This is a genomic window from Photobacterium sp. Alg240-V54, assembly GCF_900537155.1.
In the GTDB taxonomy this organism is placed as follows: Bacteria; Pseudomonadota; Gammaproteobacteria; order Enterobacterales; family Vibrionaceae; genus Photobacterium.
This window is the reverse complement of the sequence record NZ_UNRL01000011.1, coordinates 1-57,671: the sequence shown is the minus strand read 5'-3', so window position 1 is coordinate 57,671 and position 57,671 is coordinate 1. Positions and strand designations below refer to the sequence as shown.

50 protein-coding genes, 1 rRNA gene and 1 riboswitch (1 of these 52 running past the window's edge) are annotated in these 57,671 nt (G+C 42.0%); of the genes, 35 read left to right on the top strand and 16 right to left on the bottom strand.

The window, feature by feature from the left end; genetic code table 11:
• Nucleotides 1-1,671, top strand: partial view of a DNA helicase II gene (uvrD, locus tag G6R09_RS17990; RefSeq protein ID WP_163923874.1) — the 3' portion only. Its footprint begins 501 nt before the window's first position; the window shows 1,671 of its 2,172 coding nt (coding positions 502-2,172); the start codon falls outside the window, past its left edge; it ends in the stop codon at nt 1,669-1,671.
• Between the two features lie 68 nt (nt 1,672-1,739).
• Here uvrD and ggt read toward each other — a convergent pair whose 3' ends face one another.
• The gene (gene ggt / locus G6R09_RS17985; RefSeq protein WP_163923872.1) at nt 1,740-3,506 is read right to left on the bottom strand and encodes a gamma-glutamyltransferase; all 1,767 of its coding nucleotides are present in this window, start codon (nt 3,504-3,506) and stop codon (nt 1,740-1,742) included.
• Between the two features lie 577 nt (nt 3,507-4,083).
• Here ggt and recQ point away from each other — a divergent pair.
• From recQ to G6R09_RS17965, 4 genes are all read left to right on the top strand, one after another.
• A complete protein-coding gene (recQ, locus tag G6R09_RS17980; protein WP_163923870.1) occupies nt 4,084-5,928 on the top strand; it encodes an ATP-dependent DNA helicase RecQ in 1,845 nt (614 codons plus the stop codon).
• A 12-nt stretch (nt 5,929-5,940) separates the two neighbouring features.
• Nucleotides 5,941-6,240: a DUF3630 family protein gene (locus G6R09_RS17975; RefSeq protein WP_065167791.1), complete on the top strand. Its 300-nt coding sequence runs from the start codon at nt 5,941-5,943 to the stop codon at nt 6,238-6,240.
• A gap of 109 nt (nt 6,241-6,349) precedes the next feature.
• Nucleotides 6,350-7,066, top strand: coding sequence for a 7-cyano-7-deazaguanine/7-aminomethyl-7-deazaguanine transporter (locus G6R09_RS17970; protein WP_163923868.1), 717 nt, complete (start codon nt 6,350-6,352; stop codon nt 7,064-7,066).
• Between the two features lie 74 nt (nt 7,067-7,140).
• Complete coding sequence (locus G6R09_RS17965; protein WP_306440122.1) at nt 7,141-7,584, top strand: GNAT family N-acetyltransferase; 444 nt, start codon at nt 7,141-7,143, stop codon at nt 7,582-7,584.
• A gap of 245 nt (nt 7,585-7,829) precedes the next feature.
• On the opposite strand, the gene elbB is transcribed toward G6R09_RS17965, so the two are convergent.
• Nucleotides 7,830-8,480, bottom strand: a complete 651-nt coding sequence (elbB, locus tag G6R09_RS17960; RefSeq protein WP_065167789.1) for an isoprenoid biosynthesis glyoxalase ElbB — start codon at nt 8,478-8,480, stop codon at nt 7,830-7,832.
• Between the two features lie 376 nt (nt 8,481-8,856).
• Here elbB and polA point away from each other — a divergent pair, with 376 nt between their 5' ends.
• A complete protein-coding gene (gene polA, locus G6R09_RS17955; protein ID WP_065176612.1) occupies nt 8,857-11,628 on the top strand; it encodes a DNA polymerase I in 2,772 nt (923 codons plus the stop codon).
• A gap of 957 nt (nt 11,629-12,585) precedes the next feature.
• Here the strand turns inward: polA and yihA are convergent.
• Nucleotides 12,586-13,254: a ribosome biogenesis GTP-binding protein YihA/YsxC gene (gene yihA / locus G6R09_RS17950; protein WP_065167788.1), complete on the bottom strand. Its 669-nt coding sequence runs from the start codon at nt 13,252-13,254 to the stop codon at nt 12,586-12,588.
• A gap of 156 nt (nt 13,255-13,410) precedes the next feature.
• Between yihA and G6R09_RS17945 the strand changes: the two genes are divergently transcribed.
• From G6R09_RS17945 to hemN, 5 genes are all read left to right on the top strand, one after another.
• A complete protein-coding gene (locus tag G6R09_RS17945; protein WP_065167787.1) occupies nt 13,411-14,028 on the top strand; it encodes a cytochrome c in 618 nt (205 codons plus the stop codon).
• An 897-nt stretch (nt 14,029-14,925) separates the two neighbouring features.
• Nucleotides 14,926-15,567 (top strand): class I SAM-dependent methyltransferase, encoded by a 642-nt coding sequence (locus G6R09_RS17940; RefSeq protein ID WP_065167786.1) that lies wholly within the window; start codon nt 14,926-14,928, stop codon nt 15,565-15,567.
• Nucleotides 15,567-16,118 carry a Der GTPase-activating protein YihI gene (yihI, locus tag G6R09_RS17935; RefSeq protein WP_065167785.1) on the top strand — a complete coding sequence of 184 codons (552 nt, stop codon included), beginning with the start codon at nt 15,567-15,569 and terminating at the stop codon, nt 16,116-16,118. The genes G6R09_RS17940 and yihI overlap by 1 nt, the downstream gene beginning before the upstream one ends.
• A gap of 3 nt (nt 16,119-16,121) precedes the next feature.
• Nucleotides 16,122-16,601, top strand: coding sequence for a DUF2489 domain-containing protein (locus G6R09_RS17930; RefSeq protein WP_060998608.1), 480 nt, complete (start codon nt 16,122-16,124; stop codon nt 16,599-16,601).
• 147 nt (nt 16,602-16,748) lie between these two features.
• Nucleotides 16,749-18,122 carry an oxygen-independent coproporphyrinogen III oxidase gene (gene hemN, locus G6R09_RS17925; RefSeq protein WP_065167784.1) on the top strand — a complete coding sequence of 458 codons (1,374 nt, stop codon included), beginning with the start codon at nt 16,749-16,751 and terminating at the stop codon, nt 18,120-18,122.
• Between the two features lie 103 nt (nt 18,123-18,225).
• On the opposite strand, the gene add is transcribed toward hemN, so the two are convergent.
• The 5 genes from add to glnA all read right to left on the bottom strand — a co-directional run bounded on the left by add (nt 18,226) and on the right by glnA (nt 24,074).
• Complete coding sequence (add, locus tag G6R09_RS17920) at nt 18,226-19,230, bottom strand: adenosine deaminase (protein WP_065167783.1); 1,005 nt, start codon at nt 19,228-19,230, stop codon at nt 18,226-18,228.
• 108 nt (nt 19,231-19,338) lie between these two features.
• Nucleotides 19,339-20,748: a nitrogen regulation protein NR(I) gene (gene glnG, locus G6R09_RS17915; RefSeq protein WP_163923867.1), complete on the bottom strand. Its 1,410-nt coding sequence runs from the start codon at nt 20,746-20,748 to the stop codon at nt 19,339-19,341.
• Between the two features lie 25 nt (nt 20,749-20,773).
• Entirely contained in the window at nt 20,774-21,832 is a 1,059-nt protein-coding gene (gene glnL / locus G6R09_RS17910; protein WP_065167781.1) for a nitrogen regulation protein NR(II), read from the bottom strand.
• A gap of 134 nt (nt 21,833-21,966) precedes the next feature.
• Nucleotides 21,967-22,530 (bottom strand): DUF4124 domain-containing protein, encoded by a 564-nt coding sequence (locus G6R09_RS17905; protein WP_163923865.1) that lies wholly within the window; start codon nt 22,528-22,530, stop codon nt 21,967-21,969.
• Between the two features lie 134 nt (nt 22,531-22,664).
• Complete coding sequence (glnA, locus tag G6R09_RS17900) at nt 22,665-24,074, bottom strand: glutamate--ammonia ligase (protein WP_060998602.1); 1,410 nt, start codon at nt 24,072-24,074, stop codon at nt 22,665-22,667.
• Nucleotides 24,075-24,673: 599 nt separating this feature from the next.
• Here glnA and typA point away from each other — a divergent pair.
• The gene (gene typA, locus G6R09_RS17895; RefSeq protein WP_065167779.1) at nt 24,674-26,503 is read left to right on the top strand and encodes a translational GTPase TypA; all 1,830 of its coding nucleotides are present in this window, start codon (nt 24,674-24,676) and stop codon (nt 26,501-26,503) included.
• 151 nt (nt 26,504-26,654) lie between these two features.
• Here typA and G6R09_RS17890 read toward each other — a convergent pair whose 3' ends face one another.
• A complete protein-coding gene (locus tag G6R09_RS17890) occupies nt 26,655-27,293 on the bottom strand; it encodes a DUF2959 domain-containing protein (protein ID WP_065167778.1) in 639 nt (212 codons plus the stop codon).
• Between the two features lie 148 nt (nt 27,294-27,441).
• Between G6R09_RS17890 and G6R09_RS17885 the strand changes: the two genes are divergently transcribed.
• Genes G6R09_RS17885 through G6R09_RS17875 form a run of 3 tightly spaced genes read left to right on the top strand, consistent with a single transcriptional unit; the run spans nt 27,442 to nt 29,791 of the window.
• Nucleotides 27,442-28,362 (top strand): virulence factor BrkB family protein, encoded by a 921-nt coding sequence (locus G6R09_RS17885; protein WP_082955710.1) that lies wholly within the window; start codon nt 27,442-27,444, stop codon nt 28,360-28,362.
• Nucleotides 28,363-28,364: 2 nt separating this feature from the next.
• Nucleotides 28,365-28,802 (top strand): D-aminoacyl-tRNA deacylase, encoded by a 438-nt coding sequence (gene dtd / locus G6R09_RS17880; RefSeq protein ID WP_065167777.1) that lies wholly within the window; start codon nt 28,365-28,367, stop codon nt 28,800-28,802.
• A 59-nt stretch (nt 28,803-28,861) separates the two neighbouring features.
• Nucleotides 28,862-29,791: a bifunctional GNAT family N-acetyltransferase/hotdog fold thioesterase gene (locus G6R09_RS17875; RefSeq protein ID WP_065167776.1), complete on the top strand. Its 930-nt coding sequence runs from the start codon at nt 28,862-28,864 to the stop codon at nt 29,789-29,791.
• Here G6R09_RS17875 and G6R09_RS17870 read toward each other — a convergent pair.
• From G6R09_RS17870 to hslR, 4 genes are all read right to left on the bottom strand, one after another.
• Nucleotides 29,698-31,713: an AsmA family protein gene (locus tag G6R09_RS17870; protein ID WP_163923863.1), complete on the bottom strand. Its 2,016-nt coding sequence runs from the start codon at nt 31,711-31,713 to the stop codon at nt 29,698-29,700. The genes G6R09_RS17875 and G6R09_RS17870 overlap by 94 nt on opposite strands.
• A 178-nt stretch (nt 31,714-31,891) precedes the next feature.
• On the bottom strand, nt 31,892-33,523 hold the full coding sequence (gene pckA, locus G6R09_RS17865; RefSeq protein WP_065167774.1) for a phosphoenolpyruvate carboxykinase (ATP): 1,632 nt from the start codon (nt 33,521-33,523) through the stop codon (nt 31,892-31,894).
• A gap of 333 nt (nt 33,524-33,856) precedes the next feature.
• Nucleotides 33,857-34,735, bottom strand: a complete 879-nt coding sequence (gene hslO / locus G6R09_RS17860; protein WP_065167773.1) for an Hsp33 family molecular chaperone HslO — start codon at nt 34,733-34,735, stop codon at nt 33,857-33,859.
• Nucleotides 34,736-34,888: 153 nt separating this feature from the next.
• Nucleotides 34,889-35,299, bottom strand: coding sequence for a ribosome-associated heat shock protein Hsp15 (gene hslR, locus G6R09_RS17855; RefSeq protein WP_060998594.1), 411 nt, complete (start codon nt 35,297-35,299; stop codon nt 34,889-34,891).
• Nucleotides 35,300-35,583: 284 nt separating this feature from the next.
• On the opposite strand from hslR, the gene gspC reads away from it, so the two are divergent.
• From gspC to cysQ, 14 genes are all read left to right on the top strand, one after another.
• Entirely contained in the window at nt 35,584-36,468 is an 885-nt protein-coding gene (gene gspC, locus G6R09_RS17850; RefSeq protein WP_163923835.1) for a type II secretion system protein GspC, read from the top strand.
• A 50-nt stretch (nt 36,469-36,518) separates the two neighbouring features.
• Nucleotides 36,519-38,537, top strand: coding sequence for a type II secretion system secretin GspD (gspD, locus tag G6R09_RS17845; protein ID WP_065167771.1), 2,019 nt, complete (start codon nt 36,519-36,521; stop codon nt 38,535-38,537).
• The gene (gene gspE, locus G6R09_RS17840) at nt 38,537-40,039 is read left to right on the top strand and encodes a type II secretion system ATPase GspE (protein WP_065167770.1); all 1,503 of its coding nucleotides are present in this window, start codon (nt 38,537-38,539) and stop codon (nt 40,037-40,039) included. Before gspD ends, gspE begins: the two co-directional genes overlap by 1 nt.
• A complete protein-coding gene (gspF, locus tag G6R09_RS17835) occupies nt 40,039-41,265 on the top strand; it encodes a type II secretion system inner membrane protein GspF (RefSeq protein ID WP_065167769.1) in 1,227 nt (408 codons plus the stop codon). Before gspE ends, gspF begins: the two co-directional genes overlap by 1 nt.
• Before the next feature lie 22 nt (nt 41,266-41,287).
• A complete protein-coding gene (gspG, locus tag G6R09_RS17830) occupies nt 41,288-41,734 on the top strand; it encodes a type II secretion system major pseudopilin GspG (protein ID WP_065167768.1) in 447 nt (148 codons plus the stop codon).
• Between the two features lie 6 nt (nt 41,735-41,740).
• The gene (gene gspH / locus G6R09_RS17825) at nt 41,741-42,337 is read left to right on the top strand and encodes a type II secretion system minor pseudopilin GspH (protein ID WP_163923832.1); all 597 of its coding nucleotides are present in this window, start codon (nt 41,741-41,743) and stop codon (nt 42,335-42,337) included.
• The gene (gene gspI, locus G6R09_RS17820) at nt 42,334-42,693 is read left to right on the top strand and encodes a type II secretion system minor pseudopilin GspI (RefSeq protein WP_163923829.1); all 360 of its coding nucleotides are present in this window, start codon (nt 42,334-42,336) and stop codon (nt 42,691-42,693) included. Before gspH ends, gspI begins: the two co-directional genes overlap by 4 nt.
• A complete protein-coding gene (gene gspJ / locus G6R09_RS17815) occupies nt 42,680-43,327 on the top strand; it encodes a type II secretion system minor pseudopilin GspJ (RefSeq protein WP_163923827.1) in 648 nt (215 codons plus the stop codon). The genes gspI and gspJ overlap by 14 nt, the downstream gene beginning before the upstream one ends.
• Nucleotides 43,324-44,358, top strand: coding sequence for a type II secretion system minor pseudopilin GspK (gspK, locus tag G6R09_RS17810; RefSeq protein WP_163923824.1), 1,035 nt, complete (start codon nt 43,324-43,326; stop codon nt 44,356-44,358). Before gspJ ends, gspK begins: the two co-directional genes overlap by 4 nt.
• Entirely contained in the window at nt 44,327-45,646 is a 1,320-nt protein-coding gene (gspL, locus tag G6R09_RS17805) for a type II secretion system protein GspL (protein ID WP_240345794.1), read from the top strand. Before gspK ends, gspL begins: the two co-directional genes overlap by 32 nt.
• Nucleotides 45,646-46,128, top strand: a complete 483-nt coding sequence (locus G6R09_RS17800) for a type II secretion system protein M (RefSeq protein WP_163923819.1) — start codon at nt 45,646-45,648, stop codon at nt 46,126-46,128. Before gspL ends, G6R09_RS17800 begins: the two co-directional genes overlap by 1 nt.
• Nucleotides 46,129-46,130: 2 nt before the next feature.
• The gene (locus G6R09_RS17795; RefSeq protein ID WP_065167761.1) at nt 46,131-46,889 is read left to right on the top strand and encodes a type II secretion system protein N; all 759 of its coding nucleotides are present in this window, start codon (nt 46,131-46,133) and stop codon (nt 46,887-46,889) included.
• A 142-nt stretch (nt 46,890-47,031) separates the two neighbouring features.
• On the top strand, nt 47,032-47,589 hold the full coding sequence (nudE, locus tag G6R09_RS17790) for an ADP compounds hydrolase NudE (RefSeq protein ID WP_065167760.1): 558 nt from the start codon (nt 47,032-47,034) through the stop codon (nt 47,587-47,589).
• Between the two features lie 3 nt (nt 47,590-47,592).
• Nucleotides 47,593-48,426, top strand: coding sequence for a 3'(2'),5'-bisphosphate nucleotidase CysQ (cysQ, locus tag G6R09_RS17785; protein WP_163923817.1), 834 nt, complete (start codon nt 47,593-47,595; stop codon nt 48,424-48,426).
• Nucleotides 48,427-48,498: 72 nt separating this feature from the next.
• On the opposite strand, the gene sthA is transcribed toward cysQ, so the two are convergent.
• Nucleotides 48,499-49,914 (bottom strand): Si-specific NAD(P)(+) transhydrogenase, encoded by a 1,416-nt coding sequence (sthA, locus tag G6R09_RS17780; RefSeq protein WP_065167758.1) that lies wholly within the window; start codon nt 49,912-49,914, stop codon nt 48,499-48,501.
• A gap of 318 nt (nt 49,915-50,232) precedes the next feature.
• Here sthA and fabR point away from each other — a divergent pair, with 318 nt between their 5' ends.
• Together fabR and G6R09_RS17770 are read left to right on the top strand one after the other, a co-directional pair.
• Entirely contained in the window at nt 50,233-50,865 is a 633-nt protein-coding gene (gene fabR, locus G6R09_RS17775; protein ID WP_060998579.1) for an HTH-type transcriptional repressor FabR, read from the top strand.
• A 27-nt stretch (nt 50,866-50,892) separates the two neighbouring features.
• On the top strand, nt 50,893-51,264 hold the full coding sequence (locus G6R09_RS17770) for a YijD family membrane protein (protein WP_065167757.1): 372 nt from the start codon (nt 50,893-50,895) through the stop codon (nt 51,262-51,264).
• A 72-nt stretch (nt 51,265-51,336) separates the two neighbouring features.
• Here G6R09_RS17770 and trmA read toward each other — a convergent pair whose 3' ends face one another.
• Nucleotides 51,337-52,443, bottom strand: coding sequence for a tRNA (uridine(54)-C5)-methyltransferase TrmA (gene trmA, locus G6R09_RS17765; protein WP_065167756.1), 1,107 nt, complete (start codon nt 52,441-52,443; stop codon nt 51,337-51,339).
• 147 nt (nt 52,444-52,590) lie between these two features.
• A riboswitch (cobalamin riboswitch) is annotated at nt 52,591-52,826 on the top strand.
• A 30-nt stretch (nt 52,827-52,856) separates the two neighbouring features.
• Here trmA and btuB point away from each other — a divergent pair.
• From btuB to murI, 3 genes are read left to right on the top strand one after another with little or no spacing between them, the layout of a single operon-like run.
• Nucleotides 52,857-54,686: a TonB-dependent vitamin B12 receptor gene (btuB, locus tag G6R09_RS17760; protein ID WP_065167755.1), complete on the top strand. Its 1,830-nt coding sequence runs from the start codon at nt 52,857-52,859 to the stop codon at nt 54,684-54,686.
• Between the two features lie 58 nt (nt 54,687-54,744).
• Nucleotides 54,745-55,443 (top strand): adenine nucleotide alpha hydrolase, encoded by a 699-nt coding sequence (locus G6R09_RS17755; protein ID WP_163923814.1) that lies wholly within the window; start codon nt 54,745-54,747, stop codon nt 55,441-55,443.
• Nucleotides 55,444-55,473: 30 nt separating this feature from the next.
• Nucleotides 55,474-56,271 (top strand): glutamate racemase, encoded by a 798-nt coding sequence (gene murI / locus G6R09_RS17750; protein ID WP_082967931.1) that lies wholly within the window; start codon nt 55,474-55,476, stop codon nt 56,269-56,271.
• Here the strand turns inward: murI and G6R09_RS17745 are convergent.
• The gene (locus tag G6R09_RS17745) at nt 56,240-56,701 is read right to left on the bottom strand and encodes an RNA-binding protein (RefSeq protein WP_065167753.1); all 462 of its coding nucleotides are present in this window, start codon (nt 56,699-56,701) and stop codon (nt 56,240-56,242) included. The genes murI and G6R09_RS17745 overlap by 32 nt on opposite strands.
• Before the next feature lie 734 nt (nt 56,702-57,435).
• Between G6R09_RS17745 and G6R09_RS17740 the strand changes: the two genes are divergently transcribed.
• A 16S ribosomal RNA gene (locus tag G6R09_RS17740) occupies nt 57,436-57,671 on the top strand; the annotation flags it as partial.

Here is a 57,671-nt window from a genome sequence, read left to right as displayed (position 1 = left end):
CAAACTTGGTTGCGAATTTACACCGCTTACCAAGAAGCGTGTGATCGTGCTGGCATGGTCGACTTTGCTGAATTATTACTGCGTTCGTTTGAATTATTGCGTGATAACAAGCATATTCGTGAGCATTACCAAGCGCGCTTTAAACATATTTTGGTGGATGAGTTTCAAGACACCAACAATATTCAATTTGCATGGCTACGATTAATGGCAGGCGCTGATTGTCATGTGATGATTGTCGGTGATGATGACCAATCTATTTACGGTTGGCGTGGCGCACAAGTTGAAAATATTCAACGTTTTCTTAATGATTTCAGCAATGCTTCGTCAATATTTTTGGAACAAAATTACCGTTCAACAGGTAATATTCTAAATGCTGCCAATGAGCTTATTGCCAACAATACTGAACGTATGGGTAAGAAGTTATGGACTGAAGACGGTGATGGCGAGCCAATTTCGTTATATTCAGCCTTTAATGAACTTGATGAAGCACGATTTGCCGTTGGTAAAATTAAAGAATGGCGTGAGCAAGGCGGAAGCCTAAGTGATACTGCTTTCTTATACCGCAGTAATGCTCAATCGCGAGTATTAGAAGAAGCGTTAATTCAAGCAGGAATGCCATATCGTATTTATGGCGGCATGCGTTTCTTTGAGCGCCAAGAAATTAAAGATGCACTGTCTTATTTGCGTTTGATCAGTAACCGTAACGACGATGCTTCTTTTGAGCGGGTAGTGAATACACCGACCCGTGGTCTAGGGGATCGTACCCTTGAAACCATTCGTCTTACCGCTCGTGATCGTGGTTTAACCATGTGGCAATCGAGCTTAGCATTACTTGATGAAAAAGTGCTGGCTGGACGGGCTGCTAACGCACTACAGCGCTTTATAGAATTGATTAATGCGCTTGAAGATGACACTGCTGAATTGCCGATGTATCAACAAACCGATGATGTGATTCGTCATTCCGGTTTACGCGCTATGTATGAGCAAGAAAAAGGTGAAAAAGCCCAAGCACGGATCGAGAACTTAGAAGAATTAGTCACCGCAACGCGTCAGTTTGAAATTCCTGAAGAAGCAGCGGAAATGAGCCCGTTATCTGCTTTCTTAGCTCACGCAGCGTTAGAAGCAGGTGATGGTCAGGCTGATGCCTTTGAAGATGCGGTGCAGTTGATGACCATGCACAGTGCCAAAGGTCTAGAGTTTCCAATCGTATTTATGGTCGGTGTTGAAGAAGGGATGTTCCCAAGCTCACGCACCATTGAAGAAGCGGATCGGTTAGAAGAAGAGCGTCGCTTGTGCTATGTCGGTATGACACGCGCAATGAAGAAGCTGTATATCACTTATGCCGAAATGCGCCGTTTATACGGCAAAGATAATTTTCATAAGCCATCGCGTTTTATTCGTGAAATTCCGGAACAATATGTTGAGGAAGTACGAATGAAGGCGCAGGTTTCACGACCGGTGAGCAGTGGCCGTTTTAGTCAAACTCAAGTCAATAATAACTTTAATGAAACCGGGTTTAGTCTGGGGCAGCGAGTACAGCACCCTAAATTTGGTGAAGGGACGATCATTAACTTTGAAGGTAGTGGTGCTCAAAGTCGAGTCCAAGTGGCTTTTAATGGTGAAGGTATTAAGTGGCTAGTAACCCAATACGCTAAGTTAACTGCGCTATAACGGCAGTTACAACAATAAGCCCGTGAGTGATTAATTGTATGGTTAATCACCCATGGGCTTTTTTGTGCTTATTGGGCGATGACGTTGCCTTCACGGCGAGGATCGGCAGCCCCGATCAACTGCTTGGGGGCAATACTGATCGCTTGAATGCCGGAGTTAAGATCTTTGACAACGGTTTTATAGCCTAATTGTTCAAACTTAGATGCCCATGCGGTGGCCGTGGTGTGCTGTTCTAATTCAAAGCTACCAAAGCGGTTATTGATATTGGGCAAATTAATCGCTTGCTGTAAGTCCATTCCCCAATCAATGTAAGCCACTAATGTTTTAGCAATATAACCAATGATTTGGCTACCACCTGGAGAGCCAATTGCTAATACTGGTTGATTATTATGCATCACAATTGTCGGTGTCATTGATGATCGAGGGCGCTTACCGGGCTCAATACGATTAGCGATTGGTCGGCCATCAATGTGGCTTCGAAATGAAAAATCGGTTAATTCATTATTAAGTAGGAAACCGCCGACCATTAATCGCGAACCAAAACTGTTTTCAATAGTAGAGGTCATCGAGACCACATTACCTTGAGTATCAACAATCGAAAAATGGGTGGTTGAGGGTAACTCGATCGCTTCATTGGTGGCTTGTTGCTGACTCGCATGTTCCCAAGGTGGTAATCCCGGCTCGACCGTGGTTAATTTTTTATTGGAGGCTAATAATTGCGCCCGTTGTTGAATGTAATTGGGATCGAGCAAGCCCTTAGTTGGCATCGGCACATAGTCGCTGTCAGCCATATAACGCCCACGATCGGCAAATGCTAATCGTGATGCATCACCAATTAAGCGCCAGCTGTTGACATCGTTGGCGCCCATTTTCGCTAACGGATAATGGTTAAGCATCGCCATTATTTGGCCAAGAGTTAACGCGCCAGAACTTGGAGGCCCCATGCCGCAAATTTGATATTGACGATAAGGTGCACATACTGGCGCCCGCTGTTTAACCTTATAACTGGCTAAATCAATGCTACTCAGTACCCCTGGATTACCAACGGCATTTTGTACTGTATTAACAATCTCGCGCGCAATATCCCCTTGATAAAAGGCTTTTTGGCCATAATCAGCAATTTTTCGTAACGTATTGGCATAAGCGTGATTGATTAACCGTTGTCCGGCTTGAATCGGTTGACCTTGGGTATCAAAAAAATAGGCTTTGGTTACAGGCCAGCGTTGCAAATGCGTGGCATCTTTAGCCACTAATGCGGCCAAGCGAGGACTAACAATAAACCCTTGCTGGGCTAATTTGATCGCTGGTTGAAATAACTTTTTCCATTCCAACTGACCATATTGCTGGTGGCTATTCCACAATAATTTAATTGTGCCAGGGGTGCCGACAGATCGTCCGCCAACGACCGCATCATAAAACGCCAGTGGTTGGCCTTTTTTATCTTGAAATAGACGCGGCGTTACTGCAAAAGGCGCAGTTTCACGGCCATCAAAGGTGGTCATTTGGTGGTTATCATTATTCCAATAAACTAAAAAGCCACCGCCGCCAATACCTGATGATTGCGGTTCAACCAAACCTAATACCAGTTGGGTTGCGACCATCGCATCAATGGCATTGCCTCCTTGACGCAACATTGCAGCACCTGCCTCACTGGCATAATGATTGGCTGTGGCTATCATCCATTGTTGGCCGTTCACAGGTTGTGATTGTTGGTTGGCGACACTCGTTTCTGGTGTGATGCTATCGCTAATTTGTTGTGCAGTTGCAGTAAAAATAGGGGCTACACAACTACAAACAGTCAGTAAACGTAATAGTAATGGCGAGATTTTTAGCATAACAGATCCTTGTAATCAGCAACGCAACAGTGGGGGAGGCTATATAGCTTGTTAATGTGATTAATGATGGCAGAAAAAACACTGTATATCTCATTATTTTTAAATATTATTGGTCGAAATATTAATTAAAGATGTGATATTTAATCAAGTTGATGCTTTTCATGGTTGCTAGTGAATAAATTCCCCTGATAAGTCTTATTTTTAGTGGTAAAAAAAACATTTTAAATGAGAAGGTGCTGAATAAGTAACCATTAATGTTAAAGCAGGTTTTTTTTATATTGTCTTATTAATTAATTGGTTATTTGTCTTTTTTTAACAAATTATAACTTCATTAATCAAATGTGATCGCTAATATTTAATAAATAGCACCATAGTTAAGGATTGATGCTGAAATAGCTATTGATAGTGATTATTTTAAGCGCGATATGAGTTGATGAGCCGAGTAAGTGGGATGACGGCATTATTTACTGGATAAACAAGTAATAGCATCAACTAAGAGGCAGCCATATTAGCCTTACTCGCATCTGACTGTGATTTAGGTATAGAATGGCAGCCCTGTTTAGCGAAGAGTCTTACTATGTCAGCCGTTGCCCCTCAGCCCGTGTCGCCATTATTATTATCCAGCCAAGAAATTTTGCAGGATATATTTGGCTATCAACAATTTAGGCAAGGTCAGCAAGCGGTGATTGAGGCAATCACTACCGGTAATGATTGTTTGGTTATTATGCCGACCGGCGGCGGTAAATCATTGTGCTATCAAATCCCAGCGTTAATGCAGTCGGGATTAACCTTGGTTATTTCACCGCTTATTTCATTGATGAAAGATCAAGTTGATCAGCTTAATGCCAATGGCGTCAGTGCCGGATGCATTCACTCTGCGATGTCGCGAGAAGAAATTCAAACAACGTTTGATGCGATGCAAAAGGGTGAATTACAGCTGGTTTATGCCTCACCTGAACGGGTATTAATGCGTGATTTTCTTGAACGCTTACAGCAACTTGATTTGGCGATGGTCGCTGTCGATGAAGCGCACTGTGTTTCTCAGTGGGGGCATGATTTTCGACCTGAATATGCCGCCCTAGGGGTACTTAAACAGCAATTTTCACCGTTGCCTGTAATGGCTTTAACAGCTACCGCAGATGATGCCACTCGGCATGATATCGTTCGTCGGTTGGGGTTAAATGACCCACACTGTTATTTAGGTAGCTTTGATCGACCTAATATTCGTTACACCTTATGGGAAAAACATCAACCGCAACAGCAATTACAGCAGTATTTAGCGACTGTTCGTGGCCAGTGCGGGATTATTTATTGTAATAGCCGTAAGAAAGTAGAACAGATCAGCGAAAAATTGTGTCACAGCGGTATTCGTGCAGCAGCCTATCATGCAGGCATGGAACATCAACAACGAGTAGCGGTACAAGATGGTTTTCAACGTGATGATATTCATGTGGTTGTTGCCACTGTGGCGTTTGGAATGGGGATCAATAAACCCAATGTACGGTTCGTGGTCCATTTTGATATTCCACGTAACATTGAATCGTATTACCAAGAAACTGGACGTGCTGGGCGTGATGGTTTACCCGCAGAAGCGTTATTGCTTTATGATCCAGCCGATTTAGCTTGGTTACGGCGTTGTGTTGATGAAAAATCCGATGAGGCTCAGCGAGATGTTGAATTACATAAGTTGCATGCCATGGGGGCATTTGCTCAAGCACAAAGTTGTCGTCGGCAAGTGTTATTGCATTACTTTGGTGAAGAGCTGCACCAAGGATGTGGTAATTGCGACGTATGCCTCGATCCTCCACAACAATTTGATGCGGTAGAAGCGGCTCAAAAAGCGTTGTCATGTGTGTATCGCGTTAATCAAAATTTTGGTATTACTTATGTGGTTGATGTGTTGCGGGGAATGCAAAATCAACGCATTCGTGAATATGGCCACGATAAATTAACCACTTACGGTATTGGACGTGAATATAGTCATGAATATTGGGTCAGTATTTTACGCCAATTGATCCATCGTGGGTTTTTAACTCAAAATATTAGTCGTAATTCAGTGTTGCAACTGACCCAGCAAGCACGACCGTTATTGAGAGCCGAAATAGCATTATCTTTGGCGGTGCCGCGGTTAGATAGCGCAGTACGGAGCAGTAAAGTTGATCGAATGGCTAATCGCCAATACGATAAAAAGTTATTTGCTAAATTACGTAAATTACGCAAAGCGATTGCAGATGAAGAAGATCTGCCACCTTATGTGGTATTTAATGATGCTAGCTTAATGGAAATGGCAGAGCGATTACCGAGTTCAAAAGGCGACTTTTTAGCAATAAATGGTGTCGGTCAGCGCAAGTTAGATAAATTTGGGGTGGTATTTTTACAATTGATTGGCGATCACTTAATGGCCATTGATGAGCAGAATTAATGGAAGCGAATAATGGATTATGATTTTAGCTGCACCACAATAAACCTTGAATTAGGTACGTTAGTGGTGACTCCCACAGCGTTTGAATTTGATAATTTTGCTATGATTGCAACCGTATTATTGGCTCGTTTAGATGCCAAAGTCATTGATAAAGAGCCAAGTGCAGACTTACAACAATGGCTAATTGATGTTGATGGTTGTCAGTTGTTACTTAAAGCTGAGCATTACACCGCATCAATGTGGTTGGAGTTGTTAGTACTCAGTGAAAGCGATGAGTTAATTTTTATACAACAGTTATTGTCACGCCACTAGGCAAATTAATGCTGTGCTGTATAATCGCCGCCCTGGTGTTGCAGGTGGTGGTTATCATCTGCAATGAAAATGTTTGGGTTCCCTCCCCCCAATGACAAAAAGGTCTTACATGACTGCTTTATCCAACGCAACAATATCTAATACAACCACAACTGCTTTTATCTCAGCGCAACAACACAAAGCGTTATCGTATTTGGTGGCTTTTCATTTATTAGTGATTGCCTCAAGTAATTATCTGGTTCAATTACCGTTTACTATTTTTGGTTATCACACCACGTGGGGAGCATTTACCTTTCCGTTTATTTTTCTTGCGACTGATTTAACTGTGCGTATTTTTGGTGCAGCGATGGCGCGTAAAATAATTTGGCGAGTAATGGCTCCGGCATTAATTGTGTCTTATGTGCTATCAGTGCTGTTCTTTAAAGGCCAATATCAAGGGTTTGCCCATCTTACTGAATTTAACCTGTTTGTGGCGCGAATTGCGATTGCCAGTTTTATGGCTTACCTGTTAGGGCAAATATTGGATGTGTCGGTATTTAACCGCCTTCGTCAAATGAAGCAATGGTGGATTGCTCCCACAGCGTCAACCATTATCGGTAATGCACTTGATACCCTCGCTTTTTTCAGTATTGCGTTTTACCACAGCCCAGATGCATTTATGGCTCAAAACTGGACTGAGATCGCGCTGGTGGATTACAGTTTTAAATTAATTATTAGTCTTGGTCTGTTTGTGCCTTTATATGGGGTACTACTTAATTATTTAATCAATAAGCTAACGACATTAAAACAGCCACCTGTTGCGGACGTTGCTGGCGTCATTAAATGAGTCGTGATTGTTTTTAGCATCAATAAAAAATCGGCTGCGGCCGATTTTTTTATCTAATCAAAGGAAACTGAATAATGCCTGAAATAGTGGTGCGTATAGGAACGATAGCGGAAGCTGTGACGGTATTTGCTGGTATTAGTGAGCTGGATACAGGTATTGATGCCGAGATGATTCGATTGCGATTAGGGCATCAACCTGCATTGATTTTGGTGGCTGAATATCAGCAACGATTAGTTGGCGTTAAAATAGGTTATGCATTATCTGAGCAGGTGTTTTATAGCTGGCTTGGTGGCGTATTAGTTTGCGGGCGTGGACTAGGCGTTGCGCAAAAATTATTAGAAGCACAACAAGCATGGGTGATAGCACAATCTTCATATACCACCATCAACGTTAAGTCGCGTAACTGTTTTCCTGCCATGGTGCGATTATTGTTTAGAAATGGTTATGTGATTGAGAATATGGAAAAGAAAGGTCAGCTAAGTGATTATCGATTGTGCTTTACCAAAATGATTAAATGAAAATTATTCTCAATTAAATGTTGCAACTTAGTTGAGAATGGTTATTATTAACATGCTTTCAGCGCTAGAGAAAACGCTTTTTCTAGTGGTTGATGGCACGACATTGCTCACATTGCTTCCAGTGTACTTCAGCTTGGTAACGGTGCTTAGTGTAGGGCTAAAAACCAATTACTACTTCTGCTGAGCGGCGCATCACACAGTGCGCCGCTTTTTCTTTTTTAAGCATTTAATATTTCTTATTACGCTTAAGCTAATTTTATTAACTCTCGTACCAGTTTATTGATCCCTGTTGCAGCTTCACTGATATTGGTTGCTAGCATATAAGCTGGTGTTGTTAATAGACGTCGTTTTTGGTCAAGAACAAAATCATCGACAGGGCATAACACATGCTCGCCACCCATGGCGTTAAATGCAGCTGCTGTGTCAGGATCATTGCCGATCGTTGCTTTTGCACCAGGGCCATAGATCTGGGGGATCAAGGTTGGCGCAATACATAAATAGGCCGCAGGTTTATTGGCTTGAGCAAAAGCTTGGCAGGCTTGTTTTACGTCTTCGTTGAGCTGACATGCACTGCCGTGAAGCGCAAAGTCAGATAAATTTTTAGCGACACCAAATCCGCCAGGAACGAGCAGTGCATCATAGTCATTAATATTCAACTGGGTGATGTCAGATATATTGCCACGTGCAATACGCGCCGATTCAACTAAAACATTACGAATCTCATGACTGACTTCGCCATTGGTATGATTAATGACGTGATGTTGATCGATGTTAGGAGCAAAACAGTGCCAGCTTGCCCCTTGTTGTTCTATGGCTAATAAAGCTAATACAGCTTCATGGATCTCGGTTCCATCAAATACGCCTGAACCGCTTAAAATTACCGCAATTTTCTTCATAATGGCATCCTAACTAATCAAATATGCTTATATTGTTGTAATTATGGGCTTGATTAAGATTATCAAACTGATGTTGTCCACAATCAATGATCAATATCGGATCGAGGATCTAAATCAGGTTAACCTATTAAGTATATGAAAATAAATACAATCATGAGTAATTTTTATTTTCACATAAAAAACGATCAACTGGTGTAAATTAAATACTAACAAAGTTATCCACAGAAAATGGATGAATAACGCAAAACAGCAGTTAACAGTTGCGGTTTGGCATGGCATTCTAGTCAATATTGCATTTTTTCTGTGGTGTAGGGGTAAATTTGGTCGATAATAGACCTAACCTGAACTACTTTCGCTTGGATATAAGAATAACCCTATGGCTACGATTCCTGAAAATCCATTGATCCTAATTGATGGATCCTCTTATCTTTATCGCGCTTATCATGCGGCGCCTAATTTCACTAATTCTGATGGTGAACCGACGGGTGCAATTTACGGTGTGGTTAACATGCTTCGCAGTATGCTGCGTCAGTTTTCAACTGATCGTATTGCGGTTATCTTTGATGCTAAAGGTAAAACATTCCGTGATGATATTTACCCTGAGTATAAAGCCAATCGTCCGCCGATGCCGGATGATCTTCGCGGTCAGATTGAGCCATTACATGCAGTGATCAAAGCGATGGGGTTACCGTTGATCGCGATCTCTGGGGTTGAAGCTGATGATGTGATCGGTACCCTAGCAACACAGGCGTCACAACAAGGCATGCCTGTATTAATCAGTACTGGTGATAAAGATATGGCCCAGTTAGTTGATCAAAACGTTACTCTGATCAATACCATGACTGATGTGGTGATGGATCCTGCGGGTGTTGTGGATAAGTTTGGTATTGGTCCCGAGTTGATCATCGATTACTTAGCCCTGATGGGAGATAAGGTTGATAATATTCCAGGCGTACCAGGTGTTGGAGAGAAAACGGCTAAGGCGTTATTAACTGGTGTTGGTGGATTAGATGCGTTGTATGCCAACCTTGATGATATTGCACCATTAGGTTTTCGTGGCTCAAAAACAATGGCGAAAAAGCTGCTTGATAATAAAGAAGCCGCTTATATGTCTTATAAACTGGCAACGATTAAGCTTGATGTTGAATTAGAGCTGGCACCAGAGCAATTATGCAAAGGCGTACCTGATACCGATGCACTAACTGAATTGTTTGGTAAATTACAGTTCCGTCGTTGGCTAACCGAAATGTTGGATGGCAGTGATGGCCGTATTGTGGCTGATGAAAGTGCAGCAACAACATCGGCGGAGCCAACCGTGACAGCCCCAACAATTGATCGTAGTGGTTACGAAACTGTATTAGATGAGACCAGTTTTAATGGTTGGTTAACTCAGTTAAAAAATGCCGATGTGTTTGCGTTTGATACCGAGACCGACGGTCTTGATTACATGACTGCGAATCTAATTGGGGTGTCATTTGCGGTTGAAGAAGGTAAAGCTGCTTATGTGCCAGTCGCTCATGATTATCTTGATGCGCCCGCACAACTTGAGCGTGAGTGGGTGTTAGCGCAATTAAAGCCATTATTAGAAGATAAGAATTTAGCAAAAGTCGGTCAAAATTTAAAATTTGATGCCAGCATTGTTGCGCGATATGGCATTGATATGCAGGGCATTCAATTTGATACCATGCTTGAATCTTATGTGTATAACAGCGTTGTCGGTCGTCATGATATGGACAGCCTAGCACTGCGTTACCTTGAGCATAAAAATATCAGCTTTGAAGATATTGCGGGTAAAGGTAAGAAACAATTGACCTTTAACCAAATTGACCTTGATCAAGCTGGCCCATATGCTGCTGAAGATGCCGATATTACGCTACGTCTGCACAATGCGCTATATCCAAAACTTGAAGCAGATGACAAGCTCAAAAAAGTGTTTGAAACCATAGAAATGCCGTTAGTACCGGTGTTATCACGCATGGAACGTACAGGTGTGTACATTGATAGTACGTTGCTTGGCGCGCAATCAATAGAATTAGCGCAACGATTAGATGAAATCGAAAAACTGGCTTATGAATTAGCGGGTGAAGAGTTTAATTTAAGTTCGCCGAAACAATTACAAGCGATTCTATTTGAAAAAATGGGCTTGCCTGTTATCAAAAAAACCCCTTCAGGTACACCTTCAACCAATGAAGAAGTACTACAAGAATTGGCGTTAGACTATCCACTACCAAAATTACTCTTAGAATACCGTGGCTTAGCAAAGCTTAAGTCGACTTATACCGATAAGTTACCAAAGATGGTTAATGTTGCGACTGGTCGTGTTCATACTTCTTATCATCAATCTGGAACGGTAACTGGACGTTTATCATCAAGCGAGCCAAACCTGCAAAATATTCCGGTTCGTAACCAAGAAGGCCGTCGTATTCGTCAAGCATTTGTGGCTAAACCGGGCTATAAAATTCTGGCTGTCGATTACTCTCAAATTGAATTACGTATTATGGCGCATCTTTCTGGTGACGAAGCGTTATTGAATGCATTTAGAGAAGGCAAAGATATTCACGCTGCAACCGCTGCGGAGATTTTAGGGCTGGCGATTGATGATGTAACGACAGAACAACGCCGACGCGCAAAGGCAATTAACTTTGGTTTAATTTACGGCATGAGTGCGTTTGGATTAGCTAAGCAACTCGATATGGGACGTAATGAAGCGCAAGATTACATGAATGTGTACTTTGAGCGTTACCCGGGTGTTTTAGAATATATGGAAAGCACGCGTAATAATGCGGCAGAGCAGGGATATGTTGAAACACTGTTTGGTCGTCGTTTATATCTTCCTGATATTAAGGCGCGTAATGGCCTACGTCGTAAGGCTGCTGAACGTGCAGCGATTAACGCGCCAATGCAAGGAACGGCCGCAGATATTATTAAATTAGCTATGATTGCTGTTGATGAATGGGTGCAACAACAACCGCAAACAACCGTGAGTTTATTAATGCAAGTACACGATGAATTAGTGTTTGAAGTCGAAACTTCAGCGTTAGACAGTGTGACGGCAAAAGTTCGCCAATTGATGGAGCAAGCGGCAACGTTAGCGGTACCATTAATTGCTGAGGCGGGTAGTGGTGATAATTGGGATCAGGCTCATTAATTTAAATGAGGATTGATGGCTAAAAAATAATAGCTGATCAACGATCAGCTATTTTTTTGTTAAAAATAAGAACGGTTATGTAAAAATTACTTACAAAAACATGAAAAAAAATTACGACAAAGACTTCCAAAAAATGAACGATTGATATACAGTTAGCGATGTAGGGTACAGAGGTAAGATGTTCTATCTTTCAGACCTTTTGTTTCACGTTATTGGATTTGGCTGATTCAGCTGCCCCGGTCTATTTATTGGACCGGGGCGTTTTTTATTGTGCTAACGTAAAAATTTTTCCTCGTTATACTGACTTATCACTTCGACCTTACGGTCACTCCAGATTGTTATTTATTTATTATTAATGCCATTTTCTGACTATTTATCACTCAAAATACATAAAATCGATGGTTTTTCGTGATTTAAGCTGATCGATCAGGCCTTTATTCATTACTGCTTGTAATCGCTCTATATTTGTTTATGGGTTTTTTAGAGTAAATACTTTAAATTTGAAATGGGCAGGCTATAATAGTAATAGCTTCTTGTTCATATTTGATTTTGTTGGTTAGTCAGCATGACTAGCAGACGAGCAAAGACATGAAATAGCCATTCTCGGTATTGAGGATGGCTTTTTTTTTGGTTTTTTTTTGAACAATTGGTGATGTAATTAAATTCCAGAAATATTTTAAATTGTTAACAAATAGTGAACTTGTTTTTTAATTAAAATAATGTGTTGTAATCAATAATATTTACCGATTTAAATAGGGGAATAAGCGTAATAGTGTGGGGAATGTCGCAAAACAATCAAATAAAGCGGAATCTGATAAACGCAGAGGTTGTGTTAGCTTATTAAATCATCAATTCTGCAATGACAATAACAACAACCTCTTAATTCTCTTTGCATTACCCCACCGATGGTGGTGGGGAATTTTTAAGCATGTTTAGTGGTGTGAAGATTTATAAGTTTTATTCTGCAGGTGGTAAATTAAAAACTTCACTATCGTCTGCTGCAAGTACACGTTGACGCTCTAATTCTGGAGCATACCACTCATCAAGTTTACGACGAACTTGATCAACACCAATGCCTTTCAGTGAAGAAAAAGCTTCAACTTGAACGTTACCGCCAAATTCTTTCGACATTTCACGGATCTTTAGCACTTGTGCTTTACGCGCACCGCTCTTTAATTTGTCAGCCTTAGTTAACAATACTAAAACAGGCAAACTACTTTCAATTGCCCAATTGATCATTTGCTGATCAAGATCTTTCATTGGGTGACGGATATCCATCAATACCACTAGACCTTGTAAACATTCACGGCGTTGTAGGTATTCACCTAATGCTTTCTGCCATTTTAATTTAAGCTCAAGGGGTACTTGTGCAAAACCGTAGCCAGGTAAGTCAATTAAGTTACAGCCATTAATGACTTCAAACATATTAATTAATTGAGTACGGCCAGGGGTTTTAGACGTACGAGCCAGACCTTTTTGATCGGTGAGGCGGTTTAGTGCACTTGATTTACCGGCATTGGAGCGACCAGCAAATGCGATCTCAACGCCGACATCTTGTGGCAAGTGACGAATATCCGGTGCACTTGTAATAAAACTGGTATTTCTATAGTTGAGAGGTTGATTCACTGTTAACTCCGTCAAGCCCTCAGATTGTAAAATGAGCGCTTTTTTGTGAAATTGTCTAAGATATATTAAACCGTGTTTGGTTTATGGTCGTATTGTATACCATGTTACTGAGCATTACTTGTGGTACGGAAGCCCTATAATTATAAATGGAATATCATGAAAAAATTAGTCTTAATATTCACACTGATTGCGAGCTCTTCGACGTGGGCACAAGGCGATATCAATGCCGGTAAGCTAAAGGCCGCCACTTGTGTTGCCTGTCATGGTAACGATGGCAATGCAATTATTGCGCAGTATCCTAAGTTAGCAGGTCAACATGCTGATTATATAGTGAAACAGCTGGCTGATTATAAATTGGCACTCACTACCGAAGGGGCTCAAGGTCGCAGTAACGCCATTATGGCAGGCATGGTTGCTGGATTATCAGCTACCGATATGGCCGATCTTGGCGCTTATTTTTCCTCATTGCCTATTTCACCCACTACTGCCCCAGAAAATGTGATTGCGATTGCTGAGCCATTATACCGTTTTGGTGATCCAGAGCGGGGGATAGCTGGGTGTATTAGTTGTCATGGACCACGGGGTAATGGTGCCAACTTGGCAGGCTTTCCTAAAATATCAGGTCAGAATGCCGAATATACCGCGTTACAGTTGCAAGGGTTTCGTGCCGGGTCACGTCATAATGATCTCAATCGTATGATGCAATCTGTGGCTGCGAAGCTCACCGATAATGAAATAGCGGCGCTGTCAGCGTATGTTGGTGGCTTACATTAGCGGCCCTTTCAACATTATTTTCATAATTATTAGGTCGCGTTACTGTTTGTTCATATTTTAGCAACGGGGTATTAGCCACAGCTGTTGTAAGAGATCGACCATTGGTTAACGCTGTAATGATGATTTGATTTGTAGTCGATTATTTTTTTGTTTTATAGAACATAGACTTGTTTAACGGTGCTGATTGAGCTTTTAAAAGTGTGATCTTGATACATTGTTTTAATGATGGCTTAAGGTAAATTACTCCCTGTCGACAAGGAGTGCGACACAGGATTGGAAGCGCTAGGATAGCTTAGGCATTGAAGCCTGAAGGATACACAGGAAGTCTGGTCAGGAGACTAGGGTAGACGCAGGAAGCGTAGGATTGTCAGGGTCGACACTCAGGAAAGAGAGTAGCTATAGTGATATAGCTCAGGTACGTCAGGATGATGTATCGCATAAGGATGGTGGTAAGGTTATTGGAGTGTAACATTGCGATAGGGAACGCCAACTTAGGATAAGTTGACACACTACGGAATGGTATAAGGACATAAAAATTCACTAGGATAGTGACGAACAATATCAGCATGGATTGCTTTTATAAGAAATGGATATTTGTTAAACCGGGACGTTGCTTGCTGGTTATGGAAAGACTAGACAGAATTATAAGCTCATAGCTTACCCCATATAGCGATAGGTGCAGACCTATCGCTTTTTTTTGTCTCAATTTTGATCTTTTTAGCGACGACTATTCTGTTGTGAAAGTGATATTTCGCTTTTTAATAGGCTAAGATGGTCGAATAAATTGAACAATTTGTCAGCAGAACTACATCTTAACTGCAATTGGGTATAGAATAGCCCGCTCGATTTTACCCCGCTGCTGCTGTTCGTAAACATTCAGTCGTTGTGGAGAAGGCAATGGATAGATGCCCACTTTGTGGAAGTCATGATAATCGGTGGTTGGTAGCAGACACAAACCGTGATTATTTTCGTTGTTTACACTGTGCATTAATTTATGCCGATCCGGCAACGCATTTAGCGTCGACCCAAGAAAAATTAGTCTATGACCAACATCGGAATAATTCAAATGATGCTGGCTATCGCCAATTTTTAGCCCGCTTAGCCACACCATTGGTAATGCGATTACCATTACCACCATTATTTGGCTTGGATTTTGGTAGTGGTCCTGGGCCGACCTTGTCAGTGATGTTGGCAGAAATGGGGTATACTATGACGATATATGACCCTTATTTTGCAGCCCAAGCTGCAGTATTAGAATGTCAGTATGATTTTGTTACCTGCACAGAAGCAATCGAGCATTTTTATCAGCCTGCGAAGGAATGGGGGCTGTTGCTACGTTTAGTTAAACCCGGCGGTTGGCTGGGAATCATGACCAAACTAGTAACCGACACTGATGCCTTTGGGCATTGGTACTATAAGAACGACCCAACCCATGTCAGCTTTTTTAGTCGTGATACGTTTTGCTTTTTAGCCCAACGTGATGGCCTTGAAGTTGAGTTTGTTGGAAATGATGTGATTTTGCTGAGGAAACCCCAGTAATGACCCGTAAGAAAAGAGCGCGCACCGTAGGTTCTGAAGGCCCTGCTGTATACCGTGAAAAATCAAATAGTAAAGTTGATATTGAGACCCGTGAACGCCAAAAAGCGAAGAAGCGTAAAGGTTTAAAATCAGGTAGTCGTCATTCTGCTGTTGAAGACAATAAACAGCGTAATGGTGGCCAGAAAAAAGATCCACGTTTAGGTAGCAAAAAGTTAGTTCCGCTGATTGTTGAGCCTAAAAAACCGCAAACTAAGCAACAGCGCCGTTTATCAGCAGAGCAAGAACTTGCTATGCTTGAAAACGATGCCCAATTGATGGTGCTATTAGATCGCATTGATGCTGGTGAAAAACTAGGTGCAGGTCTACAAAAACAAGTTGATATGAAGTTAGACCGTATTGAACGTCTAATGAAGCAGCTGGGTTTACTTGATGATGTTGAAGAAGAAGCATCAGCACCTGTTACACCAAGTGCTAAGTCTAAGCCTCGTTCAGATGATGATTTATTAGCGCAATTTGAAAACATGGATTTTGATAATTTCGATAAGGAGTAACCGTTGCAGGGAATAACACTTCTATTTGTTATTGGTGGCGTTATTGTTGCTGGATTGGCACTGTACGCTGGATTGTTATTAGCTAAGCTTTATAAGCAGCAACAACGGCATAAATTATTTTTAGCCCGTGCTGCCGAACAACAGGCCGCAGCAATCAAAGCCAGAAATGACAATATATTAGAAAGCGTCTTTATTATCGCAATGGCATGTAAACAAGAACAGTGTGATATGTCTGAAGCCGCAATTCGGTTATATAAATTAATGGAAGTGTTGCAAGCAGATAAACAAGTTGATTTTGCAGCAACGTATCCGGCATTAACCGACTTATACCAAGTGGTTAAAGATATGCCTCGCGGTGATGCGCGTCAGCAAATAGAAAAGCAACGCCGAATGCGATTTGATCTTGAACGCATGAAAGCAGAGTCTCGTCTACAAGCTGAAATTAAACTTGAATTAGATGCTATCCTATCAACTAAGGTTTAACCTGCCATCGTAATTATTAACACCGCCATTTATTGGCGGTGTTTGTTTTTGTTCAGAGTGTAAACTTAACCACAGGGATAGGTTTTACTTTTAGTCAAATGGTGACACACTCTATTTATTATATCTTCACCAAATTGGAACAATGTCATGTCAAATGAGCAGATTATTTGGGATCAAGCCCTGATTGAAAAATATAACTATTCAGGCCCGCGTTATACTTCTTACCCGACCGCACTAGAATTCAACCAAGCATTTACATCTGCTGAATTTGAGATGGCATGTCAACAATACTCAGATCGTAAGTTATCGCTTTATATTCATATCCCTTTTTGCCATAAGCTTTGTTATTACTGTGGCTGTAATAAAATCATTACTCGCCATCAGCACAAAGCCGATCAATATTTAGATGTGCTTGAGCAAGAAATAAAGCAACGTGCGACCTTACTTGGTGATCGTCAGGTGAGCCAATTGCATTGGGGTGGTGGTACACCGACGTTTTTAACTGCAGCACAAATTAGCCGTTTAATGACCGCGTTACGTAATGCATTTAACTTTGATGCCGATGCTGAAATCAGTATTGAAGTTGATCCGCGAGAAATTGAACTAGATATTCTTGATCACTTGCGAAATGAAGGTTTTAACCGTCTCAGCATTGGTGTTCAAGATTTTAATAAAGACGTGCAGAAGTTAGTTAACCGTGAGCAAGATGAAGCGTTTATTTTTGCAATGGTAGAACGTGCGCGTGAGTTAGGTTATCGCTCAACCAATCTTGATTTAATCTATGGACTGCCATTGCAAACTAAAGCACTGTTTGCCGAAACACTGCAGCAAGTATTGACCATGAAGCCGGGACGATTGTCAGTATTTAACTATGCTCACATGCCAAGTTTGTTTGCCGCGCAGCGTAAAATTCATGAAGATCAGTTACCATCAGCGACCGAGAAGTTAGCAATTTTACAAGATACGATTGCGACCCTAACGGGAGCTGGGTATCAGTTTATTGGTATGGATCACTTTGCGTTGCCTGATGATGAATTAGCCGTTGCGCAGCGTGAAGGTATTTTGCACCGTAATTTCCAAGGCTATACCACCCAAGGAGATTGTGATTTATTGGGCATGGGGGTATCGGCTATTTCGATGATTGGTGATTGCTATGCGCAGAACCAAAAAGAGTTAAAGCTGTATTACAGCCAAATGGCAGACCAACAAACAGCATTGTGGAAAGGGGTAACCTTAGACGCCGATGACCTGTTACGTCGTGAAGTTATTAAAGCATTAATCTGTAATTTCCAATTAAATAAACGTGCCATTGAAGCTGAGTTTGGTATTGATTTTGATAGTTACTTTAGCGAAGACCTTCAGTTACTCAATACTTTTATCAATGACCAATTGGTGACAGTTGATCAAGACACGATTCATGTTGAACTGAAAGGGCGTTTATTGATCCGTAATATTTGTATGTGCTTTGATAAATATTTACGAGACCGTGCTCGTCAGCAGCAGTTCTCACGAGTTATCTAGCCTTTGAAAATAGCGCAATAAAAAACGCCTCGGTTTCACGTGAAACCGAGGCGTTTTACTTTGTGGATTATAGCCGCGGAAGTCGCGTTATAATCTCAAGTGGTTAGCCACGCTTGCTAGCAATATCACGTAATGCCTGCTTTTCTGCTGCAGATAAGAACGCTAGCTCAAGGCCATTGATTTGCGCTTGACGAATTTGAGCAACACTTAGGCCCGCTTTAGGAGCGGCAACTTCATATTCATAAGGCAGTTCAATGCCTTCAACGGCTGGATCATCGGTATTTAAACAAGCAAGAATACCGTGTTCAAGGAATGCTTTTACAGGGTGCTGAGCAATGTCAGCAACGGTGCTGGTTTGAATGTTTGAAGTAATGCAAGATTCAATACCAATTCGATGCTCCGCTAAGTAATCCATTAGTTTGGGATCATTAACGGCTTTTACGCCGTGGCCAATACGTACCGCGCCAAGCTCGTTAATTGCTTGCCACATGCTCTCTGGGCCAGCGGCTTCACCTGCGTGGACTGTGATTTGTAATCCAGCATCACGAACTTGTTTAAAGTGCGAGATAAATTGGGTGCCTGGTTGTCCTAGTTCATCACCCGCGAGATCAATCGCCACTAATTGGTCTTTATGGCTTAATAACGCATCTAGCTCTTGCTGGCAGGCTTGCGTACCAAAAGTACGACTCATTATACCAATTAGGTTGGCTTTGACACCAAAATCACGGCAACCGGCTGCGACGCCATCAGCGACAGCAGCAACAACACCGGCAACAGGAAGGTTGTGTTTCATCGCCATGTAGTAAGGAGAGAAACGCAATTCTGCATAATCAATCTGTGCGTTAAGTGCATCTTCGACGTTTTCATAAGCCACGCGACGGCAGGCGTCTAAATCACCTAATACCGCCACGCCCCAATCCAATTTACTTAAAAAAGCGACGAGGCTTGGCTCTGCTTCAACAATTTGTACGTGTGGACGTAATGCCTCAATTTCTGTTGCTGGTAAGGCGATGTTAAATTGCTGACCTAGTTCTAAGATTGTTTGTGGACGAATATTACCATCAAGATGGCGGTGAATATCCGTGAGTGGAAGATCTTTGTTTATCATGATGATTATAGTTCTCGACGCTAATGATAGATTGAGTATACGCAATCACTAAATGACATTCATCATTGTTGCAAATAAATGTGCGCTGGCACATCTACCAATGGTGAGTTAATCATGGATTTGTAATTCTTTAAGTTTTCGAGTTAGCGTATTGCGTCCCCAACCAAGTAGTTTGGCTGCTTCTTGTTTATGACCGTGAGTGTGAAGCAAGGCAGTTTCAAGCAGGATTTTTTCAAATTGTGGTAATGCTTGTACTAATAACTCGGTCTCACCTTGTTGCAATGCTTGCTGAGCCCATTGTTGTAATCCTTGGTGCCAATGCTGGGCTTCAGTGGTGGGGATTACCGTGGCAGTGTCAGTGATTTCTGGGGGTAAATCGGCTGGCAAAATCTCATTGCCGCTTGCCATTACCGTTAACCAGCGACAGATATTTTCCAATTGACGCACATTACCCGGCCACGGCAGTTGAGTAAGTTTGTCTGCAGTTTGTGGGTGTAATGATTTTACATCGACACTGAGTTCATCTGCTGCGCGTTGTAAAAAGTGGCGCGCCAGTTGGGGGATATCTTGACGGCGATCTTTTAACGACGGTAGATGAACGCGAATAACATTGAGGCGGTGGAATAAATCTTCACGGAATTCCCCACTGCTGACTAGGCGCTCGAGGTGTTGATGGGTCGCTGCGATAATGCGTACATCCACGTTGACAGGTGCATGACCACCGACTCGATAAAACTGCCCATCGGCTAATACGCGCAACAATCGAGTTTGAATATCTAACGGCATATCACCAATTTCATCGAGAAATAACGTGCCGCCATTGGCTTGTTCAAAGCGACCTTGGCGTACGCTGTTGGCACCAGTAAACGCGCCTTTTTCATGGCCAAATAGCTCTGATTCAATTAAATCTTTGGGAATAGCTGCCATATTGAGGGCAATGAAAGCGTTGTTGCTGCGAGGGCTATGACGATGCAAAGCATGAGCAACCAACTCTTTACCTGTACCTGATTCGCCATTAATAAGCACTGAAATTGACGAGCGGGATAAACGTCCAATCGCTCGAAACACTTCTTGCATCGCAGGTGCTTCACCAATAATTTCTGGTGCATGTTTGGTTTCAATAGCGGGCTGTTGTTGGCGTTTTTGTTCCTGACTATGACTCAGCGCTCGCTCAACTAAGGTGACGGCTTCATCAATATCAAATGGTTTGGGAAGATAATCAAATGCGCCACGTTGATAAGCGTTAACCGCGGCATCAAGATCAGAATGGGCGGTCATAATAATAACCGGTAAGGAGATGTAATCTTGCTGCAATATTTTGAGTAATGCTAAGCCGTCGGTACCCGGCATCTTAATGTCAGAGACTAATACATCGGGGACACTGCGCTCTAATGCTGCTAATACGCTATCGGCATCAGCAAAGGTTTCACATTTCATGCCAGCATTAATTAAGGTGCGTTCTAATACCCAACGAATAGAGCTGTCATCATCAACAACCCAGATTAATCCTTTGCTCATAATAAGCCTCCTGTGATAGCTACTGTTATGACTTAATCGGTAAATGAATGGTGAAATTGGTGTGCCCAGGCCAGCTGAACACTTCAATTTTACCTTGATGCTGGTCAATCAGATTACGCGCAATTGATAACCCTAAACCGGTGCCGCCTTCACGGCCAGTAACCATTGGATAAAATAAGGTATCTTGAATATCTGCTGGAATGCCAGGGCCATCATCAATAATTTCAATGGTGGCAGTAACACGATGACGAACGCCTTGAATTAAGCTTTGATGGGCGGTGCGGGTTTTTAATTTTATGGTGCCGCCACCTTGGCTTTTTAATGCTAAGGCTGCGTTACTGACTATATTGAGTAACGCTTGTTCCAGTTGTTCAGCATCCATATTTATTTCGGGCAAACTAGGATCGTAATCACGCTCAATGGTAATGGTGCTATCAGTATCAATATTAACCAGCTGGCGTACTTTTTCTAATACCGAATGAATATTATCAGTTTTACGGATCCCTGGTCGTTGTGGTCCTAGCAAACGATCGACTAAATTACGTAGTCGGTCAGCTTGTTCAATGATCATTTGGGTGTATTCGTGATAACTGCTATCAGGAAGGGTTTTTTCAAGTAATTGCGCCGCACCACGTAACCCACCAAGAGGGTTTTTTATTTCATGGGCTAAACCACGGACTAATTCTTTGGCTGCTTGTTGTTGTGCATGTTGGTTGAGCTCTTGGCTAATTCGACGTTGTTGATCAATCGGTTTGAGCTCCAATAAAATCAATAATTGTTTTTGCCATGAGATAGGGCTGGCATTAACACCAAGCAAATGACGTTGGCCATCAATCACAAAAGTGACATCACTGTCGGCTAAACCTTGGCCGCTATGAAGGGTGGCTTTGACATGATTAAGATCTAGCGAGCTGTACTGCAATAGTTGTGGTAGTTGAGCGTCAAGTAGACGGCGCTTGCTTGATGATAACAACTGTTCGGCAGCCGGATTGACGTAACGAATCACTAACGCTTCATCAACTAAGACGATAGCGGTGACTAAATTGTCGAGAATTATGGGTGTAAAGCTGATATTCACAATCATCATCCTTATCGATAATCAAGCACAAGACGATTGGTGCAAGCGCATCCCCGCCGCTGTTAACTAACGCACCAATTTGGTGCATTAAAGTGTACTCGGTTTAACAGCGAACAGGCAGGATTTATTGTAAATAGACGTTACCGTGGTTGAACTGGGCTGTTCTTGGGGCGAACCTGTGATGCGCGATGTAAATAAACCGTAATACTTTCAGATGAAGCAAGGATCTTGCCATTGTTAAGTAATTGGATTTGAATTTGGTGGCTACCGCGATCAATATTGGTTAATTGCCAAGATAACTGGGTTTGAGGTTTGCCGTAAACATGGCCATCAATGACTAATTGAGCCTGAAGTTTTTTATTTAATTTACGGTTACTGACGGCGCGAACAGTAATATTGCCATCGTTATTACGCAACGTTTGTTGGTGTAGTGGGGCTAACAAGCTGATGGTTGCTGCTGGAAGAGAAGGTTCTATTTCAGCGGTGATTGTCACAACTTCGACGTTGTTAACCTGATTGTGGTCAGTCATGGTTGATTGTACTTCTGTAATCGATAGTTCAACCGTGCTGGCCTGTGGTACTTCTGGGGTGTCACTAAAATGGAGCACGCCATTGTCGTCAGTCCAAGAATAAATTGTTGTCGCTACGGCGGTGGTCGCTGCTGTTGTAAATAATAGCATTGATACCAGATTAATGAGTTTCATCCATTAACTCTCCAGCAAGACCTTAATGGTCAGTAAGTTCTGTATTGTTGCCGCTTTTGTTGAGGTAGCAAGATCAAAAAGGCCTGCGTGTGAAGCAGGCCTAAATCTTCGTTGTTAAGTAATTAAGCGATTACTTAAACAGAGTAGTAAAGTTCAAACTCTAATGGATGTACTGCCATATTGATTTTCTCTACATCTTGCGATTTTAGCGTGATGTAAGAATCAATAAAGTCATCAGAGAATACGCCACCAGAGGTTAAGAATTCACGATCTTCGTCAAGCGCTTGTAGTGCACCTTGTAGTGACTCTGCTACTTTTGGAATCTCTGCTGCTTCTTCTGCTGGTAGGTCGTATAGATCTTTATCCATTGCTTCGCCTGGGTGGATCTTGTTAGCAATACCGTCAAGACCAGCCATTAGCATTGCTGCAAAAGCTAGGTATGGGTTAGCTGCTGGATCACCAAAGCGTACTTCGATACGACGTGCTTTTGGACTTGGTACTACTGGAATACGGATTGATGCTGAACGGTTACGTGCCGAGTAAGCCAACATAACTGGTGCTTCATAGCCAGGGACTAGACGCTTGTACGAGTTAGTTGATGGGTTAGCAAAGGCGTTGATTGCACGTGCGTGCTTGATGATACCGCCGATGTAGAACAGTGCCATTTCTGAGAGGCCGCCGTACTTATCGCCAGCAAATAGGTTTACACCATCTTTTGCAAGTGACATGTGGACGTGCATACCAGAGCCGTTATCACCCACTAATGGTTTAGGCATAAAGGTTGCTGTTTTACCAAATGCGTGAGCAACGTTATGAACAACATACTTATAAATCTGAATTTCATCAGCTTTATTCGTTAGGGTATTGAAACGGGTTGCGATTTCGTTTTGACCAGCCGTTGCTACTTCATGGTGGTGAGCTTCAACAACAAGTCCCATCTCTTCCATGATTAAACACATTGCCGAGCGAATATCTTGTGATGAATCAACTGGTGCGACTGGGAAGTAACCACCTTTAACGCCTGGGCGGTGACCTTTGTTACCACCTTCGATGCTAGCACCGCTATTCCATGCCGCTTCAATGTCGTCAATCTTAAAGAATGAACCTGACATGTCAGTGTTGAACTTAACATCGTCAAATAAGAAGAACTCTGGCTCAGGACCAACAAGTACATTGTCAGCAAAACCAGCTGAACGCATAAACTCTTCTGCGCGCTTAGCGATTGAGCGAGGGTCGCGATCGTAGCCTTGCATTGTTGCTGGCTCAAGAATATCACAACGAATGTTTAGGGTTGCGTCTTCAGTAAATGGGTCAAGTACCGCACTTGCTGCGTCAGGCATCATCACCATGTCTGATTCGTTAATGCCTTTCCAGCCTGCAACTGAAGAGCCATCAAACATTTTGCCTTCTTCGAAGAAATCAGCATCGATTTGGTGAGATGGAATAGAAATGTGCTGTTCTTTACCTTTGGTATCGGTAAAACGTAGGTCAATAAACTTAACTTCATTTTCCTGGATCAGCGCTAGTACGTTTTCAACTGACATCTTGAGTAACCTCCGGTGTTATTTAGGGCGATGGCCGCAAACTTTTGCTCATGTTTAGCGTGAGCGAATCTAAAAGTGTTAAAGCGAAAACCATGCCAACTTTTAAAAGCCCCAAACAAGGCGGGTTTGCCCTGTTATTGGAACTTTTTCCTGTCCTGTTTGCACTATTATGGTGAACGGTTGCACCAATTTGGTGCTTTGACAATTGTTATTGAAAAGAGGGTAATATCTTTCAATACATTCATCCATTTAATAGTCACACTACTATGGTGATGAGGGCAAATATTGTCAATCCACACGGTGATAATTAGGTGTTTTTTTTGCTAAATATTGGTCATCAGACTGTAAATAGAAAGTGATTCAGATCGCACTTTTAGTCTATTTAGAGGAATTTATCGTACGAATGGAGGGGTTAAAAAAAATAAAAATAGCCAAAAAAGTGAGTAAAAATGCGGCTCTAGAGCAAGTTGAAAAAAAAGCTGGTGATATAAATCACATATTGCGTGGGTTTTAGAGTAAAATCTGTTAAATTATGAGCCGTTTTTTTAATCAAGTAGCCTCTATTAAGACGCTGCATGTTCTGAGTGAATGTGAAACTAATGTCTAATCAATCGATCGATAACTTAAGAAATATCGCAATTATTGCTCACGTAGACCATGGTAAAACTACCCTGGTTGATAAACTTCTACAGCAATCTGGCACGTTAGAGGGTCGCGGCGAAGCCGAAGAACGTGTGATGGATTCTAACGATATCGAAAAAGAACGTGGCATTACCATTCTTGCTAAGAACACAGCAATTAACTGGAATGACTACCGTATCAATATCGTAGACACCCCTGGACACGCAGACTTCGGTGGTGAAGTTGAGCGTATCATGTCTATGGTTGACTCTGTATTACTTATCGTTGATGCAGTTGATGGCCCAATGCCTCAAACTCGTTTCGTAACGCAAAAAGCGTTCGCATACGGCCTTAAGCCAATCGTTGTAATCAACAAGATTGACCGTCCAGGTGCACGTCCTGAGTGGGTAATGGATCAAATCTTTGACCTATTCGACAACCTAGGCGCAACTGATGAGCAACTAGATTTCCAAGTGGTTTATGCATCAGCATTAAACGGTTGGGCTACGTTAGAAGAAGGCGAAATTGGCGAGAACATGGAACCATTGTTCCAATCTATCGTTGATAACGTTGCTGCACCATCAGTAGACGTTGATGGCCCACTACAGATGCAAATCTCTCAGCTAGATTACAGCTCTTACGTTGGTGTTATCGGTGTTGCTCGTATCACTCGTGGTACAGTTAAAGCTAACCAACAAGTAACTATCGTTGGTGCTGACGGTTCTAAGCGTAACGGTAAAGTAGGTACTGTTTTAGGTTACCTAGGTCTTGAGCGTCACGAAATTGAAGAAGCGAAAGCGGGTGATATCATCGCAATCACTGGTCTTGGCGAGCTTAAGATTTCTGACACAATTTGTGACCAGAGCTGTGTTGAAGCACTAACACCACTTTCTGTTGATGAACCAACAGTTACCATGACTTTCCAAGTAAACAACTCTCCGTTTGCTGGTAAAGAAGGTAAGTTTGTTACTTCACGTAACATCCTTGAGCGTCTTCAAAAAGAACTAGTACACAACGTTGCACTACGTGTTGAAGAAACAGCTGACCCAGACAAATTCCGCGTATCAGGCCGTGGTGAACTTCACCTATCTATCCTGATCGAAAACATGCGTCGTGAAGGTTACGAGCTAGCTGTATCTCGTCCAGAAGTTATCATCAAAGAAGAAGATGGTAAGCTAATGGAACCGTTTGAAACTGTAACTATCGACGTGGTTGAAGAGCACCAAGGCGGTATTATGGAGAACATCGGTCTTCGTAAAGGTGAGCTAACAGATATGGCACCAGATGGTAAAGGCCGTGTTCGCATGGACTTCATGATGCCTTCTCGTGGTCTTATCGGTTTCCAAACTGAGTTCATGACATTGACTTCAGGTTCTGGTCTTATCTACCACTCGTTTGATCACTACGGTCCTCACAAGGGCGGTACAATCGGTCAACGTAACAACGGTGTATTGATTTCTAACGCAACAGGTAAAGCACTGACTTACGCATTGTTTAACCTACAAGAGCGTGGCCGTCTATTTACTGAGCACGCAGACGAAGTTTACGAAGGTCAAATCATCGGTATTCATAACCGTTCTAACGACCTTACAGTTAACTGTCTGAAGGGTAAGCAGCTAACAAACGTTCGTGCTTCTGGTACTGACGAAGCGCAAACTCTTTCTCCTGCTATCAAGTACACACTTGAGCAAGCGCTAGAATTCATCGATAACGATGAGCTAGTAGAAGTTACACCTGTAAGCATTCGTATCCGTAAGAAACTTCTTACTGAAAACGATCGTAAGCGTGCAGGTCGTGGCGGTAAGTAATTACCTCTAGCTGAACGATACTAATACAATCCCTCGCTTGGCAACAAGCGGGGGATTGTTGTATTTGGGACCATGAAAATGTTATTGAGACCAAAAAAAGAGCTAACTCAGTTAGCTCTTTTTTTTGATCACGAAATGGTGATGGTGGCGGTTACTTTTTCAAATGACCGATAAAGCGATTTGATTCCGCAATGGCACTGTTCATATCACGAATAGCGCCTGAGATTTCGGTTTGTAATGCATTAAATTGCCCTTGAAGAGAGCCTATTGCTGCTGCATTGAGGTTATGCTTAAGGTAAAGGGTGTTATCACGTAAAGTATCTAAAACCGGCTCCATCTTCTTCTCAGCACGTTTCATCGCGGTTAGCATTTTATTATAAGATAGTTTTGTTGTTTGTAATTTACGTTGGCTGTCGCGTTTAAGCGTCGCACTTTTATATAGCGCCAGTTCTTGTTGCCACTCTTCAAACATCGCATTGGAAACATCTTCAATTGCAGCAATACGATCATTGACGTTTTTTACAGCAGCTTCACTTTTTTTATATTGGCTATCAATATCTTGATAAGCGGCTTCAAGTTCACCACCATCAAATTGATTCAGTGCTTTGAGACCTTCAAGAGCGCTGGTAAATTGTTTTTGTGCATTTTGTTGGGCTTGGTTGGCATCCTCAACGCGATCGACCATGATGTCGCGTTTATAAACGCCGACTTTTTCCATCGCCGAATAATAGGCTGTTTGACAGCCTGAAAGTAGGCTTACACTTAAAAAGATTGCAATAAAATAAGGCATGTTTTGCTCCTTGGTAAGACATGCAAAATAACAAATAAAGGCTATAACCGCGCTGTGCTAAAGTTACTGTTTCGATGGTGAAACATTGATAACAGCATCTGACGTTAACATGACTGCTTAGCATAACTTATAGATAGAAAACTCTATTATGGCTGACAAAAAACAACCTGTGAAATTTGTATGGCAGCAACGGTTGCCGCGAATAATGGAATATTTTGGCTATTTAATCCAGCGTGTTAACCATGATCGCTTGACGGTAACTGCTGGATCAATGGCTTATGTGACCTTGCTGTCGTTAGTGCCGTTGTTAACAGTGGTCGTTTCGGCGTTATCTGCGGTACCTGCTTTCGCAGGGGTTGGCGATCAAGTACAACAATTTGTGATCACTAATTTTGTACCTGCTGCTGGGGCTGTGGTAACAACCTACCTCAATGAATTTATTGTTAATGCTGGCAAAATGACCGTGGTTGGAATTGGTGCATTATTTGTCGTGGCTATGATGCTTATTTCTTCGATTGATAAAGCACTTAACTATATTTGGCGGGTAAAGAAAAAGCGCCGCTGGGTAATATCATTAGCAGTATATTGGATGATTCTGACTTTGGGTCCTATTCTTTTGGGTTCAAGTATTGCATTAAGTTCATACCTAGGCTCATTAGCATTACTTGATCACCAAACATTACATGGCGTAGTGCAACAGTCATTGCTATGGTTGCCGTCAATGATGTCAGGGTTAGCGTTTTTATTGCTTTATGCATTAGTGCCTAATTGTAAGGTAACCTTTAAACATGCATTGATAGGTGCGTTGTGTAGTAGTGTTTTATTTGAGTTAAGTAAAAAAGGTTTTGTGATTTATTTAGCCCATTTTCATTCCTATCAAATGATCTATGGTGCTTTGTCTGTGATCCCTATTTTATTTGTATGGGTTTATTTATGTTGGTGTATTGTGTTACTTGGGGCTGAAATTACTGCCAGTTTAGGTGAGCGTGGTTTTTGGGATGTGAGTCCACTCCGTTCACCAACAAGGTTAACCAATAGTGACCAATATTTAATTAATAAAAAGGAATAATAATGATTGCGCTAATTCAACGGGTGAGTGAAGCCAGTGTGACCGTTGACGGTAAAATAACCGGAGCGATTGGCTGTGGGTTATTAGTGCTGCTTGGGGTTGAAAAAGGTGATGATGAAGCCAAAGCGAAAAAGTTGCGCGATAAAGTATTAGGCTATCGTATTTTTAGTGATGCTGACGATAAAATGAATCTCAATGTTCAGCAAGCCCAAGGTAGCGTGTTAGTCGTTTCACAATTTACGTTAGCGGCTGATACTAAAAAAGGCATGCGTCCGGGATTTTCAGCGGGCGCAGCACCAGTTGAGGCGGAACGTCTGTACCAATATTTTGTCGAACAATGTAAAGCAGAGTCGATTACTACGGAAACTGGCATTTTTGGTGCTGATATGAAAGTGGCATTAGTTAATGATGGCCCCGTGACTTTTTGGCTACAGGTTTAACCGCGCTATTTGCACATTGTGGGTGCAAAATTGCAGACGATTAAGAAGAGAGGAAATGGATGTTTCGATTAATCACTCCGCAAACAGAATCACAATTGGCAAGTTACTATTATTTTCGCTGGCAAATGTTACGTCAGCCATGGCAAATGCCACAGGGATCAGAGCGTGATGCCTATGATGACGTCAGTGCTCATCGAATGTTAGTTGATAGCCATGATAATGTGGTCGCAATTGGACGTTTATATGTGACACCCGATAATGAAGGTCAAATTCGTTACATGGCGGTGGATGCTTCAGTGCGTCATCATGGCTTAGGCGGGATGATTTTATTAGCACTTGAATCTTTAGCGCGTTATGACGGTGCTAAACGGTTAGTGTGTAATGCGCGTGAGGCGGCGATTCCATTTTATCTTAAAAATGGTTTTGAAAGTCGTGGTGAGTTAAGTGACGCACATGGTCCAATGCGTCATCAGCAGATGGTGAAACCATTATCGCCCTTAACGGATGTCGCTCGTCAGCCGCAATGGTGCCAAGAACTACAAACATTATGGCAAAACCAAATTCCGATCAGTGACAAAATGGGGATTAAAATTAATCAATACACGGGTTATCGATTTGAAGTCAGCGCACTATTTAATGCTAATTTAAATCCCAATGAATTTATGTTTGCTGGCAGTATTTTTACCATGGCAACCCTCGCTGGGTGGGGGTTTATTTGGTTGTTGCTAAAAGAGCGTGGCTTGCAGGGGAATATTATTTTAGTTGATAGCCATATACGTTACTCGGCGCCAGTCACGGAGCGCCCAATTGCAGTTACCACCCTTGAGCATTTACGTGGTGATTTTGATCGTATTACTCAAGGGCGTAAAGGACGAGTGACTGTCGATGTGAATGTTCAATGTGGTAAAGCGGTATCTTCAACTTTTACTGGTACATATTTAGTATTACCGTTGCAGGATGAATCAACAGTGACGGTGGATACTCCCTGAAGCCATTCTTTAATTAACTGCTGACAGCCCGTTGTTAATTTCAGTTTAAGTTGCTGCTGTTTGGTATCAGTTAAGTTCCAGCTACTGTCAATATTTAGCGCGAAATCTTTAGCAGTGACGGTTACAGGTTGTAATTGGATCACACCATGTTGAGCTGTGAGTGTCAGCGGTGTTGCTGTTAGTGGTAGCTCTGATGCCGTCGCCGTTTGATTGACGGTTGAAAAATTCGATAGCTGCCACTGAGTGAATAATTGCTGTGGTGTGATATTGATTAACGCTAATTGGCGAAAATCAGCGTTAGCAGTGCCACTTAAGTGATGATTAAAATCAGCTTGCGTGCCAGCTAGCCCATGGATCTTTATCTGAGTATCAATAGCCCCACTGAGTGGCAAGGGCAATGATAGCCATTGGGATAGCGTTTGTGCTGGCATGCTATCGCCCACGAGAGTTAATTGCCATGGATGCTGTGGTTCATTAAGTGCTACTCTTGCGCGTGCTTTTAACATTCCATGATTAAACGGCAAGACTAATTTATCTAACTGCCATTGACCGGCATTGCTGTGCATAGTCGCAATGGCTTGGTTGATGATCACCTGATTGATACTGCCAAAACCTAAGTTAGCCTCAAGCTGTCCTTGCCATAATCCCCACTGATTATTTTGCTTCAATACCGCATCTTGGACATCAATATCAATCCCTGCCAGTTGAAACGGCATCGCTGTTGCCGATGAGGTGATCTGACTATTATTAATGTTGAAATTTTTAAATATGACATCGGTGTATTGATGCTGCCATTGCTGCCATGTTTGTGGCCAATCTTTATCTAAAAACCATTTAATACCACTGGCTTTTAAATCATTCACAAATAATTGCTGCGGATCGATCCAACCATCGGCGCGAACAAACCCTTCCATCATATGTGCTGACATGCCATGGCTGATAATTTGTTGGGGCATAAATTGTAGTTCAGCTAATGGCTGCTCAAAATTGAGTTGATGCCACTGTGCATGGCTAGCACTGAACGATAAACGGCTATTTTGTTGCTGCCAATAGTTCTGTGGCCAGTGCCAGTTTTGCAGCGATAGATTGATATCATCAGCACTCCATTGTGGTAATTCAACACTGCTATCAATGATATCTAACCGTTTAATATTGATCGCGGTGAGTGGGGCAAGGTGGTGGGTTAATTGTTGCTGCCAATCATTAACCAGTTGTTGATCTTGTAAGCGGAATTTATTGAGTGTCAGCTGATCGATGGTCAAACTATGATCGGTATTATTAAACTGTGCTTGAGCCGTTATTTTAGCCTGATGCCACAGCCCAGAAATACCATCAAATTGCCATTGTTGGTGGTGCTTATTGGCATTGATCAGTAATTGCTGTAATTCAAATTGGTGCCATTTTATGCTGGTGGCACTCATTTTTAAGCTGCCATTAAAACTTTGCCACCATGGTGTGTTAGCGGTGGGTGTTTGCCAGTTATCGATTTGAATTAACCCATGTTTAATTGCAAGTGTTGGGGTGTTGAGGTTGGTATTATTAAACACCAAGCGTTTGATTGCGAGCGGCGGTAAGTGGGTTAATAACGGCATATCGGCTGAAGTGATGTTGTTAATCTGCACTCCGTCAAATACCAGTTTATCTTCAGTGATACTGGTTTTGGATAGCCATAGTTGAATACTGTCAGCGTGGATCAGTACTTGCTGATTTTGAGTGATTTCAGCATGTTCAAATCGTATCTGATAAGGGGTACGAATATCATAATCAATTTTTTTGGCAAACACTTGATAAGGCGATACTTGGGCAAGGATAAAATTAATCAGCGGCTGATTATAACGGCTGTGTAATAGTCCGGTGAAGGCGGTTAAACTCACCACGACTATTAACACCAAAATAAGCACTGATTTGCTAAGTAGTCGCATAAAACTTCCTCGTAAGCTGAAGGCACTATATCAATTTTAATGGCTTGTTGAGGGTGGGGGAAAAATTGTTTTTTAGCAAGTGCTTTGGTGAGAGCTTGGCTGTGGAATATCAGGGTTAAAAAAACAGCCTCTATATTAAGAGGCTGTTAGAGGTTAATTAATTGACGATGATATTTAATTAACCCAGTTGTGGGCCGGCAGCAACTAACTGTTGGCCTTCTTGAGTATCAGTGTACTTATCAAAGTTTACAATAAAGCGATTTGCTAAATCTTCAGCTTTGCTTTGCCATTGTAGAGGATCAGTGTAAGTATCACGCGGATCAAGAATGGTTGGATCAACACCTGGTAGTGATGTTGGCACCGTTAGATTAAAGATTGGAATTTGCTTGGTATTTGCTTCATCAATTGAGCCATCAAGGATTGCATCAATGATTGCACGTGTATCTTGAATTGAAATACGTTTACCAGTGCCGTTCCAACCTGTGTTTACGAGGTAAGCTTCAGCTCCCGCCGCTTCCATACGCTTAACTAGTACTTCAGCATATTGAGTTGGGTGTAAGGTTAAGAATGCATTACCAAAACAAGCAGAGAACGTTGGTGTTGGTTCAGTAATACCACGTTCAGTACCCGCTAGTTTAGCGGTAAAACCTGATAGAAAATGGTATTTTGTTTGTTCTGGGGTCAATTTAGATACTGGAGGCAATACCCCAAAAGCATCAGCAGATAAGAAGATCACTTTATTGGCATGACCGCCTTTTGATACTGGCTTAACGATATTTTCGATATGGTAAATAGGGTAAGAAACACGGGTGTTTTCAGTTTTTGAATTATCGTCAAAATTAATTGAACCATCACTGCGGACACTGACGTTTTCTAATAATGCATCACGACGAATGGCATTGTAGATATCAGGTTCAGCTTCTTTCGATAGGTTGATCGTTTTTGCGTAGCAACCACCTTCAAAGTTAAATACGCCATTGTCATCCCACCCGTGCTCATCATCACCGATTAATGCGCGCTTAGGATCCGTTGATAAGGTTGTTTTACCAGTGCCAGAAAGGCCAAAGAATACTGCAACATCGCCTTCATTACCCATATTGGCAGAGCAGTGCATTGATGCAATACCTTGTAGAGGCAAGAAGTAGTTCATCATAGCGAACATACCTTTCTTCATCTCACCGCCGTACCAAGTACCACCAATCAGTTGCATTTTTTCACTGAGGTTGAAAACCGTGAAGTTTTCAGAGTTCATGCCGTGCTCTTGCCACTTAGGGTTAGTACATTTAGAACCATTCATGATCACAAAATCAGGTTCGAAGTTTTCAAGTTCAGCATCCGTTGGACGAATAAACATGTTTTTTACAAAGTGCGCTTGCCATGCAACTTCAGTGATCACTCGAATACAAAGTCGAGTATCAGGGTTTGCACCACAATAACCATCAATAACAAACAGGCGCTTGTTTGATAGTTGGTTAGTTACTAATTCTTTAAGATCTAACCATGCAGTTTGAGTCAGCGCTTTATTGTCATTTTTACCTTGATCTGACCACCACAATGTATCTTTAGTGGTGTTGTCACGCACAATGAATTTATCTTGTGGTGAGCGGCCAGTAAAAATGCCAGTATCAACCGATACCGCACCTAATTCAGTAACAATCCCACGCTCGTAGCCTTCCAGTTCAGGTTTTGTCTCTTCATTGAAAAGAACCTCGTAAGAAGGGTTACGAATAACATCTGTAACATTGGTAATACCGTATTGGGATAAATCCATGTTGTTTGCAACCTTATTATCGACACAAGTAGTGATCATTGGTGCTCCTAGGGTAAGATGTTGTTTAACTGTCAATCATGCTAACAACCCTAAATCGCTAAATCAGGGACGGTCATCAAAAAATCAACCATCGCAATGTTAATTTTAGGTAAAAATATCGAAACCGCGAGGGGTTTTATTTTACGTAAATGTTAAAATTTATTTGTTGTGATTGTGGTCAATATTTGTGCTCCACGGTTGCAAAAAAAGCACAATTAAAATGGCAATATGGATTTATATACGCTGTGGCTATGTTGGCTTAGGAAAATTAACACCAAAAAAAGCCGACATTATTTGTCGGCTAAAAAACAGCGATGAGTGACTAAGTGAAAATTAGTGAACTTGATCACTATCGGTAGAGTTAGCACTGTTCTCACGTAGTGCGGCAATATCAATACTGTCGAAGTCATAGCTGGTGCCACAATAATCACAATGCAGTGATACTTTGCCATCTTCAGCAATGATTTGATCAATTTCTTGTGGCTGTACACTCATAATGGCAGCGGCACTACGATCACGTGAACAACCACACTCAAAGCTGACAGCTTGAGGATCAAACAGTTGCACTTGCTCTTGGTGGTAAAGACGATATAGCACATCTTGTGCTTCTAATGTAAATAGCTCTTCATCTTTAACGGTTTCAGTTAACGCTTCTAAATGTTCAAAGTCGCCTTCAGTACCCGTACCATCAGGCATGATTTGTAATAGCATACCTGCCGCTCTTACTTGGCCGTCAATTTCACCAGTACGTAACCAAATCCGGGTTTTTAGTTGCTCTGAATTTTTAAAGTAGCTTTCTAGGCACTCAACCAAACTATCGCCATCAAGACCAACCATACCTTGGTAGCGCTCACCTTTAGTCGGTGTGATTGTGATCACCATATGACCTTTGCCCATTAGGTCATGAATAGTGCCGTCTTTGATATCACCCTTCCAACGTGCTACACCGCGTAACTGTTGATTATGATCGCCATTGATAACCGCTAGGCTGACAGGGCCATCGCCTTGTACTTGTACGGTGATTGAACCTTCAAATTTTAAAGTGGCAGTTAATAAGCTGGTTGCGACCAATAACTCACCTAACAATGTTGCCACTGGTGCTGGGTAATTTTTGTCAGCAATAATTTGTTGGTAAGTTTGGCTTAATTGTACCAATTCACCACGAACGGCTGCGCCATCGAAAAGGTAACGGTTTAAACTATCGTTTGTCATGAGTATGTATTCTCCAGCTATAGAGCCAACCTAGTGAGGCATAAAAGGAACAGTAATTACTTTATGGTCAACGTTGCAACCACGGTGGTTAAACCGTTGCAATAAAGCACTCACAGTTAAGATTATAAATTAAATAGGTTGGCGCTTGGTTATTTATTCAGATGAGTTAATGTTTTTGAATCGCATAATATCGCGACGTTGCTTTTTATCTGGCCGTTTTTCTGGGCTCGGATTATCGTAAGCATTGAGTTTGCGCATTTTGGCTGTTTGTTCACGGGTAGCAATACTTTGAGCGGTTTCTTGATACAGCAACTGCGCTTCTGGTGCGCCACGGCGACAATCAGAGATTTGTTCAATGGTGATGATTTTCTCATCGTTACCTTGACGTAACTTTACCACAGCGCCAAGCTCAATAATTTTGCTTGGTTTTGAACGCTGGCCATTGTACTGCACTTTACCACCGTCAATCATGGTACGAGCAATTGAACGGGTTTTGTAAAAGCGGGCAGCCCATAACCATTTATCAAGGCGAACCTGCTTAATGTTTGGGGTGTTTTGACCCATCATGGTGCCTATATTGGTTAAAACGATAAATTATCACATTTTGCTGATAGCAGCAGTAAAGTGACTATTTAGTATAAATGGTGATATTAGCCGAGGATTTCAATCACTGAATAAGAATTTATTACAAAAAATCATTAAATTCTTAGATACTATGGTGTTTTGTTGGGATTATTAAATAGTATTTCGTTAATTAACAGGCGATCATAGTCAGTTCAATTTTAAAGTGCGATTGCACTGCATTTATTTGTTTAATGGTAGTTGGTATTTTAACAATGGATTTCACTATGTCTGTTTCAAAGTGGTTTGCTGTAGCTGCAACCAAACGTCCGTTATCATTACAATTAATCACACGTCTTTTAACTGGTCTTTTAGTAGTGATATTTGCTTGGGTTGGTGGTCGTTTAGTGTGGTCTATTGTCGAGCCAGCTCCTGTCGTTGCCCGTTGGCAGCCGTTAACGGTGAGCGTTAATACCTCCCAACAGCAATTACCTGTTAATGAAATATTAAGCTTGAATTTGTTTGGCCGTTATCAGGCTAATGCTGCTCCTGTGGCCGCAAAACCTGTTCAACAAGATGCACCTCAAACCCAGTTACGATTAACATTAGTTGGGGTGGTGGCAAGTTCTACGCCATCAAGAGCATTGGCTGTAGTGACCAATAACGGTAAACAAAACACTTATGGTGTTAACGAAGTGATTGATAATACGCGTGCCACCTTGATCGCAGTATATAACGATCGGGTTATCATTCGTAATAATGGTCGCGATGAAACCTTAATGCTTGAAGGGTTAAAATTCACTAAACCATCCGCGACGGTTACTACCTCTCAACGTAAGATTCTCCAAAGTAATGGCAATGCTGCTGAATTAGCGAAAATCAAACAAGAAATTTTATCTGAGCCTCAAACGCTATTCAGCTATATCCGTTTATCTCAGGTGAAAAAAGATGGCCAAATTGAAGGTTATCGAGTTAATCCAGGAAAAAATAGAATTTTATTTGATCAAGTAGGTCTTAAAGCCAATGATCTTGCAGTGAGTATTAATGGTAATAGCCTTACCGATCCTGCAATTATGGCCAAACTTTGGGGTGAGTTGTCTTCAGCCACTGATTTTACACTGACGGTTGAACGTGACGGTCAGTTACATGATATCCACATTGAGCTGCAATAACACTTTAGTGCTGAGCTTGAAATGAATATGCGATAAAGCAGGAGTTTTTTGTGAAAAAATGGATGGGTAAAAGTGCCCTATTGTTAGCAAGTGGCTTGTTTTGTACTCAAGCAATGGCCGATGAATTAAGTGCGAATTTTAAAGGCACCGACATTCAAGAGTTCATCAACATTGTTGGTCGCACTTTACATAAAACAATTATTATCGATCCCGCTGTGCGTGGGCAAGTCAATGTGCGCAGTTATGATTTATTGAACGAAGAGCAATATTACCGTTTCTTCCTTAATGTGCTTGATGTCTATGGTTACGCTGTGGTGACCATGGATGATGGCGTGATGAAAGTTATCCGTGATAAAGATGCTAAAACTGCTGCGATTCCAGTGGTGGGCGCCAATGATAAAAACATTCCCGGTGATGCGGTTGTTACCCGTGTGATAGCGGTTAAAAATGTTTCTGTGCGTGAATTGTCACCGTTATTACGTCAACTTAATGATAACGCTGGCGCAGGTAACGTAGTGCATTATGATCCGGCCAATATCATTATGATCACAGGGCGTGCTGCAGTGGTCAATCGCTTAGCTGAAATTATTGAGCGCGTTGATCGTGCGGGTAATAAAGATGTGACCGTGGTGTCACTCAATAATGCTTCTGCATCAGAAATGGTACGTATTATTGATTCGCTTAATAAAAGTGCTGAAGCAAAATCAACCCCAAGTTTTCTGATCCCTAAAGCGGTTGCTGATGAACGCACTAACTCAGTGTTGATTTCTGGCGATCCTAAAGTACGTGAACGATTAAAGAAACTGATCCATCGCTTAGATAAAGAGATGGCTGTCAGCGGTAATAGCCGCGTGTTTTATCTCAAATATGCTAAAGCTGAAGATTTAGTCGATGTCCTAAAAGGGGTGTCTGAAAATGTTCAAGCATCAACCAAAGGCAATGCAGGTCAAGGCCAGAGCGCAAGTAAAGACGATGTGATGATCTCGGCTCATGCGCCAACAAACTCACTAATCATTTCAGCACCTGCTGATGTAATGAAACGCTTAGAATCGATCATCGCTCAACTCGATATTCGTCGTGCTCAAGTTCATATTGAAGCGATGATTGTTGAAGTACAAGAAGGTGAAGGGGTCGATTTTGGGGTTCAGTGGGGCTCTCAAGATGGCGGCGTAATTCAGTTTGGTAACAGCAGTGCGCCAATTGGTGGCTTGTTATCAGCCCAAGAAGCTGCAAAAGACACCACCTCGGTTCAACATGGCACCGATTCTAACGGTAAACCTTATACCACTGAAACCACCGAAAGTGGTGATTTAGCGCCAATGGCGACTTTCTTAGGTGGCGTCAAAGGTGCCGCTGCAGCGATTGCATTGGGTGACTGGACTGCACTTGTTACTGCAGTGCAAGCTAACCGTAACGTTAATGTGTTATCAACACCGAATGTGACAGTGCTGGATAACCAAGAAGCGAATCTTTCTGTCGGTCAAGAAGTGCCTGTCACCACAGGCTCGCAAACCGGTTCCAATAACGATAATCCATTTACTACCGTTGAACGTAAAGATGTCGGTATTCAGCTTAAAGTGACGCCGCAAATCAACGAAGGTGACTCAGTACAGATGAAGATCGAGCAAGTAGTATCGCAAGTTGCTGATGCTAATGGTGCGGTTGATATTCGCTTTGATAAGCGTGAGCTAACTACATCGGTATTGGTTAAAGACGGTAACATGATTGCGTTGGGTGGTTTGATGCAAGAGAAGACCCTTGAATCTGAGCAGAAAGTGCCAATTTTAGGTGATATTCCAGTATTGGGGGCGCTATTCCGTTCGACCAATAATCAAACTGAAAAAACCAATTTGATGATTTTCATTCGTCCAACCATTTTACGTGATGGCATGAGTGCCGATGGCATGACACAACGTAAATATAACTACATTCGTGCGCAACAATTATACCAAGCAGATAAAGGCATGCGTTTAATGGATGCAGAAATGCCGGTTATTCCAAAATATGGTGATGATATGGCGCTACCTGCTGAAGTACGCGCGTTTGTATCGCAGTTGGAGAAGCACTAATGGCAGATGAGTCGTTGGCATTAGAAACCGCAGTGTTATTTCGATTGCCGTTTTCTTTTGCCAAGCGCCATCATGTGGTGATTGAAGCCAATCAACAAGGATGGCAGTTATATTATTGCGGTCAGCTATCTGCAATCGTACTGGCAGAAGTGCGCCGTGTCGTCGGTGACGGTTTTTATCCGGTTGAGTTATCCGAGTCGCAATTTGAGCAAAAGCTCACTGATGCGTATCAACGTGATTCGTCAGAAGCGCGTCAGTTGATGGAAGATTTAGGTTCTGATAGCGATGACTTTTTCTCACTGGCAGAAGAATTACCTGAAACCGAAGACTTATTGGAATCAGAAGATGATGCGCCAATCATTAAATTGATTAACGCGATGCTAGCTGAAGCAATCAAAGAAGGTGCGTCAGATATTCATATCGAAACCTTTGAAAAAGTGTTGTCAATTCGCTTCCGTGTTGATGGCATGTTACGCGAAGTATTACAGCCAAGCCGTAAGTTAGCGCCATTATTAGTGTCGCGGATTAAAGTCATGGCGAAGTTAGATATTGCTGAAAAACGGATTCCACAAGATGGCCGTATTTCATTGCGTATCGGTGGTCGTGCAGTGGATGTGCGAGTATCAACTATGCCATCGTCACACGGTGAGCGGGTGGTATTGCGTTTGTTAGATAAAAACGCCACTCGTCTCGACCTACACAGCTTAGGTATGACAGCCGCTAACCACCAAGCATTTAGAAATATCATTGATCGCCCGCATGGGATCATTTTGGTTACGGGTCCTACTGGTTCGGGTAAATCAACAACGCTATATGCTGGCTTACAAGAGTTAAACAGTGCTGAGCGCAATATTCTAACGGTTGAAGATCCGATTGAATTTGATATCGACGGTATTGGTCAAACTCAAGTAAACAGCAAAGTCGATATGACCTTTGCGCGTGGTTTACGTGCCATTTTACGTCAAGATCCCGATGTAGTGATGATTGGTGAGATCCGTGATTTAGAAACCGCGGCCATCGCGGTGCAAGCATCGTTAACCGGTCACATGGTGTTATCGACTTTGCACACTAACACTGCAGTGGGTGCTATCACCCGTTTACGTGATATGGGAATTGAACCGTTCTTGGTGTCGTCATCATTATTAGGTGTGTTAGCGCAGCGCTTAGTACGGACCTTATGTAGTGAGTGTCGCCAACCTTATGAGGCTGATACTGAGCAGAAAAAACTGTTTATGTTAACCGCGGCTGATAGCCTGACTTTGTACCGTCCGTGTGGTTGTGATAAGTGTAACTTTAAAGGTTACCGCGGTCGTACTGGTATTCATGAGTTGCTGCAGATTGATGAGCATGTTCAAGAATTGATTCATGCTGAAGCGGGTGAGCAAGCGATTGAAAAATATGTCCGTCAAACCACACCAAGTATTCGTGACGATGGTCTTGCCAAGGTGCGTCAAGGGATCACCACACTTGAAGAAGTGATGCGCGTAACCAAGGAGAGCTAATGGCGGCGTTTGAATATAAAGCATTAGATGCCAAAGGTCGGCAAAAGAAAGGGGTATTAGAAGGTGATACCTCGCGTCAAGTCAGGCAACAATTGCGTGAACAAGGGCTGGTGCCGATTGAAGTTAACCAAACCTCGGGTCAAGGCAAAAAAAGCACTGCCGCACCAAGTAAGTTCACTTTTCGACGTGGTATCAGTACCAATGAATTAGCGCTGATCACCCGTCAATTAGCAACATTGGTGCAGGCTTCTATGCCACTGGAAGAATGTATTAAAGCGGTGGCTGAGCAAAATGAAAAGCCGCGTTTAAAAAACATTTTATTAGCAGTACGCTCGCGCGTAGTTGAAGGCTATACCTTGGCTGACAGTATGGCGGAATATCCGCATGTATTTGATCAGTTATTCCGTGCCATGGTCGCTGCGGGTGAGAAGTCAGGTCATTTAGATACCATCTTAAATCGTTTGGCTGATTACAGTGAAAATCGTCAACAAATGCGCAGTAAGCTCCAACAAGCGATGATTTATCCATTAATGTTGACGCTGGTGGCAGTCTCGGTAGTAGCGTTTTTGTTGGCGACTGTGGTGCCCAAAATTGTCGATCAATTTGTGCAAATGAATCAAGGGCTGCCAGCAATTACAGAAGTGTTATTGGCTGCCAGTAACTTTGTGCAACATTGGGGATTGCTGGTGGTAATTGTGATTGTGGCCTTGATTGCCTTAATCAAAACAGCCCTTAAAAAGCCTGCGTTTCGCATCAAATGGGATCGGACTATTTTACGGCTGCCAGTGATTGGCAAGGTCGCCCGAGGATTAAATACCTCGCGTTTTGCACGAACATTATCGATTTGTACCTCAAGTGCGATCCCTTTATTGGACGGTATGAAAGTTGCGTCTGACGTAATGACCAATACCTACGTTAATAAGAAGATTTTAGAAGCGGCAGATAGAGTGCGTGAGGGCGCAAGTTTACGTATTTCTTTGGAAAAAACCGCGCTATTTCCACCGATGATGTTACATATGATTGCCAGTGGTGAGCGCAGTGGTGAGCTTGAGCAAATGCTAACTCGTGCAGCGGATAACCAAGATCGTGATTTTGAGTCTTTAGTCAATATGGCGTTAGGGGTGTTTGAACCATTATTGATTGTCGCAATGGCAGGAGTGGTGATGTTTATCGTGATTGCAACCTTAATGCCGATTATTGAATTAAACAATATGGTTGGAATGTAGATTTTCTTTTGGAGGGTGAAAAATGCAACAAAAGCAACGTGGCTTTACGCTGTTAGAAGTAATGGTCGTTATTGTAATTCTTGGGGTATTGGCAAGTTTAGTGGTGCCAAACCTATTAGGGAACAAAGAAAAAGCGGATCAACAAAAAGCAGTAACCGATATTAGTTCGCTTGAGCAATCATTGGAAATGTACAAGCTCGATAACAGTGTGTTCCCAACTACGGATCAAGGGTTAGAAGCATTGGTAACTAAGCCTTCTTCTTCACCTGAGCCGCGTAATTATCGTGATGGTGGCTATATTAAACGTCTACCTAAAGACCCATGGGGCTACGATTACCAATACGTATCACCGGGCGAACATGGTGCGGTTGATATCTTCAGTCTAGGTGCTGATGGCCAAGAAGGCGGTGACGGTATTAACACTGATATCGGTAACTGGAACATGTTGAACTACAACAAAAAAAACTAAGAAATAATGATGAAGCGTAATGCAGGTTTTACTCTAATTGAAATTATGTTGGTGTTAGTGCTACTGGCAACCAGTGCCGTTGCTGTGGTGTCGACGTTACCCAACAATAAGCGCGATGAGGTTAAAGAGCAGGCAGTGCGTTTTCATCATTTAGCTCAACTTTTGGGTGAGGATGCAATGTTAAATGGGGTTGATTACGGTATTCGTATTGAACCCCATCAATATTCTTTTTTAATCCTCACCCAAGATGGTTGGCAGCCGTTAGAAGGCGCAAAGTTTTTCACCAATGTAAAACTGGAGGCGGGCATTACTGCTAACGTTGAAATTGGTGGCGCATGGAAAGATAAGGACCGACTTTTTAAATCTGAGTCGATGTTTAAAAATGACGACATATTTAAAAAGTCTGATCAAGAAAACAAACAGTTACCGCCACAAATTGTGGTGATGGCGAGTGGTGACTACACCCCGTTTACGGTCAGTTTTGAAATCAATAAGCAACATCAATTTTGGCAGGTGGTGGCTGATGAGGTGGGTAATTTAGTGCTATTAGCGCCAGGGCAAACATTAGCCGAACAATTATCACTACAGGAACAACCACAGTGAAGCGTTCGCAAGGATTTACTCTGTTAGAGGTGCTGGTTGCTTTGGCGATTTTTGCAGTAGCCGCATTAAGTGTGATGCGTGCCGTTAGTCAAAACTTAAATAATTTAGGTTATCTAGAGCAAAAAACCTTGGCCTCAATGGTGGCCGACAATGAATTAGCCCAATTACATTTAAGCGGTCAGTACCCAAGTTCGGTTAAACGTGGCAAATCGACATTGGCTGATCGAGACTGGTATTGGACCGTCACCAGTACCAAAACTCAACAGCAATTGTTGCGTCAAATTGAAGTATCAGTTGCGACAGATCCACAACGTAAACATTCAGTTATTACGGTAAAAACTTATGTCACAAATTAATCGTCGTCAGCAGCAAGGTTTTACCTTACTGGAAGTGTTGGTGGCGATTGCGGTATTTGCCATGTTGAGTTTATCTGCCAATCAAGTCATTACCAATGTTATGCGTAGCGACGCGCAATCAAAAGATCACAATCAGCGTTTACAGGCGATTCAGCGCACCATGATCATGATGGATAATGATTTTCGACAGATTGTTGCGCGAAAATTTAGAGTCGATGCTGAAAAGCCAACCGACAAAATATTGCAAGCGGGTGAGTACCTTTTAGATTCAAGTAGCGAAGGTATCACCTTTGTTCGTGGCGGTTGGCAAAACCCGCAATCTATGTTTCCTCGAGGTGACATTACCCGTGTTGGTTATCGCATTATTGATGATAATTTAGAACGGGTTTGGTTTCGTTACCCCGATACAGTGGTGGGTGCCAAGCCGTTAGTGCGGGTGTTACTCACTGATGTTAGCGATTTAAAATTTGAGTTTTATTACGATAAGCAATGGCATAAAAAGTGGAATAAAGCTGATAGTTTGCCCGCGGGGATCAAAGTTATTATGACCTTGAAAAAACTCGGAGAAATTGAGCGAATTTACTTATTACCGACCTCGGCACTGCTAACCGATAAATCAAAGGCTGACGCATGAGAAAGCAACGTGGAGTAGCATTGATTGTGGTTTTATTGTTAGTGGCTTTGATGAGCTTATTAGCAGTACAAATGACCGAGCGGTTGCAACTTAACTTTCATCGAGTACAAAACCAAGTTGAACATCAACAAGGCTATTGGTATAGCTTAGGGGTTGAAGCGCTGGCAAAGCAAGCACTGAAACAAAGCCTTAAAGACAGTGATACTGTTAATTTAACTCAAGCTTGGGCTGTTGGTGAGCAAAGTTATCCGCTAGATGGCGGCGCGGTAATCAGTGGTAACTTAACCGATAAACAAACTTGTTTTAACTTAAATGCTTTTAGAAATATCAAACCGAAGGCCGATAATAGCCAAAAGCCATTTTTGGTGACTTATTTACAAAATATTCTCACCGAATCGGGTGTTGATGATTATGAAGCCGAGGTGATTGCCGACTCAAGTTGGGAGTTTGTGGATAACAATACCACAGTGCAATCGGCTTATGGCGCTGAAGACAGTAGCTATGAAAGCTTTCAACCACCCTATGTTAGCGCCAATGATTGGTTGGCTGATGGCAGTGAGTTTAGAGCGATTAATGGTGTTTCAGCCAAAATTTATCAACAAGTTAAAGGTTTAATTTGCGCGTTACCAACCGATGATATGTTGCTTAACGTCAATACCATTACCGAAAAACAAGCGGTGTTGCTATCGGCATTATTTGCGCCCTCATTATCATTAGACGACGCCAAAAAAATCATTGCTGATCGTGATAAAAATCATACCGTCTGGGACAGTGTTGCTGACTTTATGAAACTTATTCCGCAGCCACCAACAGCAAGTCCTGACTCAGGAATGGATAAAACTACAACGAAAATGGAGCAATATCTAACAGTTACCAGCCATTATTTTTCGTTAGACGCTGAAATAAAAGTAGACCGTGCCCGAGTACGAACCGTGGCATTATTTAAACGTGATGATAAGAACAAGGTGACGGTCGTTCGTCGCCAATATGGAGGAATCCGTGAGCGAATTTCTGACGATAAGGCTAAGTAGCCGGCCGGGAATGCCGGTGCAATGGTTGGTCTGGTCGCCACTGCAAAATGAAGTGATTGCATCGGGCCAATTGGCGGATATTAATCAGTTAAGTGAATTAACCGAATATGCTGCAGCTCGCCCAGTATATGGCTTAGTGCCAACCAGTGAGATGCTATTAACTCAAGTAGCGATCCCTGCTGGAAGCAGCCGTCAGTTAGCGGCGGTATTACCGTACCTGCTAGAAGAAGAGCTTGCTCAAGATGTTGATAGCTTACATGTACAATTGCTTAAACGTGATAATGATGTTGCGACGGTAGCGATTATTGAGCATCACAAAATCGCAATGTGGTTAGCAGTGTTTGCAGACTGTGGTATTGAGCTTAAAAAACTGATTCCCGATTGTTTATGCTTACCTTTATTTAATGATGGTTACAGTGCAGCTGAAATCGATGGGCAGTGGTTAATTCGTCAATCAGAAGCAATGGGCGTTTGTGCTGATAGTAGTTGGTTAGCTGCTTGGGTGACCGCGCAAAAAGCACCAATTATTGTTGATACGGTTGATGATCGTGGGGATGACGAAGGTGATGATATTACGCCTGAAGCGGAAGCCGCACGTTTGACGGAAGAAGTTGAATCGATTGTTGCCGCTACGGCGAGCTTGGCTCAAGTGACGATTCATCACTATACACCAGCACCAGCGAATATTCCTGGGCATTGGCAGCCTCAAACGCCAGAATTGGTGATGCAGTTACTCGCTATCGGTGCCGCAGAATCAAAGGCAACGTTGCTATCAGGGCCTTATAAACCGCAAGCGGCATGGCGTAAACATTTACAGCCATGGCGAAAAGTTGCTATTGCTGCAGCTGTACTCTTGGTGGCGCTTATTGGTGAGCAAGTACTAACTACGCAGCGTTTAGAGCAACAAGCTAATGCTTACCGAGCTGAAAGTGAACGTATTTTTCGTCAAGTTTTACCACAGTTTAAACGTATCCCTTCGCAGAGCTATTTGAAAAATCAAATGAATGCGGCGTTAAAAAGTTTAGGTGGTCATGGTGAACAAAATGGCATGTTAATGTGGCTCAGTGAATTAAAGCCAGCATTAATAAAAGTGCCTTCGATTAAAGTTGTTAATCTTAAATATGATCAAACACGTGGTGAATTGCGCTTGCAGGCAACAGCGGCAGGGTTTCAAGATTTTGAACAGTTACGCAGTGCATTGAGTGCGCAGTTTGAGGTTGATCAAGGTCAGTTAACCAAAGCAGATAATTTAGTCAGTGGTGCCGTGGTACTGAGGAGAAAAGCCTAATGGCAGAGATTAAGGCATGGTGGAAATCCCTCAGTCAGCGGGAGCAACATTTACTGCTTGGAGCGGGCGGTGCATTGGTTATTGCAATGTTATATTGGGGCGTATGGCAGCCGTTAAATCAACGCGCAGCAGCAGCTCAGAATAAAATCAATCAACAGCGCCAATTATTGACATGGGTTGAGCATAAAGCCAATCAGATTTCAGCTCTTAAACGTGCAGGTGGAACAGTCAATGTCAGTGATCAAGGGCTTAACCAAGTCATTAATGAAACCACGACTCGCTTTAAAATTGACTTGATTCGTATGCAGCCACGTAATGATGCGCTACAAGTGTGGGTGCAGCCATTACCGTTTGATACTTTGGTCAATTGGTTAGTGTATTTACAACAGAGCTATGGCATTAATACTCAGTTTATTGATCTCTCAAAAACCGATAAAAACGGCATGGTTGAAGTTAACCGTTTGCAGTTAGGACGAGGATAACCGTGAAATTTAAGTTAGCCGTCGGTGCCAGTTTTGGTGCAGTATTTATTGCCAGTTTAGTGGCCCATGTTCCTGCGAGTTGGTTATGGCAGCATGCACCTAAAATTAATGGTTTAGCCTTAGAAGGTATTACAGGAACACCATGGCAAGGCTCTGCAGCCAATGTTCGCTGGCAGAATCAACCTTTTGGGCATTTGCAATGGAATATGCGTATTGGTCGCTTGCTACAAGGTGAGCTTGCATTTGATGTTCGGTTTGGAAAAGGCAGTGAATTTCAACTTCAAGGACAAGGGTTAGTGGGTTATAACAGTGATGGCCCATTCGCGGAAAAATTATTGTTATCAATGCCTGCCGTTCAAGCAATAGCACAGGCTCAATTGCCTGTTCCGCTAACGGTAACAGGTAATTTAGAATTAACCGTTAGAAATTATCACTATGCCGCACCCTATTGTAAAACACTTGATGCAACCTTAGCTTGGGTACAAGGATCAGCAGCAACCCCAATGGGAACGATAAACCCTGGACCTGTTTTTGCCGATTTAAGTTGTGCTAAAGGTGCAGTTGTTGCCAAAATCAATCAAACCTCGGCTGATGTTAGCAGTGATTGGCAAGCTAACCTTGCTACCAATCGCCACTATAAATTTCACGGGTGGTTTAAACCGGGAGCACAATTTCCTGCTGGGCTTGCAAAACAATTAAAATGGTTAGGCGATCCGAATACTAAAGGCCAATATAAACTTAACTATTCAGGGCGACTGTAGCGTTAGTTAACATTTTAATCACAAAAGCATTAATAACCGGCAGTCGATTTCGACTGCCGCTTTCTTTCTGGTGATTATTCGCTTTTAATTAGAGTAAGCTTTTTTTATTCTGGTAATGCATTTCATTAAACAGGACCTAATCATGGCGATAGGCAAAGATAAACCCCAAATCTTAGCTGCTGAAGTTGTAGCACAATCACGACTTTTTAAAATTGAATCATTGGAATTACGTTTTTCTAATGGTGTCGAGCGCACTTATGAGCGCATGCAGCCAAGTGGACGCCATGCAGTATTGATTGTTCCGGTTACTGCTGATGGTGATTTATTACTTATTCGTGAGTATTCAGCAGGCACTGAGCGTTATGAATTAGGTTTTCCTAAAGGTTTGATTGATGCTGGTGAAACAGCACTTGAAGCAGCAAATCGTGAATTAAAAGAAGAGATCGGTTTTGGTGCGCAACGATTACAGCCATTAAAAGAAGTGATTTTAGCCCCATCGTATTTTTCGAGCCGAATGACATTGTTTGTCGGCCAAGATTTATATCCCGAGCGTTTAGAAGGTGATGAGCCTGAGCCGTTAGAGATTGTGCGCTGGCCGTTAGCACAAGCTGAAGAGTTGCTAACACATGTTGATTTTGCAGAAGCGCGTAGTATTAGTGCGCTGTTTTTAGCCCTAAAGTATTTAGCTTGTGAGGAATAGCCAATGACACTTAACCATCTTATTCCTGAGGTGATCGATATTGCTCAAGCCTCTGGCCGCTTGATTTTAGATATTTATCAAAATGGTCAGTTTGAACAGCATATTAAATCAGATAATACCCCAGTAACCAGTGCTGACTTAGCCGCTAATCAATTAGTGGTTGAGCGACTATCATTACTGACACCAGATATTCCGGTGTTATCTGAAGAAGATGCTAATATTTCGCTGACTGAACGTAGCCAATGGTCACGTTATTGGCTGATCGACCCACTTGACGGCACACAAGAATTTATTGCGGGTAGTGGTGATTTTGCCACTATCATTGCACTTATTGAGAATAATAAGCCGGTAATGGGGGTGGTGTATGCTCCAGTCTCTGGCGTGACATATTATGCCGCGCAAGGCCAAGGGGCACATAAAATTACCGCTGATGGTGAAACGCGTGTGATCTCAACTAACAAACACCAGTCACCATTACGTGCGCTGACAATTGCGATTAGCCGACGTCAGAATGTTGATATCACTAAGGCGCGATTTGATAGTCAATATCAATATGATGTCGTTGAACTTGGCTCTGCTTCTCTAAAAGCATGTTTAGTCGCTGAAGGGGGCGCTGATTGCTATTTACGTTTAGGACCAACGGGGGAGTGGGATACCGCGGCAACGCAATGTATTGTTGAAGAAGCGGGCGGGCGAATTTTTAATACCCATATTACACCGTTGTCTTATAACTTACGCCAGACATTAGAAAATCCTAACTTTATTGTGTTAGGTGATGAACAGTTACCATGGACATCGATTCTAACTGCTGATGATCGCTTAATGACTGCCGAATAAAACCATCGCGAGTACAACATATAACGATGACGGAGCCTCAATGGCTCCGTTATTATTGTAATTTGGTGATAGTTAAAATAATCGATTAAGACCATTTAATGCCGCGACGCGAAATGCTTCTGCCATTGTCGGGTAATTGAAGGTGGTGTTAGCAAAATACTCAATAGTATTACCTTCGCCTTTTTGTTCCATGATCGCTTGGCCAATATGAATTATTTCAGCGGCACGTTCGCCAAAGCAATGAATACCGAGGATCTGTTTGGTTTCACGATGGAATAAAATTTTTAAACTCCCAACTTCAGTTCCTGCAATTTGAGCGCGCGCTAAGTGTTTAAATTGCGACCGACCGACTTCATAAGGAATTTTTGCCGCAGTTAATTGTTGCTCTGTTTGACCGACAGAACTGATCTCTGGCAGGGTATAAATACCAGTGGGAATATTAGCGATTAATTGTCCTTGCGCTTTACCAGTACTGATAGCTTGTGCCACAAATCGGCCTTGATCATAAGCCGCACTAGCAAGACTAGGGTAGCCAATTACATCCCCAACCGCATAGATATGATCCACTGTGGTTTGATAGTTACTATTAACTCGTAGTTGACCGCGCGAGTCAGCTTCTAAACCAACATGCTCTAATGCCAGTTTATCGGTATTACCAGTACGTCCATTGGCATACAGTAAACAATCAGCGCGCATCTTTTTGCCTGATTGTAAATGCACAATAACCCCGTCATCAGTGCCTTCTATGGCCTCAAAAGTTTCATCATTACGGATCATGGTACCGGTATTGGTGAGATGATAAGACAATGAGTCTGACATTTCGTTATCAAGAAATTCCAACAATCGTTGTCGAGTGTTAATCAAATCAACTTTAACCCCAAGTCCTCTAAAAATAGACGCATACTCACAGCCAATAACGCCTGCGCCATAAATAATAATATGACGCGGATCATGGGCTAATTGTAAAATTGAATCACTGTCATAAACTCGCGAATGCGTGAAATCAACACCAGCAGGTTGATAAGGGCGTGAACCCGTTGCAATAATAAATCGCTCAGCACTGAAATAATCAATGCTGCCATCATTGCAAGTCACGCTGACTGTATGAGAGTCAACAAATTGAGCTTCGCCATGAATTATTTGGCAGTGATTGCGATCATAAAAACCTTGCCGCATACGAGTTTGCTTACTGACAACTTCTGCTGCATGGTGAAGGATCTGACTAAAGGTACGGTGTAAAGTTGAGGTGTCGTTGCAATAGAGTGGGTTTTGATTGAATTCGATAATTCGGCTTACAGCATGACGTAATGATTTTGATGGAATCGTTCCCCAATGCGTACAGCCACCACCAACGCTATTTTCGCGCTCAATAATCGCAACCTTAAACCCAGCTTTAGTGAGTCCCATCGCAGCCCCTTCACCACCAGGACCACTGCCAATAACGATGACATCAAAATGATTATTTGGTGTGGATTGGTTATTAGACATAGCCTCATTCCTTGATTGGGTTATTTTATGTGAATAGTTATTATGGTAACGGTTTGGCTGATAGGGATGAATGGTTACATAGTCAGAGCTCGAACTGAGTCACGAAGTTTTTATTATTAATCAAACGTTATAGATCCTGATCGGTTATTAAACAAGCACCACAGTTTGTGATGTAAAATGCAAAATGATACTAATCTGGCTTTGCGTCAGTCGCACTCTACCTTTACTATGTGAGGGTATAGCGTCGTTACAATGACGCGGATGTTACTGTGTAAGCAGAGTATCATTGTAAGAAAATCACAGAGAAGCAGATAACTCATGGGGATTAGGGCTCAGCAAAAAGAAAAAACTCGGCGTTCATTAATTGATGCCGCTTTTAGCCAATTAAGTGCCGAGCGAAGTTTTTCTAATTTAAGTCTACGTGAAGTTGCGCGTGAAGCTGGTATTGCTCCAACATCATTTTATCGTCACTTTAAAGATATGGATGAGTTAGGGTTAACTATGGTTGATGAAGGCGGATTAATTCTTCGTCAATTAATGCGTCAGGCACGACAACGTATTGCTACCGAAGGCAGTGTTATCCGCACCTCGGTAGAGACTTTTATGGAGTTTATTGAAAGTAGTCCTAACGTATTCCGCTTATTGCTTCGTGAGCGTTCTGGTACATCGCCAGCTTTTCGAGCTGCTGTTGTGCGAGAGATACAACATTTCGTGGCGGAACTGGCTGAGTATCTTGAAGCTAAAACTGGGGTAACTCATGAAGAAGCATATACTCAAGCTGAAGCGTCAGTGACATTGGTCTTTAGCTCGGGTGCTGAAGCACTTGATCTAGATAGCCATGCTCGTGCTGAGCATGCAGAAAGACTGATTATGCAACTTAGAATGATTGCAAAAGGTGCCTATTGGTATCGAAAAGAGCGTGAGCGTCGAGAGCTCAGGCAGAAACTATAATTTCATTTTGATTTTGGTGAAGTATATATGGACAAGCAACAACTTAAAGCAGAGCGTAAAACACTGATTTTATCTGGACTAACAGGTTTATGTGGTTACGGCACTCTGGCTGTATTGTTTTCAAGCTATGTAACATTCTCTATTTTCCCTGTCTTGGCATTTGCCATGGCATTGTACTGCTTATATCAAGAATATATGCGTAAGCCGATGGCTGAAGGTATCCCAGCTGTTGCAAGTGCATGTTTCTTTGTCGGTGTGTTTGGCTACGCGGCATTACTTCGTGCTGAATACCCAGATATGGGATCAAATTTCATTCCATTAATGATTACTCTAGCATTACTATTTTGGGTGTCATACAAAATGGGTGTAATGGATAAGAAAGAGAAAAAAGCAGCGTAAGTATCTTGCGATGATAAAAACAAAAAGGCGCTATAAGCGCCTTTTTTATGTCTATATTGTGGCTAATTAAGCTTATTTACGCTCAAGCACAACTCCAGCTTCCATGTGATGGGTGTAAGGGAATTGGTCAAATAACGCGAATCGAGTAATGTTATGGGTTTCAGTTAGAATCGCCAAATTATCGCGTAGGGTTTCAGGATTGCACGAGATATACATAATATTATCGTAACCTTGCACCATACGGCAGGTACCGTCATCCATACCTGAACGTGGTGGATCAACAAAAATGGTGTTGCAATTATAACTTTGCAAATCAACATTCTGATCTTTTAGACGACGGAATTCACGTTTACCCGCCATCGCATCAGTAAAATCTTCCGCTGACATACGAATAATTTGCACGTTTTCAATGTTGTTTACCGCAATATTGTATTGGGCTGAATCAACCGAAGGCTTAGCTAGTTCAGTTGCCAGTACACGCTCAAAGTTTGGCGCGAGTGCAAGTGAAAAATTACCGTTACCACAATACAGCTCAAGTAAGTCACCAGCACTATCTTGAGTGCAATCAACCGCCCATTCCAACATTTTCTGAGCAACTTCACCATTTGGCTGAGTAAAGCTATTTTCAACTTGTTTGTAAGTTAACGTTTTATCATGAACTTTTAGTTCTTCAATGACAAAGTCTTGGTCTAAGACGATTTTCATCTTACGTGCACGACCAATCAGGTTTAACTTAAATCCTTCGTCATTCAAACGTTGCTTTAATTGTTTCGCAGCTTGAGTCCATTCATCATCTAACTGGCGGTGGTAAAGCATTGAAACTAGGATTTCACCACTTAATGTTGATAAGAAATCGACTTGGAACAGTTTATGACGCAGGGCTTTTATTGGCTTGATTGCATCAAGTAACATTGGCATTAAATCGTTAATTAAACGGCTTGCTGCAGGGAACTGATCAACACGATATTTTTCACGCGTGTGTTGATTGAACATGATGTAATACAGTTCTTCGCCTTCGTGCCATACACGAAATTCTGCACGCATACGGTAATGCTCTGCAGGAGAGGCAAACACCTCCAATTCAGGCGTTTCAAAATCGCTAAGTAGATCTTGAATACGGGCTGCTTTTTCATCCAACTGTGGCTGGTAGTCAGCGGTATTAAGGACGGTGGATGTCATAGTGTGTGCCTCGACTGCTCAAAATAAGACCGCAGATTTTATTGTATTGCACACTGATGTCCAGTGTTGGGGCAAATTAAAATTGCGGAGACCCTAAAAATCTATCACTAATAACAAACAAAACTAGACATAAAAGCAATACACCACTAGCATTCGCGCTGTGCTGGTTAGCCTTGGAAGGCTAGGGAATACGGTGTAAATCCGTAACTGACGCGCAGCGGTAATAGAGAACGAACGCACATGGATGTAATCCAAACACTGTTGATGCTCCCTACAAATAATCAGTGCATGATTTAGTATAGTGACAATGGGAAGTTGTTGCCTAGGCGACCAAATGGTCATGCTCTTAAGTCCGAATACCAACCAGCAGACAAGCAATCTTGCTTTGATATAACGCGACTTAGGAAATTGTAATGAAAAAATCCCTTTTAGCAGCGACAGTAGCGTCGTTGTGTCTCCCTTCTTTTGCTTCATTTGCCGCCGACACGACATCTGATGATGTGATGGTAGTAACGGCTAACCGCTTTGAGCAACCAGTAACATCTGTACTAGCGCCTTTTAATGTTGTCACTCGTCAAGATATCGATAACGTGCAGGCGAAAACATTAACTGAAGTATTGAGCTTATTACCAGGGGTACAGATCACTCAAAATGGTGGCCGAGGCCAAAGTTCAAGTATTTTTGTTCGCGGGGCAAACTCTGATCAAGTATTAGTCTTGGTTGATGGCATTCGTATGGCTCGCTCAGTTGCTGGCAACGTTGATTTTAACCAAATTCCATTAACTCAAGTTGAGCGGATTGAATTTACGCGCGGTGCGCGAGCTGCGATCTATGGTTCCGAAGCGATTGGCGGTGTGATAAATATCATCACCCTGACAGGTACAGATACGCCATCAAAAACGAAGTTAGATTTAGGTATTGGGAGTCATAACTACCAAGAGGCTAATGCTTCTGGCGCCTATAATATTGGGGATAAAACTGTATTACAGTTAGCTGCAGGTTACGAAAATGATAAAGGCTATAATGTTCATCCTCAACCAGGATTGAATGACGGTGATAAACATGGTTTTGATAGCCGTAATGCATCGTTAGCACTGCATCATCAATTTAGTGATCAAGTTTCAGGCTATGTCGCAACTCGGTGGTATAAAAATCATTATCAATATGATGGTTCAAGTATTTATTCTGGGCATCAGTATGTAAGAGCTGAAACGGAATTTAATGATTACTCTGCAGGTTTAAAATATGCTCAAAATAGCTATAAATCATCACTGATTTTTGATTATCAAAAGCAAGATAACCTGGATCTTATTGATAAAACTAATGTCGTGAATCGCAAAGATCAATATCACCAGCGCAATATTCAATGGCATAACCAGTACCAACTATTATCGACACTATCGGTGAGTGGTGGTATCGATTGGCGTCAAGAGCAATGGAATGATTTAACTGGTTTTGCTGGCAATAAAGAACGAGATAATACTGGTTACTATGCGATTGGCTTATGGGATTACTCGCCTGTTAGTATCGAAACCAGTGTTCGTCTAGATGATAATCAGCAATATGGCACTCATTCAACTTATAATATCGCTGGTGGCTGGTATTTGAATGACAATATTCAATTACGTGGTTCATACGGCACCGCATTTAAAGCACCGAACCTTTATCAATTGTATGTGAAAAGTGCTTGGTCAACTGGTAACCCTAATTTAAATCCTGAAACCTCAAAAAATATAGATGTCTCCTTACATGCTGATTACGACATTGGTAGTTTGGCGGTAACTGCATATCAAATGCGCATTGACGATTTAATCAGTTATACCGGCGGTACACCGTCTTATGAAAATGTTGCAGGCGAAAGCAAAATCAAAGGTATTGAAGTCGAAGCTGATTTTGATACCGGTATTATTAGTCACCAGCTAAACTTTGATTTTAAAGATCCTCGAGATAGCGAAGGTAAGCAGCTAATACGTCGTGAAAAGTTCTCATTTAAATGGGTCGGTAGCGCGAGTTATGGCGATCTAGATACCGCGGTAACGTACCAGTATCACGGCAAGCGCCCAGATTTTGATGTCGAATTACCCGCTTATGATACATGGGATCTGGCATTAACTTATTGGTTGCAGCCTAAATTAGCTCTAAAAGGCCGAGTGGCTAATCTTTTAAATGAGGATTACGAAACAGCTGCTGGTTATGCTATGCCTGGTCGAACGTTCTACACCAGTATTAATTACCAGTTTTAATATTTGATTATGTATAGACAAAGACCGCCATTGTGCGGTCTTTTTGATGGTGATGCAGATGAAAACAAAAATAATAATCGGTTGGTCATCAGGTAAAGATTCAGCGTTAACCTTATGGCGGTTATTGAACGATTCAGACTATGAGGTTGTCGGACTATTCACAACTCATGTAAATAACGATGTTCCCTTTCAAGCGACGCCTATCACGGTTGTTAAACAACAAGCACAGCGTATTGGTTTACCGTTAGTGCTTATTGCATTACCTGAAGTCTTTCCCACCAATGATATTTATCAGCAGACGATTATTGATGGCCTAAAAAATTGTGGCTTACCGTTTGATGCTGTCGCTTTTGGTGATTTGTTTGATAATGGTATTGCTGATTATCGCCGGCAGTATATTGAGCCCGCAGGATGGCAATGTATTTTCCCTTTATTAGGTCAACCTAGCACTCAATTAGCCAATGAAATTATTGAGTCTGGAATTAAAACTAAATTAGTCACCATTGACAGTACCCAATTAGATAGTCAATTTTGTGGGCGTTGGTTTGATCATCAGTTATTAAATGAGTTACCGACAGCAATTGATCCGTGTGGTGAAAATGGTGAGTTTCATTCATTGGTCGTTGATGCGCCTTTTTATCAGCAACCACTACATATAAAGTGGTTAGCTTGCGAAACAGAGACGCGATTTTGTTATCAACGCTATATGGTTATTGAGACAGATACTTTGCCGAATGTTGATATCGCAGTATCATGATAGCTTGATATCGTAATAAGGTTAGTGGTAGTGAAAAAAGTTGTCATTTTTGATTCTGGAGTGGGCGGTTTATCTGTTTATCAAGAGATCCATGCTTTACTACCGCAAGTGCAGTTCATCTATGCTTTTGATAATGCAGCTTTTCCTTATGGCGAGCTTGATGATGCCACCTTAATTAAGCGTACTAATCATATTGTGACGTTACTTGCTAACCAGTATCAGGCTGATTTAGTCGTTATCGCTTGTAATACCGCCAGCACGATTGTTTTACCTTCTTTGCGTCAACAGTTAACCATTCCGGTGGTGGGCGTAGTACCAGCAATAAAACCAGCCGCTTTAATTAGTCAGACTAAATCCATTGGGTTACTAGCCACTCCAGCAACGGTAAATCGAGATTATACCCATCAATTAGTACAGCAGTTTGCTAATGGGTGTGAGGTTAAGATGATTGGTTCGACACGATTAGTTGAAATGGCAGAGCAGAAACTACGTGGTAAAACTGTTGATATGGGGGAATTGGAACAAATTTTAAAACCTTGGCAAGGGACAATCGATAGTATCGTCTTAGGTTGCACTCACTTTCCATTGATCAAGCAAGAAATTCAGACCGCCTTTAAGCATCCAGTTAATGTGGTGGATTCAGGTAAGGCAATTGCTAAGCGAGTTGCACTATTGTTAGAACTGCCGAGTGGTGGTGTAGCGTTTGGTAATGCAATAAAGAATGTCACATACAGCAGCGCCGCAACATATGATGCTGCGGCGCTGAATAAAAGCTTAAATGCAATGCAGTTAGATACTATTCAAGATCTAAACTATCCGCATTTTTAGGCTCATTAGCCTCACGTACTTTTAGTGTGCGTTGACCATATTCTTGGTTGTTAAGTTGCTCAATGGCATGTTCCGCATCTTGGCTACTCATAACAACAAAGCCAAAACCTCTACGCTTGCCTGTACGCTTGTCTTTCATTAGGCGGACGGCAAAAACATCACCATGCTCAGCGAAAAGATTTTTTACATCACTCTCATTTGCACGATAAGGAAGGTTGCCAACATAAAGTGTTTTACTGCTCTGAGAGGGATCTGATTCATCGAGGATGGTATGTTTACTTTCTTGCATAAAGTGTAACGCCAGTCCTGTCAGCATTGCACCTAGTGCAAAACTGATGGCTGGTAGAGAACTACTGAACATACTAAAGATTAAGGCGCCAATGATAGCGATAGCAATCACGGTTATTGTGGTTTGGTTATTTGATTTCATATTTAAAGTACATCTCAAAAGGGAAAGAGAAGAATGCATTAAGTTGGTGTTTTAACATCAAGCTTACAATGATGCCAATTTTAATGACCTGTAATTCATAATAATTGAGCTTAAATTTACTCGCATGTGCTTATTACAGTCACATTGTTCACATTAGATGAAATAATCGGCAATTACATTCTTTTTTTTTAAAAAGGCTTGTCAGAGTGATCAAAGTCTCTATAATGCGGCTCCATCGAAAGGGAATACGGTTCAACAACCGACAGAGTTCAAACTTTTGATATTTAACTTATTAGTAATGATTAATCTTTAATTCAATGAATATTAGATGATTCTTTCTAAGAAGTTTTTCTTTAGCTGTTATAGCGAAGAAGAGTCAATAAGACGTTTTAAATAATAAAATTTCTTGTTGACTTTATATTGAGGTTGCGTATTATGCGCACCTGACTTGCTGAAGCGTAAATCGCTAAGGCATTGAAAGTCAACGTTCTTTAACAATTTGACCATGCAATCTGTGTGGGCACTCGTTGAATAGTTAAGTCGAAAGATTTATCAATGAACTGAGTGACCAATACAAATAACCTAATCTATTTATAGAGAAGATTGTTTGGCACAGTCAATTCATTATCGTTCTCTTCTCTATATGAAAAGAACAACGATAATAGCTTTAAAATTACTAAGGTAGTTTTGAAGTCAGTATTCATTGAGCCGTTTCGAAAGAAACAACAAAACTTTAATTGAAGAGTTTGATCATGGCTCAGATTGAACGCTGGCGGCAGGCCTAACACATGCAAGTCGAGCGGTAACAGAAAGAAAGCTTGCTTTCTTTGCTGACGAGCGGCGGACGGGTGAGTAATGCCTGGGAATATACCCTGATGTGGGGGATAACTATTGGAAACGATAGCTAATACCGCATAATCTCTTCGGAGCAAAGAGGGGGACCTTCGGGCCTCTCGCGTCAGGATTAGCC

Excerpts from the sequence above, each read along its gene's own strand:
- G6R09_RS17975 (WP_065167791.1), top strand. The coding sequence starts at position 5,941 with ATGGATTATGATTTTAGCTGCACCACAATAAACCTTGAATTAGGTACG.
- G6R09_RS17745 (WP_065167753.1), bottom strand. The coding sequence starts at position 56,701 with ATGAAATCAAATAACCAAACCACAATAACCGTGATTGCTATCGCTATC.
- G6R09_RS17890 (WP_065167778.1), bottom strand. The coding sequence starts at position 27,293 with ATGCCTTATTTTATTGCAATCTTTTTAAGTGTAAGCCTACTTTCAGGC.
- G6R09_RS17875 (WP_065167776.1), top strand. The coding sequence starts at position 28,862 with ATGTTTCGATTAATCACTCCGCAAACAGAATCACAATTGGCAAGTTAC.
- gspJ (WP_163923827.1), top strand. The coding sequence starts at position 42,680 with ATGTCACAAATTAATCGTCGTCAGCAGCAAGGTTTTACCTTACTGGAA.
- glnL (WP_065167781.1), bottom strand. The coding sequence starts at position 21,832 with ATGATTGTGAATATCAGCTTTACACCCATAATTCTCGACAATTTAGTC.
- trmA (WP_065167756.1), bottom strand. The coding sequence starts at position 52,443 with ATGACATCCACCGTCCTTAATACCGCTGACTACCAGCCACAGTTGGAT.
- nudE (WP_065167760.1), top strand. The coding sequence starts at position 47,032 with ATGGCGATAGGCAAAGATAAACCCCAAATCTTAGCTGCTGAAGTTGTA.
- yihI (WP_065167785.1), top strand. The coding sequence starts at position 15,567 with ATGACCCGTAAGAAAAGAGCGCGCACCGTAGGTTCTGAAGGCCCTGCT.
- dtd (WP_065167777.1), top strand. The coding sequence starts at position 28,365 with ATGATTGCGCTAATTCAACGGGTGAGTGAAGCCAGTGTGACCGTTGAC.
- G6R09_RS17885 (WP_082955710.1), top strand. The coding sequence starts at position 27,442 with ATGGCTGACAAAAAACAACCTGTGAAATTTGTATGGCAGCAACGGTTG.
- gspH (WP_163923832.1), top strand. The coding sequence starts at position 41,741 with ATGATGAAGCGTAATGCAGGTTTTACTCTAATTGAAATTATGTTGGTG.
- gspK (WP_163923824.1), top strand. The coding sequence starts at position 43,324 with ATGAGAAAGCAACGTGGAGTAGCATTGATTGTGGTTTTATTGTTAGTG.
- recQ (WP_163923870.1), top strand. The coding sequence starts at position 4,084 with ATGTCAGCCGTTGCCCCTCAGCCCGTGTCGCCATTATTATTATCCAGC.
- glnA (WP_060998602.1), bottom strand. The coding sequence starts at position 24,074 with ATGTCAGTTGAAAACGTACTAGCGCTGATCCAGGAAAATGAAGTTAAG.
- ggt (WP_163923872.1), bottom strand. The coding sequence starts at position 3,506 with ATGCTAAAAATCTCGCCATTACTATTACGTTTACTGACTGTTTGTAGT.
- glnG (WP_163923867.1), bottom strand. The coding sequence starts at position 20,748 with ATGAGCAAAGGATTAATCTGGGTTGTTGATGATGACAGCTCTATTCGT.
- elbB (WP_065167789.1), bottom strand. The coding sequence starts at position 8,480 with ATGAAGAAAATTGCGGTAATTTTAAGCGGTTCAGGCGTATTTGATGGA.
- sthA (WP_065167758.1), bottom strand. The coding sequence starts at position 49,914 with ATGTCTAATAACCAATCCACACCAAATAATCATTTTGATGTCATCGTT.
- hslO (WP_065167773.1), bottom strand. The coding sequence starts at position 34,735 with ATGACAAACGATAGTTTAAACCGTTACCTTTTCGATGGCGCAGCCGTT.
- G6R09_RS17800 (WP_163923819.1), top strand. The coding sequence starts at position 45,646 with ATGGCAGAGATTAAGGCATGGTGGAAATCCCTCAGTCAGCGGGAGCAA.
- btuB (WP_065167755.1), top strand. The coding sequence starts at position 52,857 with ATGAAAAAATCCCTTTTAGCAGCGACAGTAGCGTCGTTGTGTCTCCCT.
- add (WP_065167783.1), bottom strand. The coding sequence starts at position 19,230 with ATGATAAACAAAGATCTTCCACTCACGGATATTCACCGCCATCTTGAT.
- G6R09_RS17755 (WP_163923814.1), top strand. The coding sequence starts at position 54,745 with ATGAAAACAAAAATAATAATCGGTTGGTCATCAGGTAAAGATTCAGCG.
- G6R09_RS17965 (WP_306440122.1), top strand. The coding sequence starts at position 7,141 with ATGCCTGAAATAGTGGTGCGTATAGGAACGATAGCGGAAGCTGTGACG.
- G6R09_RS17970 (WP_163923868.1), top strand. The coding sequence starts at position 6,350 with ATGACTGCTTTATCCAACGCAACAATATCTAATACAACCACAACTGCT.
- pckA (WP_065167774.1), bottom strand. The coding sequence starts at position 33,523 with ATGATCACTACTTGTGTCGATAATAAGGTTGCAAACAACATGGATTTA.
- G6R09_RS17870 (WP_163923863.1), bottom strand. The coding sequence starts at position 31,713 with ATGCGACTACTTAGCAAATCAGTGCTTATTTTGGTGTTAATAGTCGTG.
- typA (WP_065167779.1), top strand. The coding sequence starts at position 24,674 with ATGTCTAATCAATCGATCGATAACTTAAGAAATATCGCAATTATTGCT.
- fabR (WP_060998579.1), top strand. The coding sequence starts at position 50,233 with ATGGGGATTAGGGCTCAGCAAAAAGAAAAAACTCGGCGTTCATTAATT.
- gspF (WP_065167769.1), top strand. The coding sequence starts at position 40,039 with ATGGCGGCGTTTGAATATAAAGCATTAGATGCCAAAGGTCGGCAAAAG.
- G6R09_RS17905 (WP_163923865.1), bottom strand. The coding sequence starts at position 22,530 with ATGAAACTCATTAATCTGGTATCAATGCTATTATTTACAACAGCAGCG.
- cysQ (WP_163923817.1), top strand. The coding sequence starts at position 47,593 with ATGACACTTAACCATCTTATTCCTGAGGTGATCGATATTGCTCAAGCC.
- hslR (WP_060998594.1), bottom strand. The coding sequence starts at position 35,299 with ATGGGTCAAAACACCCCAAACATTAAGCAGGTTCGCCTTGATAAATGG.
- gspC (WP_163923835.1), top strand. The coding sequence starts at position 35,584 with ATGTCTGTTTCAAAGTGGTTTGCTGTAGCTGCAACCAAACGTCCGTTA.
- polA (WP_065176612.1), top strand. The coding sequence starts at position 8,857 with ATGGCTACGATTCCTGAAAATCCATTGATCCTAATTGATGGATCCTCT.
- G6R09_RS17940 (WP_065167786.1), top strand. The coding sequence starts at position 14,926 with ATGGATAGATGCCCACTTTGTGGAAGTCATGATAATCGGTGGTTGGTA.
- gspG (WP_065167768.1), top strand. The coding sequence starts at position 41,288 with ATGCAACAAAAGCAACGTGGCTTTACGCTGTTAGAAGTAATGGTCGTT.
- hemN (WP_065167784.1), top strand. The coding sequence starts at position 16,749 with ATGTCAAATGAGCAGATTATTTGGGATCAAGCCCTGATTGAAAAATAT.
- G6R09_RS17770 (WP_065167757.1), top strand. The coding sequence starts at position 50,893 with ATGGACAAGCAACAACTTAAAGCAGAGCGTAAAACACTGATTTTATCT.
- G6R09_RS17945 (WP_065167787.1), top strand. The coding sequence starts at position 13,411 with ATGAAAAAATTAGTCTTAATATTCACACTGATTGCGAGCTCTTCGACG.
- gspE (WP_065167770.1), top strand. The coding sequence starts at position 38,537 with ATGGCAGATGAGTCGTTGGCATTAGAAACCGCAGTGTTATTTCGATTG.